General features: G+C 61.2%; 59 protein-coding genes and 1 tRNA gene (2 of these 60 cut by a window edge). 30 read left to right on the plus strand and 30 right to left on the minus strand.

From position 1 onward, the window contains the following. Positions 1-503 carry the 5' end (the start) of a peptide ABC transporter substrate-binding protein gene (locus AC2CHD_RS14635; RefSeq protein ID WP_229449310.1) on the minus strand. Its footprint begins 1,084 nt before the window's first position, so the window shows 503 of its 1,587 coding nt (coding positions 1-503); the start codon lies at positions 501-503; the stop codon falls past the left edge of the window. A 391-nt stretch (positions 504-894) separates the two neighbouring features. On the opposite strand from AC2CHD_RS14635, the gene AC2CHD_RS14640 reads away from it, so the two are divergent. Continuing rightward, positions 895-1,590, plus strand: a complete 696-nt coding sequence (locus tag AC2CHD_RS14640; RefSeq protein WP_484554291.1) for a Crp/Fnr family transcriptional regulator — start codon at positions 895-897, stop codon at positions 1,588-1,590. Here AC2CHD_RS14640 and AC2CHD_RS14645 read toward each other — a convergent pair whose 3' ends face one another. Both AC2CHD_RS14645 and AC2CHD_RS14650 read right to left on the minus strand, forming a co-directional pair. Next, entirely contained in the window at positions 1,591-5,754 is a 4,164-nt protein-coding gene (locus AC2CHD_RS14645; RefSeq protein WP_484554292.1) for a cytochrome P450, read from the minus strand. Between the two features lie 60 nt (positions 5,755-5,814). Further along, the gene (locus AC2CHD_RS14650; RefSeq protein ID WP_484554293.1) at positions 5,815-7,593 is read right to left on the minus strand and encodes an adenylate/guanylate cyclase domain-containing protein; all 1,779 of its coding nucleotides are present in this window, start codon (positions 7,591-7,593) and stop codon (positions 5,815-5,817) included. A gap of 224 nt (positions 7,594-7,817) precedes the next feature. Here AC2CHD_RS14650 and AC2CHD_RS14655 point away from each other — a divergent pair, with 224 nt between their 5' ends. After that, positions 7,818-8,597, plus strand: a complete 780-nt coding sequence (locus AC2CHD_RS14655; RefSeq protein WP_484554294.1) for a LuxR C-terminal-related transcriptional regulator — start codon at positions 7,818-7,820, stop codon at positions 8,595-8,597. 72 nt (positions 8,598-8,669) lie between these two features. Here the strand turns inward: AC2CHD_RS14655 and AC2CHD_RS14660 are convergent, their stop codons facing one another. From AC2CHD_RS14660 to AC2CHD_RS14685, 6 genes are all read right to left on the minus strand, one after another. Beyond that, positions 8,670-9,152, minus strand: a complete 483-nt coding sequence (locus AC2CHD_RS14660) for a DUF411 domain-containing protein (protein ID WP_484554295.1) — start codon at positions 9,150-9,152, stop codon at positions 8,670-8,672. Positions 9,153-9,247: 95 nt separating this feature from the next. Beyond that, positions 9,248-9,565, minus strand: coding sequence for a hypothetical protein (locus AC2CHD_RS14665; protein ID WP_484554296.1), 318 nt, complete (start codon positions 9,563-9,565; stop codon positions 9,248-9,250). Positions 9,566-9,633: 68 nt separating this feature from the next. Beyond that, positions 9,634-10,947 carry a TRAP transporter large permease gene (locus tag AC2CHD_RS14670; RefSeq protein ID WP_484554297.1) on the minus strand — a complete coding sequence of 438 codons (1,314 nt, stop codon included), beginning with the start codon at positions 10,945-10,947 and terminating at the stop codon, positions 9,634-9,636. 1 nt (position 10,948) lies between these two features. Further along, complete coding sequence (locus AC2CHD_RS14675; protein WP_484554298.1) at positions 10,949-11,470, minus strand: TRAP transporter small permease subunit; 522 nt, start codon at positions 11,468-11,470, stop codon at positions 10,949-10,951. A 17-nt stretch (positions 11,471-11,487) separates the two neighbouring features. Then, complete coding sequence (gene dctP / locus AC2CHD_RS14680) at positions 11,488-12,549, minus strand: TRAP transporter substrate-binding protein DctP (protein WP_484554299.1); 1,062 nt, start codon at positions 12,547-12,549, stop codon at positions 11,488-11,490. Positions 12,550-12,773: 224 nt separating this feature from the next. Beyond that, a complete protein-coding gene (locus AC2CHD_RS14685) occupies positions 12,774-14,291 on the minus strand; it encodes an aldehyde dehydrogenase (NADP(+)) (protein ID WP_484554300.1) in 1,518 nt (505 codons plus the stop codon). 146 nt (positions 14,292-14,437) lie between these two features. Between AC2CHD_RS14685 and AC2CHD_RS14690 the strand changes: the two genes are divergently transcribed. Next, on the plus strand, positions 14,438-15,466 hold the full coding sequence (locus AC2CHD_RS14690; protein WP_484554301.1) for an Ldh family oxidoreductase: 1,029 nt from the start codon (positions 14,438-14,440) through the stop codon (positions 15,464-15,466). Between the two features lie 41 nt (positions 15,467-15,507). Here the strand turns inward: AC2CHD_RS14690 and AC2CHD_RS14695 are convergent, their stop codons facing one another. The 5 genes from AC2CHD_RS14695 to AC2CHD_RS14715 all read right to left on the minus strand — a co-directional run bounded on the left by AC2CHD_RS14695 (position 15,508) and on the right by AC2CHD_RS14715 (position 18,944). Then, the gene (locus AC2CHD_RS14695; protein WP_065817070.1) at positions 15,508-16,470 is read right to left on the minus strand and encodes a dihydrodipicolinate synthase family protein; all 963 of its coding nucleotides are present in this window, start codon (positions 16,468-16,470) and stop codon (positions 15,508-15,510) included. A gap of 169 nt (positions 16,471-16,639) precedes the next feature. Continuing rightward, positions 16,640-17,344, minus strand: coding sequence for a GntR family transcriptional regulator (locus AC2CHD_RS14700; RefSeq protein WP_484554302.1), 705 nt, complete (start codon positions 17,342-17,344; stop codon positions 16,640-16,642). A 186-nt stretch (positions 17,345-17,530) separates the two neighbouring features. Then, complete coding sequence (locus tag AC2CHD_RS14705) at positions 17,531-18,154, minus strand: glutathione S-transferase family protein (RefSeq protein WP_484554303.1); 624 nt, start codon at positions 18,152-18,154, stop codon at positions 17,531-17,533. Positions 18,155-18,294: 140 nt separating this feature from the next. Beyond that, positions 18,295-18,370: transfer RNA gene (locus AC2CHD_RS14710), tRNA-Ala, on the minus strand. Positions 18,371-18,545: 175 nt separating this feature from the next. Continuing rightward, the gene (locus tag AC2CHD_RS14715; RefSeq protein WP_229449323.1) at positions 18,546-18,944 is read right to left on the minus strand and encodes a TIGR02300 family protein; all 399 of its coding nucleotides are present in this window, start codon (positions 18,942-18,944) and stop codon (positions 18,546-18,548) included. A 300-nt stretch (positions 18,945-19,244) separates the two neighbouring features. On the opposite strand from AC2CHD_RS14715, the gene aroA reads away from it, so the two are divergent. From aroA to rpsA, 4 genes are all read left to right on the plus strand, one after another. Further along, on the plus strand, positions 19,245-20,582 hold the full coding sequence (gene aroA / locus AC2CHD_RS14720; protein ID WP_484554304.1) for a 3-phosphoshikimate 1-carboxyvinyltransferase: 1,338 nt from the start codon (positions 19,245-19,247) through the stop codon (positions 20,580-20,582). Positions 20,583-20,609: 27 nt separating this feature from the next. Continuing rightward, positions 20,610-21,314 (plus strand): SDR family oxidoreductase, encoded by a 705-nt coding sequence (locus AC2CHD_RS14725; protein WP_484554305.1) that lies wholly within the window; start codon positions 20,610-20,612, stop codon positions 21,312-21,314. 4 nt (positions 21,315-21,318) lie between these two features. Next, positions 21,319-21,969, plus strand: coding sequence for a (d)CMP kinase (gene cmk, locus AC2CHD_RS14730; protein WP_484554306.1), 651 nt, complete (start codon positions 21,319-21,321; stop codon positions 21,967-21,969). Between the two features lie 163 nt (positions 21,970-22,132). Continuing rightward, on the plus strand, positions 22,133-23,839 hold the full coding sequence (gene rpsA, locus AC2CHD_RS14735) for a 30S ribosomal protein S1 (RefSeq protein ID WP_229449327.1): 1,707 nt from the start codon (positions 22,133-22,135) through the stop codon (positions 23,837-23,839). 235 nt (positions 23,840-24,074) lie between these two features. Here rpsA and AC2CHD_RS14740 read toward each other — a convergent pair whose 3' ends face one another. Then, the gene (locus tag AC2CHD_RS14740; RefSeq protein ID WP_370633400.1) at positions 24,075-24,368 is read right to left on the minus strand and encodes a nuclear transport factor 2 family protein; all 294 of its coding nucleotides are present in this window, start codon (positions 24,366-24,368) and stop codon (positions 24,075-24,077) included. A 434-nt stretch (positions 24,369-24,802) separates the two neighbouring features. On the opposite strand from AC2CHD_RS14740, the gene AC2CHD_RS14745 reads away from it, so the two are divergent. Genes AC2CHD_RS14745 through AC2CHD_RS14755 form a run of 3 tightly spaced genes read left to right on the plus strand, consistent with a single transcriptional unit; the run spans position 24,803 to position 26,348 of the window. Next, a complete protein-coding gene (locus AC2CHD_RS14745; RefSeq protein ID WP_229449328.1) occupies positions 24,803-25,366 on the plus strand; it encodes a TetR/AcrR family transcriptional regulator in 564 nt (187 codons plus the stop codon). A 56-nt stretch (positions 25,367-25,422) separates the two neighbouring features. After that, complete coding sequence (locus tag AC2CHD_RS14750) at positions 25,423-25,662, plus strand: hypothetical protein (RefSeq protein ID WP_484554307.1); 240 nt, start codon at positions 25,423-25,425, stop codon at positions 25,660-25,662. Between the two features lie 41 nt (positions 25,663-25,703). Continuing rightward, positions 25,704-26,348 carry an alpha/beta fold hydrolase gene (locus AC2CHD_RS14755; protein ID WP_484554308.1) on the plus strand — a complete coding sequence of 215 codons (645 nt, stop codon included), beginning with the start codon at positions 25,704-25,706 and terminating at the stop codon, positions 26,346-26,348. Between the two features lie 168 nt (positions 26,349-26,516). Here AC2CHD_RS14755 and AC2CHD_RS14760 read toward each other — a convergent pair whose 3' ends face one another. Next, on the minus strand, positions 26,517-26,720 hold the full coding sequence (locus AC2CHD_RS14760) for a SlyX family protein (protein ID WP_025031126.1): 204 nt from the start codon (positions 26,718-26,720) through the stop codon (positions 26,517-26,519). Positions 26,721-26,900: 180 nt separating this feature from the next. On the opposite strand from AC2CHD_RS14760, the gene AC2CHD_RS14765 reads away from it, so the two are divergent. The 6 genes from AC2CHD_RS14765 to deoA are packed head-to-tail and all read left to right on the plus strand — an operon-like array spanning position 26,901 to position 33,067. Continuing rightward, on the plus strand, positions 26,901-28,433 hold the full coding sequence (locus AC2CHD_RS14765) for an ABC transporter ATP-binding protein (protein WP_484554309.1): 1,533 nt from the start codon (positions 26,901-26,903) through the stop codon (positions 28,431-28,433). Continuing rightward, positions 28,430-29,569 (plus strand): ABC transporter permease, encoded by a 1,140-nt coding sequence (locus AC2CHD_RS14770; protein WP_464579002.1) that lies wholly within the window; start codon positions 28,430-28,432, stop codon positions 29,567-29,569. The genes AC2CHD_RS14765 and AC2CHD_RS14770 overlap by 4 nt, the downstream gene beginning before the upstream one ends. A gap of 1 nt (position 29,570) precedes the next feature. Further along, positions 29,571-30,542 (plus strand): ABC transporter permease, encoded by a 972-nt coding sequence (locus AC2CHD_RS14775; protein ID WP_484554310.1) that lies wholly within the window; start codon positions 29,571-29,573, stop codon positions 30,540-30,542. Continuing rightward, complete coding sequence (locus tag AC2CHD_RS14780; RefSeq protein WP_007010600.1) at positions 30,542-30,937, plus strand: cytidine deaminase; 396 nt, start codon at positions 30,542-30,544, stop codon at positions 30,935-30,937. Before AC2CHD_RS14775 ends, AC2CHD_RS14780 begins: the two co-directional genes overlap by 1 nt. After that, positions 30,934-31,740 (plus strand): purine-nucleoside phosphorylase, encoded by an 807-nt coding sequence (locus AC2CHD_RS14785; protein WP_484554311.1) that lies wholly within the window; start codon positions 30,934-30,936, stop codon positions 31,738-31,740. Before AC2CHD_RS14780 ends, AC2CHD_RS14785 begins: the two co-directional genes overlap by 4 nt. A 7-nt stretch (positions 31,741-31,747) precedes the next feature. After that, complete coding sequence (gene deoA, locus AC2CHD_RS14790; RefSeq protein ID WP_484554738.1) at positions 31,748-33,067, plus strand: thymidine phosphorylase; 1,320 nt, start codon at positions 31,748-31,750, stop codon at positions 33,065-33,067. 30 nt (positions 33,068-33,097) lie between these two features. Here deoA and AC2CHD_RS14795 read toward each other — a convergent pair whose 3' ends face one another. The 3 genes from AC2CHD_RS14795 to AC2CHD_RS14805 form a co-directional block, all read right to left on the minus strand. After that, entirely contained in the window at positions 33,098-33,673 is a 576-nt protein-coding gene (locus AC2CHD_RS14795; RefSeq protein WP_229449336.1) for a TIGR02281 family clan AA aspartic protease, read from the minus strand. 96 nt (positions 33,674-33,769) lie between these two features. Then, positions 33,770-34,399, minus strand: coding sequence for a uracil phosphoribosyltransferase (gene upp, locus AC2CHD_RS14800; protein ID WP_484554312.1), 630 nt, complete (start codon positions 34,397-34,399; stop codon positions 33,770-33,772). Positions 34,400-34,573: 174 nt separating this feature from the next. Beyond that, positions 34,574-35,554, minus strand: coding sequence for an adenosine deaminase (locus AC2CHD_RS14805; RefSeq protein ID WP_484554313.1), 981 nt, complete (start codon positions 35,552-35,554; stop codon positions 34,574-34,576). Positions 35,555-35,662: 108 nt separating this feature from the next. Between AC2CHD_RS14805 and ubiE the strand changes: the two genes are divergently transcribed. The 7 genes from ubiE (at position 35,663) to AC2CHD_RS14840 (ending at position 41,790) form a co-directional block, all read left to right on the plus strand. Next, entirely contained in the window at positions 35,663-36,439 is a 777-nt protein-coding gene (ubiE, locus tag AC2CHD_RS14810; RefSeq protein WP_229450065.1) for a bifunctional demethylmenaquinone methyltransferase/2-methoxy-6-polyprenyl-1,4-benzoquinol methylase UbiE, read from the plus strand. A 10-nt stretch (positions 36,440-36,449) separates the two neighbouring features. Then, positions 36,450-38,027, plus strand: coding sequence for a 2-polyprenylphenol 6-hydroxylase (gene ubiB / locus AC2CHD_RS14815; protein WP_484554314.1), 1,578 nt, complete (start codon positions 36,450-36,452; stop codon positions 38,025-38,027). Between the two features lie 269 nt (positions 38,028-38,296). Next, positions 38,297-38,551 (plus strand): FitA-like ribbon-helix-helix domain-containing protein, encoded by a 255-nt coding sequence (locus tag AC2CHD_RS14820; protein WP_484554315.1) that lies wholly within the window; start codon positions 38,297-38,299, stop codon positions 38,549-38,551. Then, on the plus strand, positions 38,535-38,960 hold the full coding sequence (locus AC2CHD_RS14825; protein ID WP_484554316.1) for a type II toxin-antitoxin system VapC family toxin: 426 nt from the start codon (positions 38,535-38,537) through the stop codon (positions 38,958-38,960). Before AC2CHD_RS14820 ends, AC2CHD_RS14825 begins: the two co-directional genes overlap by 17 nt. A gap of 14 nt (positions 38,961-38,974) precedes the next feature. Next, positions 38,975-40,219 (plus strand): bifunctional phosphopantothenoylcysteine decarboxylase/phosphopantothenate--cysteine ligase CoaBC, encoded by a 1,245-nt coding sequence (coaBC, locus tag AC2CHD_RS14830; RefSeq protein WP_484554317.1) that lies wholly within the window; start codon positions 38,975-38,977, stop codon positions 40,217-40,219. Continuing rightward, positions 40,216-40,791 carry a GNAT family N-acetyltransferase gene (locus AC2CHD_RS14835; protein ID WP_484554318.1) on the plus strand — a complete coding sequence of 192 codons (576 nt, stop codon included), beginning with the start codon at positions 40,216-40,218 and terminating at the stop codon, positions 40,789-40,791. The genes coaBC and AC2CHD_RS14835 overlap by 4 nt, the downstream gene beginning before the upstream one ends. 81 nt (positions 40,792-40,872) lie before the next feature. Then, entirely contained in the window at positions 40,873-41,790 is a 918-nt protein-coding gene (locus AC2CHD_RS14840; protein WP_484554319.1) for a pirin family protein, read from the plus strand. A gap of 45 nt (positions 41,791-41,835) precedes the next feature. On the opposite strand, the gene AC2CHD_RS14845 is transcribed toward AC2CHD_RS14840, so the two are convergent. The 7 genes from AC2CHD_RS14845 to AC2CHD_RS14875 form a co-directional block, all read right to left on the minus strand. Next, positions 41,836-42,228, minus strand: a complete 393-nt coding sequence (locus AC2CHD_RS14845; protein WP_484554320.1) for a VOC family protein — start codon at positions 42,226-42,228, stop codon at positions 41,836-41,838. A gap of 9 nt (positions 42,229-42,237) precedes the next feature. Next, positions 42,238-42,648, minus strand: a complete 411-nt coding sequence (locus AC2CHD_RS14850) for a VOC family protein (protein WP_229449346.1) — start codon at positions 42,646-42,648, stop codon at positions 42,238-42,240. Positions 42,649-42,682: 34 nt separating this feature from the next. Continuing rightward, complete coding sequence (locus AC2CHD_RS14855; RefSeq protein WP_484554321.1) at positions 42,683-43,234, minus strand: SRPBCC family protein; 552 nt, start codon at positions 43,232-43,234, stop codon at positions 42,683-42,685. 39 nt (positions 43,235-43,273) lie between these two features. After that, entirely contained in the window at positions 43,274-43,627 is a 354-nt protein-coding gene (locus AC2CHD_RS14860; RefSeq protein ID WP_065816655.1) for a metalloregulator ArsR/SmtB family transcription factor, read from the minus strand. Between the two features lie 66 nt (positions 43,628-43,693). Further along, positions 43,694-44,044: an MliC family protein gene (locus AC2CHD_RS14865; RefSeq protein WP_484554322.1), complete on the minus strand. Its 351-nt coding sequence runs from the start codon at positions 44,042-44,044 to the stop codon at positions 43,694-43,696. 150 nt (positions 44,045-44,194) lie between these two features. Beyond that, entirely contained in the window at positions 44,195-44,854 is a 660-nt protein-coding gene (locus tag AC2CHD_RS14870) for a peroxiredoxin (protein ID WP_229449349.1), read from the minus strand. A 188-nt stretch (positions 44,855-45,042) separates the two neighbouring features. Continuing rightward, positions 45,043-46,632 carry a peptide chain release factor 3 gene (locus AC2CHD_RS14875; RefSeq protein ID WP_484554323.1) on the minus strand — a complete coding sequence of 530 codons (1,590 nt, stop codon included), beginning with the start codon at positions 46,630-46,632 and terminating at the stop codon, positions 45,043-45,045. Positions 46,633-46,832: 200 nt separating this feature from the next. On the opposite strand from AC2CHD_RS14875, the gene dut reads away from it, so the two are divergent. From dut to AC2CHD_RS14895, 4 genes are all read left to right on the plus strand, one after another. Then, entirely contained in the window at positions 46,833-47,318 is a 486-nt protein-coding gene (dut, locus tag AC2CHD_RS14880) for a dUTP diphosphatase (protein WP_484554324.1), read from the plus strand. A 237-nt stretch (positions 47,319-47,555) separates the two neighbouring features. After that, complete coding sequence (locus AC2CHD_RS14885) at positions 47,556-48,512, plus strand: TAXI family TRAP transporter solute-binding subunit (RefSeq protein ID WP_229449352.1); 957 nt, start codon at positions 47,556-47,558, stop codon at positions 48,510-48,512. Between the two features lie 161 nt (positions 48,513-48,673). Continuing rightward, on the plus strand, positions 48,674-50,791 hold the full coding sequence (locus AC2CHD_RS14890) for a TRAP transporter permease (RefSeq protein ID WP_484554325.1): 2,118 nt from the start codon (positions 48,674-48,676) through the stop codon (positions 50,789-50,791). Then, positions 50,788-51,147, plus strand: a complete 360-nt coding sequence (locus tag AC2CHD_RS14895; protein ID WP_484554326.1) for a DUF1850 domain-containing protein — start codon at positions 50,788-50,790, stop codon at positions 51,145-51,147. The genes AC2CHD_RS14890 and AC2CHD_RS14895 overlap by 4 nt, the downstream gene beginning before the upstream one ends. Positions 51,148-51,156: 9 nt before the next feature. Here the strand turns inward: AC2CHD_RS14895 and AC2CHD_RS14900 are convergent, their stop codons facing one another. From AC2CHD_RS14900 to AC2CHD_RS14910, 3 genes are all read right to left on the minus strand, one after another. Continuing rightward, positions 51,157-51,291: a hypothetical protein gene (locus tag AC2CHD_RS14900; protein WP_484554327.1), complete on the minus strand. Its 135-nt coding sequence runs from the start codon at positions 51,289-51,291 to the stop codon at positions 51,157-51,159. 211 nt (positions 51,292-51,502) lie between these two features. After that, positions 51,503-52,549 carry a M42 family metallopeptidase gene (locus tag AC2CHD_RS14905; RefSeq protein ID WP_484554739.1) on the minus strand — a complete coding sequence of 349 codons (1,047 nt, stop codon included), beginning with the start codon at positions 52,547-52,549 and terminating at the stop codon, positions 51,503-51,505. 99 nt (positions 52,550-52,648) lie between these two features. Then, positions 52,649-53,350 (minus strand): ArsR/SmtB family transcription factor, encoded by a 702-nt coding sequence (locus tag AC2CHD_RS14910; protein ID WP_484554328.1) that lies wholly within the window; start codon positions 53,348-53,350, stop codon positions 52,649-52,651. A gap of 71 nt (positions 53,351-53,421) precedes the next feature. On the opposite strand from AC2CHD_RS14910, the gene AC2CHD_RS14915 reads away from it, so the two are divergent. The 3 genes from AC2CHD_RS14915 to AC2CHD_RS14925 are packed head-to-tail and all read left to right on the plus strand — an operon-like array spanning position 53,422 to position 54,377. Continuing rightward, complete coding sequence (locus tag AC2CHD_RS14915; protein ID WP_484554329.1) at positions 53,422-53,637, plus strand: DUF1127 domain-containing protein; 216 nt, start codon at positions 53,422-53,424, stop codon at positions 53,635-53,637. Between the two features lie 24 nt (positions 53,638-53,661). Continuing rightward, positions 53,662-54,033, plus strand: coding sequence for an NIPSNAP family protein (locus AC2CHD_RS14920; RefSeq protein ID WP_484554330.1), 372 nt, complete (start codon positions 53,662-53,664; stop codon positions 54,031-54,033). After that, complete coding sequence (locus tag AC2CHD_RS14925) at positions 54,030-54,377, plus strand: antibiotic biosynthesis monooxygenase family protein (RefSeq protein WP_484554331.1); 348 nt, start codon at positions 54,030-54,032, stop codon at positions 54,375-54,377. Before AC2CHD_RS14920 ends, AC2CHD_RS14925 begins: the two co-directional genes overlap by 4 nt. A 6-nt stretch (positions 54,378-54,383) precedes the next feature. On the opposite strand, the gene mbfA is transcribed toward AC2CHD_RS14925, so the two are convergent. After that, on the minus strand, positions 54,384-54,436 hold the 3' portion of the coding sequence (mbfA, locus tag AC2CHD_RS14930) for an iron exporter MbfA (RefSeq protein WP_484554332.1). The gene runs 931 nt beyond the window's last position; 53 of the gene's 984 nt are visible here — the last part of the coding sequence; its start codon lies off the right edge, out of view — the gene reads right to left on this strand; the stop codon is at positions 54,384-54,386.

The following is a 54,436-nucleotide window of genomic DNA, read 5'->3' on the forward strand; positions in this document are numbered from 1 at the left end:
TCGAGGAAATAGGGAGTTGGCTGCTCCAGCGTGATCTCGAGCGTCCGCTCGTCCACTGCCTTGACGCCCAACTGATCGGGCTCCATCTCGCCCTTGTTGATCGCCTCTGCATTCTTGATCGGGTAGAGAATGTTGGCATATTTCGCGCCGGTGTCCGGCATCATGATGCGGCGGAGCGAGAAGACGAAATCCCCGGCCACGACCGGGTCACCATTTGACCATTTGGCATCGTCGCGCAGCTTGAATGTGTAGACACTGCCGTCATCCGAAACCGTCCATTCCTCGGCCACCCCGGGAATGATCTTGGCGCTTGCGTCATAAACGACGAGCCCTTCATAGAGGTCACGCAGAAGATGTGCCTCGACAACCGTCGACGTTTTGTGCTGATCCAGCGTTTCCGGATCGCCGTCATTGCCGCGCACATAAGTGACGGCGGATGCCGCCATTGCAGAAGAAAGCAGAATCGTACCCGCGAGCAGCGGTCGCATCAGGGATTTCAACATTTTCCCGCACTCCCATTTTCTTGCTTGCTTGTCATCCAACCAAAGGATGAAAGAGGCGGCATTTGGCAACGAAATTCCGTATACGTCAAACGCTTTTGGGCACCTTTCCCTCAGGTTGCAAGAAATGCGCAAGAATCCCCGCGAGGATGCACTGTCCATAGAAACAAAATTACCTAAACTCCAATGCAAACGACACCGAATACCCCCGGATTCCCTTGCTCGAAATGGTCTCGGTGTCTCTGCATAAATGCGCCCCTTACTTTTTCTGCCGTTGGGTCTCACCCATGCGAAGGAATGCAGATCGCCTGCCGGTTTCCTCCCTGTTCCGTTGACGGAAATGGCAGCGCAAATCATTATCAAGACCAACATTGGCCAGCCTGCGTGAAATCTCTTGGACAGCACGGACACGCCGCAGAATGCAGAAGCGCGCCCCTCGACGAGGGAGACGGTCAGCCTGTGCCCTGCTCATTTCGATGCCCTGTTCAGCCAGTGCCGGCCCGAACGCTACAAGGCGGGCGACTATCTCTTCATGCATGAGGATCCGGCCGATCGGATCTACGGCGTTCTTTCGGGCACGGTGGAGATCTCCAGCTATTCCATCAGCGGTCGGAAACTGGTTGCCAATATTGAGCTTTCACGCAGTCTCATCGGCGAAATCGGGGCCCTTGACGGAGGTGTCAGAACCGCAAGCGCCATCTGCCTGACCGACTGCGCGCTGGTGTCGCTGAGCCGCGCGCAACTGATGCGGAAGCTGGCGGAAGATGCCTCCTTGTCGCTGGCGATGATCGAGCTCCTGTGCGCGCGATTGCGATGGATCAGCAATGAGCGCAATGACCAGGCGCTGCTGAAGGTGGAGGCGCGGCTTGCCAAGCGCCTCCTGCTTCTCGATGACAGGATTGCCGGAGTTGGCGGCTGGATCGGGATTTCCCAATCCGAGCTTGCCGCCTTCCTCGGCGCAACCCGCGAATCTGTCAACAAGATGCTCAACACATGGCGCAGCGAGAACCTGATCGCGATCAGGCGTGGTGCCATAAGACTGATCTCCAGGACGGGTCTGCAGGAAATCGTCCACCTGGAGGACGACTGATCACAAGCGAGACAGAAGGTAGCGCAGGCTCGAGCGGCTGGGCATGAAGAAATAGCCGCCGCCGCGCGTTGTCACGAAGCTTGGCAAATCACGCAGAATCAGCCGCCCTTCATCTGTCGGGATGGAGAAACTGCCCTTCCCCTCATTGGCGCCGATGGTCGGATCCTTCTCGTCCGTCAGCCCCTGAAAGAAGGATGACGACACCCAGCTTTGCTGCATGAATTCGTATTGCCGCTCGATATCGGCATTGAGGCACATGAAAAGCAGGCCCGCTTCCTGACCGTCTTTATAGGTTCGGCCGCAACGCAGGATGCGATGTCGGTTGTTGATCCTGAGCTGGGTTTCGGGATCGTCACCCAGCGAGTCTCTCGGGTTCGAACGGCGCACATGAGAGCCCAGCGGACAATAGAGCCCCTGCGGGTCCTCTGCGGCGAAGGTGAAATCATTGTCCGGCTCGCGATCCGAGCGGCCATTTGGATTGCGCACCAGCGAGGTTCCATCCTGCCAGCGCCCGACCATCTTGGCTGCAATCCATTTCGATTCGATCGTGGCATTGCCTGTCTCGGTGCGCACCATCTCGGCAGCATGCCGGCAATAGGTGTTGAAGGTCGAGACATGCTGCTCGAGCTGACGGATCACCATGAAACTGCCATTGCGCCCGAAGTCACGCAGGGTTGCCTTCTTGCCAAAGAGTGGCGCTTCTGCTCCCGTTTCCAGCACCGGAAGTATGCCTTTGCTGTCTTCGGCCTCGGTTATGGTTGGGGAGGACGGATAGAAATTGTTTTCATCCGGATAGCCAAGCACGAATTCGCCGGGGGCGATGAGGTGCATGGATGAGGTGTTCCCATTTGCACGCGGCGTGCCCCGCACAATGGGCTGGGATATGCCGTCGGCGAAACCGAAGTGCTCGACGGCATGCCTGCCCTCTCTCCTGATTTCGAGGGGGAGCTGGGCGACGCGCCTTACAGCCGCCTTGTCTGCTGCGTGCATCAGTGACTGGATGTCCGCGTCCAGTGTTTCATAGCTGCGCGCATAGCAGATGACAGCCACATCGACCGGCTTCTCCTGCGAGCCCCAGGCCCAGCGCTCCGGCGCGCTCTTGCCGATATCGTCGAGAACGCGGCTGCGCGCCTCAGTCGCCATGCCTTGCCGAAAGGCCGCCGGAAATCCGTCCAGACGATCATCGCCCAGACGCTCCCCCAGGCCCAGCCGTCTCAGCCCATCCGGCCCAAGAAGGGTGATCATGGCCCGCTCGGGCGGAAGCTGATTGCCGAAACTGGTGCGTTCCAGCAAAAACGCCAACCACTCCCGCCGCGCAGCGCGCGACAGGTCCGCCGGGATATGGAAAGCGATCATTTCCGCCTTTGCGAGCGGGCCAAGGGGGCCGAAGAAGATCGACTGGATCTCCTCCGTTTCAAGCATATCGCGCGGGCGCGGCTGCGAGCCGAAGAGACGGAGCCAGTCGCGCGCTTCACTTTCGGTTTCCGCTTTCGCTATCCCACTGCGGATCAGCGAATTGATGCGGATACGGCTGGTGGTGAGGCCGGGATAGGCCGCATACCAAAAGAGCGTCGGCACCTGCTGTGCCCGTGCCCAGCGCTTGAACCGGTCGCCATCGGTCGCCCCGTCACGGAAAAGCATGCGTGTTTTTGGAAAGCCTGCCGTGTTGCTCCAGACCCCGGTCAGGCCGGCATGGGCCTTGGTGATGAAATCCTCCAGATAGCTTTCCCAGCTGCCGCCATAATTGCTCAGGAAGACAAGCTGTTTCGTCCCGGGCAGGAGCACCCAGCGGGCGAAGTGGATCGTGTTGATGTCGGCGAGGTATCCGGGCCGAAACACCTGCCGCGCCATGATCGAGATCAGGTAGAAGGAGAGCCGGAGCGAAAGACGCCTCAGCCAGCCTCCCTTCAGCGTCGACACGGCCGTCAGGTGATTTTGCGCCAGGTGGTTCTCGCGCTTTGCGATCTCTTCCAGTAGCGCCAGGTCCGCGTTCCTGTCGCTCGGAACATCACGTTTTTCAAGGTGCCGCAGATAGAGGGTCAGAAGCCCGCCGATGAAAGCAAGCAGCATTGTGACACCGATCAGGGTGAGCACGATGGAGGTGCCGACGATCAGCAGATTGCGAAAGAAGCCGGGTGCGTATCCGAACACCAGAGAATAGGTGATTGCGAGACAGATGAGGAGCGTGACGGTGACCGTCACCAGAACCTTCGGCGCGCGCAATGTGCGCTTTGCCGCGCTGGCAACACTGCCTGCCGGCTTTTCCAGAAGCGTTTCGGCGGGCTCGAAAGCCCAGTCGAAGCGCCCTTCGCTCGTGAGCTTCTGCCTTACCCGATCAAGAATTGCACCGGCCTCAGCCCCCTTGGGGGCCGCTGCGATTTCCGCACGCGCGGCCTCTTCAAGTTCCGCTTCCGCCCGAATGCGACGGACAGAGTGGCCGGGGGTGCCCGAGAATACGAGGCCGGCATCGCTGCCGAAAGTCGGAGAGATATCCAGTGCGCTCTCACGGATCAGCGCGCCGGCAGGCCGGTGCCCGGTCGTTCCGCATGCCATGGCAAGGAGATCGCGCAACACGGGTTCGGTGGCGCTCACAAAGGCATCCACGACATCGCCTTTCGTGCCGTCGCCCGACAGTTCAATCACCAGATGGCCGGCGCTGCTCGCCGCCTCATCGCCCTGCCCGTCGATAACGGCGATGCTGGCGAAGTGAATTACGCCGCTTTCGTCCAGCGCGCGCTTCATCGCCTCTCCCGCCGGATTGCCGAGCGCGTCGACCTTCGCGCGCAAGGCATCCATCGGGGTATCCCTGGCGCAGGGGATCACCGCCGTTACCATGGCGTGTTCGACCGTCCTTGAAAGCGGGGCGGGATCAAAGCAGACCGTCAGACTTTCCGGATAGGCGCCGAGGCGTCTCAAGCGCCCATCTTTGCCGTCGGCGCGATGCAATCCGGGCTTTGAGAACAATGCACGAAAGCACTCGGCAATCTGAATCCGGGCTATCGCCGCACCGATGCATTGGTGAATTCCGTGACCGAAGACCATATAGTCCCGCGCGGGCCGCTCCATGTCGAAGCGCTCCGGTTCACGCACCACCGCAGGATCGAACATGGCCGAGAGTGTCGCCGGCATCACGGTTGTGCCCGCCTTTATTTTCCGTTCCCGCCGTGTCCCTTTGGCGATCACCGCATCGCGCGCCGTGTAGCGGAACGGGCCGACCCAGATAGGCTTGAAGCGCATCGCCTCGAGGAGGGCGCGTTCGAGACGCGCATTGTCGCCGGCTGCAATTGCCTCTTCCACTGCCCGGCGCGCCTCGGGCTTGGAAAGCACGACATCCAGGCAATTGCCACTCGCCAGGAGATTGGTGGGCGTAAAGCCGGCAATCATGCCCAGCATGATCGCGTGGACCTCGCCGAGGCTGATTTGCGGGTCTTCAGCATCGAGCATCGCCACCAACCGCCCAAGCGGTGTGGCGCCTGCCACGGCGCCCTCACGCACCGCCATGATCGACAGATCGATGGCCTGTCGTACGCGGTCAGCGGCCACAACGGCCAGTTCCCTTGTCACCGGATCAGCGCCGGGATCGGCGAAAAACAATCCGCTCAAAGCGTTGGCCCAATTGGAAAAGGCCTCTTCATCGTCAACGAGAATGCCAAAATAATCGCGGCAGATGCGGACGGGAACCACACGCAGCAGCCCGGCGACCGCATCAAAACGCGGGGCTGCGCGTTGCATGAGGGCCGAAGCGTGCCGTGCCGCCATAGGGCGTACGACCTCTTCGACCTCGCCCACCGGAAAGGCCGACAGCACGGCCGATTTCATGCGCCGGTATTCCGGACCGTCCTGCATGCCGAGAATGAAGTTGGTTCCCCCCGCGATTTCCGCCATTTCGAGACCATAGGGAGTCTGGAACACGTCCTGACGCTCGAGAATTTCGCGCACATCCTCGCTGCGCGTAACGAGAACGAGACTCCCAAACTTCAGAATCGGATGAAGCCGTCGTAACAGACCGAGCGCCCAGCGGGGGTTCTCAAGAAGGCGGCTGGTGAGCCTGGCGCGCCAACCCTTCGCACGGATCCGCTCGATGTCGAATGGCGGCATGTCGGCTACAGGCCCCTGAGCGCGTTGCGCCTCGCGCACACCATCGAAATACTTAGTCGTCGCCATTGCGCTCCCCTCGGACAGCAAAAGCCTACGCGTGAAAGGGTGGGCCGTGTGTGAAGCAGTTCACGCAGGGCCAGCTTCGATCGCGCCTCCGTTCTGATCCGCCATACTGAAGTTGCTGATGAGAAAAGCGGTCGCAGATTTTTCCGCGAAGGGGATCCATGCGACGCGATCAAGTGAGAAATCGGGATGATAGGCGTGGAAGAGCGCTTTCTCGCGTCGCGCCTCTTCCACCCGATTGCTGCGCATCAGCGCCCCTATCTTCAGAAACCGCGCGTAAAAATAGCGCGGCGAGAGACCAAGTGAGGCCTCGGCCGCCGCAATGGCGTCATCCCATTGCTCCTCAAAACAACAGGCGGCGGCGAGTTCTCCGAGATTATGGAAACCGTAAATGTCGAACGGACTGAGCTGTCGTGCCGTTTTGAAGAGGGGGATAGCCTTACGTGCCTCCCCCAAAAGCAGATAGGCGCTGCCCATCGCCGAATGCGCAAAGGCGAAACTGGGGTTGATCTGCAGTGCTTCATGCAGGTGCTCGATTGCCGCTTTCGGCTGTCCACGCATGATCGCGACCGCGCCAAGATGCGCGTGAGGGCGTGCGTCCTGGCTGTCCATCAAGAGCGATCTGCGGGAGAAATCCGTCACCTTATCGAGATCATCGCCGGCTCCAGAGCGTAACCAGCCCCGCCAGAAATACCACCATGCCAGTTCGTTGAGTACGGCGCTGGAGTTGGGAGCCTTTCGACTCGCTTCGCCAAGACAGTCAAGGGCCCGCGCTGTGTCTTCGCGTGTGCGACGCTGCATGTGCCAGCGCGCGCGCCGCACAAGCTGCCAAGTTTCGAGGCTTTCCCAAGGAACCTGAAAGGTGCGCGCCTGCTCCACCCTCTCAACCTCCTTTTCCAACATCGAAACGATTTGGCCGCCGATCTCATCGTTGATCAGTGAAACCTCGTCGAGCGGTCGGCGGAAGCCGCGCGACCAGACCAGTCTTTCGTTCGCTGCGTCGGTTAACGTTATGACGAGATCGAAATAGCCGCTCGCGCGTGCGAGCCTGCCATCGACAAGATAGCGCGCGCCAAGCGCACTTCCGGTCTTGCGCGCACCCAGTGTCTTGTCTCTGAATTGAAAGCTCGACTCCCGCGCGATCACCGGCAGCCAGCGTGTGCTGCACAGACCTTGAATGATGTCTTCTGCGACACCATCGGCTACATAGTCGAACTCCCGCGCACCGGCTTCGTTCTGAAATGGCAAGACTGCAATTGCGGGTGGAGCGGCCGGATCAACCGCACGACGAGCCGCAATTTCTGTCTCTTCCCCTTCCCGCCGGCTCGCAACGAAGATCCGTACCGGAAGGGCGATATTCTTCAGTCGTTGCTCCCCGAGATCGGTGAAGCTGGCGGCCACCTTTTCCCGCACATGATTCCAGGTGGTTTCCGAAATCGCCAGCCCATCTGTCGGCGCCAGTTCCTGGATACGCGCGGCAATGTTGACGTCATCGCCATAAAGGCTCGGACCGCGAACGATCACGTTGCCCGTGTTGATACCGACCCGGAACGGCATGCGGCGGTCGCCAGGCACACGATCATTGAGCTCGACAATCCGTTGCTGAAAATCGAAAGCTGCACGCAGCGCATCAATAGGCGTTCCGAACTCCGCCATTATGCTGTCGCCGGCGGCGCCAAACGTTCGCCCACCCGCAGCATCACAACTGTCGGCGATGATCGACCGCCGCTCCTCGAATGCAGCCACAGCGAATTCGTCATCGATCCCCATCAGGCGCGAAAACCCAACCGCATCAATGGACGCGATCGTCGTGACCTGTCGGGTGTATTGCCCCTCGGACATTGTTTTCAGTTGGTGCCCCTCAAGAATATGCAGCGTAGCCCTGCACAGAGGTTCGGGCAACCATGAAGAGCATCTGTCTATTTGCCGGCACAGCTTCAGTTGTTGCCGGCTGAGAAAACTCTCCGACAGAAAGTGTAGCCAATTTCACAGAAGCCACATGATGAGATGCGTAATCTGGCGTCCGTTAGCAGAGCAATCTCGACGAGAAACGGCGGGTTTTCGACATGACGGCCTTTTCAGCTTGTACCGCATCCTCCCACGGACCGGGTGTGCCGGCAGAACGAGCTCGCCGCGACACGATCAGGACAACTTCCAGCCGCGCGCTCACTCAAAAGGGGTCGGTCGTTCTCATAGACGAGCGCATTCTGGCGCGTGAATGCCTTCGCAGCAGCTTGGCGGCCCATCCGGCTCCCTGGGATGTGGTCGCCTGCAGCACGATGGAAGAATGGCAGAATGAAGCGGACCGGCATCCTCCACTGGCCGCTGTGCTCCTCCATGTGGGATCCGCCAACATCACGGAATCCCACATGGAGGAGCTGATCAGACAAACCATCAAACTGTCCGGATCGGCCCCGCTGATCATCCTCGCCGACCGAGATGATGTGGTGCAGATCGTCAATGCTCTCGATTATGGCGTGCGGGGCTATATACCTTCGTCGGTGAGTGTCGAGGTTTGTGTCGAAGCCATAAACCTCGCGCTTGCCGGCGGGGTATTCGTTCCCGCCAGCACGGTCTTCGCGATGCGTGAGGTTATCAATGGCGACGCCGCGCATGACCAGCGCCTGACCGAGATGTTTACGCCACGCCAGATCCAGGTGGCAGAAGCGATCTGGCAGGGCAAACCCAACAAGATCATCGCCTACGAGCTCAACATGTGCGAGAGCACCGTGAAGGTTCACATTCGGAACATCATGCAGAAATTGAAGGCGACCAATCGGACCGAAGCCGCTTACAAGGTGTCCAATCTGTTCTCCAGCAACGGCGGCGATCTGTTGCAACGGTGACAAGCCTTGGCCAACCGCCGCTACAGGTTGGGCGGCCATAAAGCCGCCCATGTGAAAAGAGTGTGAAATTCGCTATTTCACACCCGTTTCAAGAAACACGTCCGGCGTTCGGTCCGCACTGCCATCGAAGGAATAGGCCGTATAACGCGCGTTCGGATCGTATCCCATGCCCAGTGAGCCGGAAGGCATGCCCGGCACAGCGATGCCCTTGACATCCGGCCTCTCCGACAGGAGCTTTTCCACGGCTTCGGTGGGTACATGCCCTTCCAGAACGTATTTGCGTTCCCCGTCTATAACAGCCGTATGACAGGCTTCGAGATCAGCAGGCACACCGGCCTGTTTCTTGACACCGTCAAGATCTTCCAGGTCAGTCGTCTTCATCTCGTAGCCAGCCTTCTGCAAAGCCTCAACCCAGACCTCGCAACAGCCACACCAGGGCGTCTTGAAAACCGTGATGGTTTTGCCATTGCTGATGGATGTGGCGTGAGCAACACCCGTTGCGATCAAAATCGCCAGGGCAGCGCCGGCGGCCACAGTGGATGGTCGTTTGTTCATCGTCTTTCACTTTCGATTGTTCGCCCCACGGCTCGGTGTCCCGAGGACAGCAAAGCGCGTGAAACCGCTTCGTTCGGAATGAATCGGAGTATCGATCAGGAAACGATGGGTGGTCGAAAAAATCCCGCAATCACGGGTTGATGGGGCGAGCAGGCTGAAGACTGTGCGAACGGTGGCACGGAGGAATGAAGACGCAGAGGATGATCCGATGCCAGATAGTGGCAATCGGTGATGCAGCTTGAGACCCTGTCGAAATTGCTTTCATCGGACTGCGCGCAACATTTCATGAACCCTGCGCTTTCGGCCTGCGCCATCGACATGGGCACAGTTTCGGATGCAGCCGCATTGCCCCCGGGGATGAATCCCGCGAGGCTGATGGCAAGCAGCAGCAACAGGGTCAGAACCATACGCATGACACAGGTCATAGCCGCAAGTGCGGATAAAATCCACCGAGAGGGCGACCGAAGACCGGCCGCCGCCCTCAAAAACCAACGATCCTGTCAGGCAGCCAGGTTGCCAGCGCCGGAAAAGCCACAACGAGCAGGAGTGTAAGGACCTGTAGCAGGATGAACGGCAAAACGCCGCGGCACATCTGGCCATAGGTCATGTTCGGCGGGGCGATCGATTTCAGATAGAAAATCGACGAGGCCATGGGCGGCGTCAGATAGCCTGTCTGGATGACAATGAGCACCAGTGTTGCAAACCACACCGGATCAATGCCGACAGCGCGGATGAACGGTGTGAACAGCGGCACGCAGATGAGCACATTGGCCGTCCAGTCGAGCACGAAGCCGAGGATGAAGACCACCGCCAGGAAGAACACGATCATGCCCGTGGGGCCGAGCCCGGCACCGTCGATCACCTCGCGGATCAGCCGCGCCCCGCCATTGGCGGCGAAGGCGCCCATGAACATGGTGCCGGCGGCGACGATCAAGAGGATCATCGCGGAAATCCGCACGGTAATCGCCAGCGATTCCCGCAGCATTGCTATTGAAAAGCGCTGGTTGACGATGCAGAGGGCGAGCGCACCGGCGGCACCCACGGCGGCTGCTTCCGTCGGCGAGGCGATGCCGGCCAGGATCGAGCCGAGGACAGCGACGATCAGTAGCACCACCGGCAGAAGGACCGTGGCCGTCAGCCGCAGTTTTTCGGCAAGTTCCACGGGCTCCTCGACCGGATCGTCCTCATCGGGTTTTGCCGGGTAGAGCAGACCGTGGATGAAGATATAGGCGAGAAAAAGCACAACCATCAGCAGGCCGGGCAGCATCATGCCTGCGAGCAGCTCGCCCACCGACATCTGCGCAAGCGAGGCATACATGACGGCAATGACGGAGGGCGGGATCATTGTGCCCAGCGACCCGCCGGCGCAGATCGTGCCGGCAATCAGCGTGTTGCCATAGCGCGCCTTCTGCATCGCCGGGATGGCCATCATGCCGATCATCACCTCGACGGCGCCGACCACACCGGCGGCGGCGGCGAAGATCGCGCCCATGGCGATGGTGGCCAGCGCAAGCCCGCCGGGCAGGCGCGAGAGCCAGAGATTCATCACCCGGAACAGACGCTCGGCAATGCCGGAACGTTCGAGCAGCGCCCCCATCAGGATGAACATCGGGATTGCCGAGAGAATGAAATTCGTCGAGGCCGAGTAGAACGAGCCATAGAGCTGGTTGAACGCGACGGAGCCGAAGGCCGCCAGCCCTGCGCCAACCGCTACGATGGTGAGCGAAAACGCGATCGGCAATCCCAGAAGGATCAGCGCGAACAGCGCCGGAAACATCAATCCTGCAATGAGCATGTCAGGTCTCGATCTTGAAGCTGTCGTCGTCGCGCGGGTCGGTGAGAGACCGCAGCCCTTCGGCGAAGAGCTGGAGCGCCAGCGCACAAAGCCCGATTGCCAGCGCACTGTAGAAGGGCCACATCAAGGGCGCCCAAGGGCTGACATGCTCCACCTCGCCGGTCATCCAGGCGCGCCAGGCGCGCTGGCCGGCGATGGATGCAAGCCACACAAAGACCGGAAAAAGAACGACGAGAAAGGCCAGGCCATCGATCGCGCCACGCACCCGTTTGGGCATCCGCGACGAAAGGAAGTCGATCCGCACATGAGCGTCTTCGCGCAGGGCCTGCGCCGCGCCCAGAACGAAGAGCACACCGGTGCTCATATAGGCGATGTCGAAGGCCCAGAGTGTGGGCGCGCCGAAGACATAGCGCGCCACCACTTCGTAGAGCATGGAGGCGATCAGGATCAGCACCATCGCCTGCGCGACGATGTTCAGACTTGCCGAAATTCGATCCGCGACCGCGAGGACAGCACGTTTCAAGATCGCCTCCCGCCGGCTTACTTTTCGTTGCGGATCAGATAGCCGCTCTGTTCGGCCCAGCGATCCTCATAGGCGAAGTAGCCTTCAAGGATTTCGGCCATGCGAGGCTTGCCCTCGGCCTTCTGGGCCTCAGCCGTTTTCTTGATCCAGTCGCGGCCCGCATCGGACAGCTCTTTCTGGAAGGCCGCATCGAGCTCGATCACCTCGGCCTTGCTGGCGCGAAGCGTCTCCATCGCCTTCATGTCCTGATCGTAGAAGTGGACCAGAGACTGAAGCGTGGTCAGCTCGGCGGCTGCTTCGATCTTCGCCCTGAGCGCCTCGTCAAGCGCATCCCAGGTTTCCTGCTTGACCACAACTTCCCAGAGGAAGGTGGGCTGATGGACGCCCGGCACGACGATATAGGGGGCAGCCTCGTGGAAGCCCTCCGGCAGATTGCCCGATGGCGGGCCCCATTCGATGGCATCGACGCCCTTGCGCTCCAACAGGGTGTAGATTTCACCCGGGGGCACAACGGTCGGCACCGCGTCGAAATAGTCGCGCATCACCTCGGCCCAGGGGCCGGACGTGCGGTACTTCAGGCCCTTGAGATCGGCCGCGCTTTTGATCGGCTTGTTGGCATGCGCCATGATCTCGGAGGAGCCGATGCCCACGACGAGCGACTTCAGGCCTTCTTCCGCACGGATTTCGGCGAGCTTTTCCTTGCCGCCTTCTTCAAAGATCCACGTCGAATAGGCTTCGGGACCCATGCCGCCGGGGAAACCGGCAAAAATCGCGTTCACCGGATCCTGATTGACCAGATAGCTCGGAGTCGAGTGACCGGCTTCGACAATCCCATCCTTGACGCCGTCATAGACCTGCAGCGCCGGCACCAGAATGCCTGCCCCAAAGGGCTGGATCTCGACAGCACCGTCGGTCAGGAGTTCCACATTGTCGGCAAAACGCTCGAGAAAATTCACGTAGAAAGGCGACCCCTCGGGGACCGACGTCGGTACGCGCCAGGTCACTTCCTGCGCCTGCGCACCAAACGTCGCAAACGCCATGGCCCCGGCCAGGGCCAATCGCTTAAGGCTGAGAAACATCTCAACTCCTCCATTGTTATTTTTTAAGACCCGGTGAACCCGTCCGGATGCACTCAAAATTTATACATCTCCAATTCTCTATGTCGACAAAAAAAATAATTAAATTTTTTAAGCGGCTTTGCGCCGTTCCCACCGGTCGGGCCGCCCTGCCAGAAACAAGAGAGGCGCGGCACACATCGCCGTGTGACGCGCCTCGCCATCATTGCAACGGCAGGTCCTCAGGGTCAGGCCAGCGCATCCTCCGGCAAAAGAGCCGCTGGCATGTTCTGGTAGCAGACCGGGCGCAGGAAGCGCCTGATGGACAGCGTCCCGACGCTGGTGGCGCCGAAATTGGTGCTGGCCGGATAGGGGCCGCCATGAACCATGGAGTCCACCACCTCGACCCCGGTCGGGAACCCGTTGACGAGCAGCCGTCCCGCCTTGCGCTCAAGAACGGGGCGAAGCGCCTGGGCCGCAACGACGTCGCCTTCGTCGAGGTGCAGCGTCACGGTCAGCTGCCCTTCCAGAGCGCGGGCGATAGCCTCCACCTCTTCGGCAGTGCCAGCGCGCACCACCAGTCCGAGCGGGCCAAAGACCTCGTGATGAAGCTGCGGGTTTGCAAGGAACTCCGCTGCCGTGGTCTCAAAGAGCGCCGGCGAAGCCTTGCGCCCCTCCGCTTCGGCCACCATCACCGGGCGCGCCGCACCGCTTTGCGCAACCTGATCACGTCCCGCATTGAACGCCTTCGCGATGCCGTCGGTCAGCATCACCTGTGCATCCACCTGCTTCAGCCCGTCCGCCGCAGCGTCCGCGAAACGGTCGGCTGCCTTGCCGTCCATCACAATCGCAATGCCGGGGTTGGTGCAGAACTGTCCCGCGCCCATTGTCAGGGAAGCAGCCCAGCCACGCCCGATCTCCTCGCTCCGCGCTTCGAGAGCGTGCGGAAGAACGAACATCGGATTGATCGATCCCAGCTCTCCGAAAAAGGGGATGGGCTCCGGTCGTGCCGCACAAAGGTCGAACAGCGCCCGGCCGCCCGCCAGGCTGCCCGTGAAGCCAACGGCCTTGATCAGCGGGTGCTGCACCAGCGCCTGGCCGACGCTGCGGTCGCCACCCTGGATGAGCGAGAACACGCCGGCCGGCATGTCGCATTTCTCGACAGCCGCCCTGATCGCTTCGGCGACGATCTCACCGGTTCCCGGATGCGCCTCATGCCCTTTCACCACGACCGGGCAGCCAGCCGCCAGAGCGGCGGCCGTATCGCCGCCCGCCGTCGAAAATGCGAGCGGGAAATTGGATGCGCCGAAGACGGCAACCGGACCGATGGGACGCTGTACCATCACCAGTTCGGGCCTCGGCGCGGGCTGGCGATCCGGCAGAGCCTCGTCGTGGCGGCGGTCGAGATAATCCCCCTTGCGGATGTGGGCTGCGAAGAGGCGAAGCTGGCCGGAGGTGCGGCCACGCTCTCCTTCGAGACGCGCGGCGGGGAGCCCGGTTTCCTGTGTGCCGATCTCGGTAATGTCGGCGCCTCGGGCTTCAATCTCATCGGCAATGGCTTCAAGAAACGCAGCCCGTTCCTGACGCGTGCAACGCGAATAGGCCTCGAAAGCAGCTTCCGCCGCCTGAACCGCACGATCCACGAGGTCAGGGGTGCCAATCGCAAAGCGATGCGCCGGACCATGCGCCGGGGACGATGCGAATGTGTCGCCGCCAGCGGTCCATTCGCCGGCTATCAGGTGCTTTCCGTGTGGGGTGAAGGGCATCGGTCCCCTCCTTCAATTTTGAGTTTCGGATCATCTGGCGCAGGCAGGAAGCGCTGGGTTATGACTTGTGCATCTTGCATAGGCTGTTATCTGCATACAAAATGTATGCAAGATTGCAACCCGGCAACCGGAGGAAAGGATATTTTATGACCGAGACCACGCTGGCCATCGGCGACCTCGAGCACATTGTCGAGGCGATCATGCGCAAGGGAGGCTTGTCGCCGCTCCATGCGGGCGCGCTCACACGGGCAATCGTGGCGGGAGAGCGCGACGCCTGCAAATCCCACGGCGTCTACCGTGTCGAGGGCTGCCTGCGCACCATCAAGGCCGGCAAGGTCGTGCCGGATGCCGAGCCTGAACTGACCAGCGATGACAGCGCCATCGTACGCGTTGCGGCAAAGGGCGGCTTCGCCAATGCCGCTTTCGAGCTCGGCGCCCCGGTGCTGGCCGAAAAGGCCCGGCAGTTCGGGCTCGCGGCCCTGGTGATCAACGACTGCACGCATTTTTCGGCTCTCTGGCCCGAGATCGAGGCGCTGACCGCGCATGGGCTTGCCGCCATGGCCATGTGCCCGAGCTATGCCAGCGTCGCCCCTTCCGGCGGCAGCGGCCCGCTTCTGGGCACCAACCCGTTCGCCTTTGGGTGGCCACGGCCCGGGAGGACCCCCTATGTGTTCGACTTCGCCACCAGCGTTGCGGCACGCGGCGAGATCGAGCTTTATCGCCGTGCCGGCAAGCCCCTGCCGGAAGGCTGGGCGATCGACACGGATGGAAAACCCACGACGGACCCGGAAGCCGCGCTCAATGGTGCGATGCTGCCCTTTGGCGGGCACAAAGGATCGGCCATCTCGACCATGATCGAGCTGCTGGCCGGGGTGATGATCGGCGATCTGACGAGCCCGGAAGCGCTGGAAGCGCTTGGCACCACCGCTCTGGCGCCGGCCCATGGCGAGTTGATCCTGGCCTTCGACCCGGCCCGTTTCGCACAGGGACGGGCGGGCGACCCGATGGCGCGCGCCGAGACCCTGTTTGAAGCGATGGTCGGCCAGGGAGCACGGCTCCCCTCGCAGCGCCGGTTTGCCGCACGGGAGAAGGCGCTTGCCGAAGGCATCCGCCTCACTGCCGAAGAAATGGCGCTGCTCGAGCATCTGCGCAAGAAGGGCCTCGACGCCGTTTAAACACAGGAGCCCTCCCGATCCGGGAGGGCTCTTCAATAAGATCAGGCTGCGTATTTTGCCACAGCGCCCGGCAGCTTGCTCCAATTCGCGTACCAGTCGCGGAACAATTTGTACTGCGCCTCGGCATAGCCACGCTGGCTCTCCGAGAGTTCATCCGTCTCATTGAAGTGCAGGCGGTATTCCTCGTCTCCGTTCAGCACCATCAGGTATTTGTAGTAGAGAACGAGATCCGCACCCTCATCGAAGGAGGAGAGCACTGCAAGCGCTGCATCGAGCTCGGAAGCCCGCTGCCGCGCATCCGCATCGCCGGCCGCAGCAGCCTGGCTCAGCGCGACGAGATGCAGGACTTCGCGGGGAAGCACATTGCCGATGCCGGTGATGGCACCATCGGCGCCGCAGTTGACAAAGCCGTGATAGACCGTGGTGTCGACACCGATCATCAGCTTGATGTCAGGGTCGCCGCTGGTGATGTTCTCCGCCGCATAGCGCAGATCGGCTGCGCCGCCGAATTCCTTGAAGCCGACCAGGTTGGGATGCTCGGCACGCAGGGCGAAGAAGAGGTCCGCCCGGGTGGCAAACCCGTAATAGGGGCTGTTGTAGATCACCGCCGGCAGATCGGGCGCAGCCGAAAGAATGGCCTTGAAGTGGTTCCTCTGCGCGGCCGGCGAGCTGCCGCGCGACAGGACACGCGGGATGACCATGAGACCCTCGGCACCAACCTCGGCCGCATGCGCCGCATGGGCCACGGCGCTTGCCGTGTTCACCGCTCCCGTGCCGACGATGACCGGCACGCCAGCCTCAACCAGCCGGGCAACGCCTTCCATGCGCTGCGCGTCGGTCAACAGCGGCCAGTCGCCCATGGATCCGCAATAGACCACGGCGCGCATGCCGGTATCGATCAATTCCTTGCCCTTGCGCACCAGCGCGTCGAAGTCGGGGCTGCGATCCGCCTTGCAGGGGGTCATCAGAGCGGGAATGCATCCCGAGAAAATATGGTTGGTCATGCCGATCTCCTTCAAATGCCTGATCTCATGCGCCGCAATGCATCCGCAGCCGGCCGCTCACAGTTTGGATCGCCTGCAAAATATCACTTGTATTTTTTTTGTCGACACAAATTTTCGCGAAGTGGCACTGCTGCATTTCAGGGGCGGAGCGCTTTCCTGGGTGCTGCCCCTAAAGCGCGATCTTCTGGCGGTGGTCGCGGGCGATCATGTTGCGAATCTGCTCAACGATCTGGTCGGCGTGCTCATTGGCCAGCGCATCGGCCTTTTCCACATCGCGCACTTCGATGGCCGCGATCATGTCCTCGTGCTCGACGACATAGCGTTTTGGCAATTGATCGTTGAACGAGGAATAATAAAGCCGAAGGAGCCGGCGCCCCTCATCGAGGAGGCGCAAAAACAGGCTTTCATAATAGGGGTTGCGGGCCGCTGCGGCGATGGCCGCATGGAATTCGCGATTGGTGGCGATCATCGCCAGCGCGTCCTGTTCCTCGACGGCTTTGGCAAATTCGGCCTGGCGTGCGCGGATCGTGACGAGATCGTCCGCCTGATGATTGAGCGCGGCGAGCCGCGTCGTCACGCGATACATCAAGGTCAGCGCATCGAAGAAGGTGTGCAGGTTCAGGAAGTCGATATTGGCGACCACGGTGGAGCGGTTGGGCAGGGTCGTGACCAGCCCCTCGCCAGCCAGACGCACCAACGCTTCCCGAATGGGCGTGCGCGACATGGAAAGACGTTGTGCAAGCTGGATTTCGTCAATCGGCGTGCCAGGCGCCAGGGCGAGGTCCAGTATTTCGTCACGCAGCACGTTATAAACGAACTGAACGCCGGAACCGCGCTTGCGTTCGGCGGGTTTGCGCGTGGCGGCTTCGGACATGTCTGATCCTCATGTGTACAAGAAAAATACTGTTAGGAATGAAAGGGTGTCATCGTCAAGGGTACAGCGAGACCTGTTTGCCGGACTTGAGCACCTCAAAGCGGAGTGGCTGTGGAGTTGTTCGTCAACAGAGGGAATACGCATCCCCCACGGCCCGCCGGCAGGTCGCATGGATCAGTCTCCTGCTCAATCGGCTTTTGCGAAATGAGCAATCTGGTCCGCCTGGGCCTTCTTGAACGCGGGGCGCTCAACGATCCGTTTGACATAGGCGTCGCTCGCCGGCCGCTCCCCGAAAGACCGGATTTTTGGCACTCGCAGAGCATCAGCCATGAGCAGATCTGCTACGGTGAAACGATCAGCCGCAAGCCATTCCCGTTCAGCCAATACGTTTTCCAGATGGCTAAGCCGGCTTTCCAGCCAGCCGGTCAATTGGTTTTTCTCTGCGCCCCTCACTTCCAGAAACCACCAGGGGACGGAAACCATTTCGACCGAATTGAGCGCGGCAACCAGCCATTGCAGGGTCTGCGCTTCCCCGGCGGGGTCTCGCGGCATCAGCTTTTCGCTTTTCCGGGCCAGATGCAGCAGGCATGCGCCGCTCTCGAACAGTTCGAGATCACCGTCGCTCAGAAACGGAATCTGGCCGAAGGGCTGGTGCGCAAAATGTTCGGGTCCGCGGTCTTTGAAGGGAACCGTGCAAACGGTGTAGGCAAGCCCGGCCTCCTCGCATGCCCATCTCAGCCTTAAATCGCGCACAAAACCGCGGGGACCTTCCGGAACCCAGTCATATGTCCAGACAATCAGATCACTCATGACATCCAATCCAGCTCAACCGGCGCTCCCCAAGCGACATGATGCCGCCGGCACGATTGCCTGACTTTCCCTGCGGATCAAGGTGCGTGGAGCAGCGCCCCCGAAGGAGCGGTCGATCTGTCGGAATTTCAGAGGAAAACTGGTGGAGCCAAGGGGAGTCGAACCCCTGACCTCTTGAATGCCATTCAAGCGCTCTCCCAACTGAGCTATGGCCCCACACTCCGGCGATATGGCCGGTCGCCGTCTCCGGCGAAGAGGTCCGGATGGCCCGCCGGGCCAACCGTGTGGGCGGCTTCTAAACCCGCCCGGCGGGAAGATCAAGCCCCGATTTGCACCCCCGCGTCACTTTTGGTGCGAGGGTGGAGCCGTTCTTCCCGGGTAAGCTGAAAAATCAGCTTTCGTCGTCGTCGTCGCCGACGCCGATGAAGTCCTTTACGTCGTCATCATCGTCGTCTTCGTCGTCATCAAGGAAGGTATCGTCGTCGTCGTCGCCGAGGTCGACATCATCGTCATCGTCGTCGAGATCCGGGATTTCAGTTTTATCGCTGGAAGATGCTTCATCGTCCGCATCCTCGAGAGAAACCACCTCCGGCGCATCTTCCTCGCCGTCCAGCTCCTTTTCCTCCACTTCGTCTTCTTCATCCATGGAGGTGTCGCCGCCAGCCTCGAAGAAACTGCGCGGGTAGGTCTGGCCCGTGTAGGGAGAGACGATCGGGTCCTTGTTCAGGTCGTAGAATTTGCGCCCCGTTTCCGGGCAGACGCGTTTTGTTCCAAGTTCCGGTTTAGCCACCTTGCTGCCTCATCGTCTTGCGGTCGGCCCAGCCTGCGACGGCTCCATCGCGGCCGGCACCGGAAGCGCTTCCTGCCTTACTGAAAATTTCGGTCCCCATAACGGCAAGTCGCGCACCTGTCAAAGCCTAATACGCACCCCGGAAAGGGCTCTCCTCCCAAGGCTCACTCTCTTTACAACCCCGTCAGGGGCCATCCGTCAACCGGGGGATGACCGACTATCCTCATCATGCTAGAGCGAACGGATAAAATCCTCGAATAATCTGCCATTGGCAGAATGCCTACCATCAGGGACCACAGAATGCATACGACCGAGCCGCGCCCCATGAGCGCCAGAAAATCAGACGCCCTTTCGGGCCGGGCCCGCGTGCCCGGTGACAAGTCGATTTCGCACCGGGCGCTGATGTTTGGCGGGCTGGCCGCTGGCGAGACCCGCATTACCGGCCTCCTGGAAGGCGAAGACGTGCTGCGCACCGGCGAAGCCATGAAGGCCATGGGTGCGACCATCGAAAAGCGCGGCGATGAATGGATCGCGCACGGGACCGGCAATGGCGCCCTGCTGGAACCCGAGGCACCGCTCGATTTCGGCAATGCCGGCACCGGCGTACGGCTGACCATGGGTCTTGTGGGCTCCTATGACATGACGACACGCTTCATCGGCGACGCGTCCCTTTCCAAACGGCCCATGGGCCGGGTGCTGGATCCCTTGAAGGAAATGGGGCTGCAGGTGCTTTCCGCCGAGCCGGAGGACCGTCTGCCGATCACGCTGCGCGGACCGAAACACGCAACCCCCATCTCCTACCGCGTGCCGATGCCGTCTGCGCAGGTGAAGTCGGCAGTGCTGCTCGCCGCGCTCAACACGGCCGGTGTGACCACAGTGATCGAGCCCGTGGCCACCCGCGACCATACGGAGAAAATGCTGGCAGGCTTCGGTGCCTCGCTTGAGGTGGAAACCGATGCCGACGGTGTGCGTCACATCCGCATCGAGGGTCAGCCGAAACTCATCGGCCAGACCATTGCCGTTCCCGCCGACCCGTCTTCGGCCGCCTTCCCGCTGGTGGCCGCGCTGATCGTGCCGGGCTCGGATGTGGTGATCGAGAGCATGCTCATGAACCCGACCCGCACCGGGCTCGTCACCACACTCATGGAGATGGGCGCGGACATCGAAATCCTGGAGCGCCGCAACGAGGGCGGCGAGGACGTGGCGGATCTGCGTGTGCGCGGTTCCGAACTCAAGGGCGTGACCGTGCCGGAAGGCCGCGCACCCTCCATGATCGACGAATATCCCGTGCTTGCCGTGGCGGCCTCCTTTGCCGAGGGAGACACGGTGATGCAGGGGCTGGAAGAGCTGCGCGTGAAGGAATCCGACCGGCTTTCCGCCGTGGCCGACGGGCTCAAGGCCAATGGCGTCGAGTGCGAAGAAGGCGAGGCCTCGCTCAGGGTCACGGGCCGCCCTGGCGGCAAGGGGCTTGGCGGCGGCACGGTCAAGACGCATCTCGACCATCGCATCGCCATGAGCTTCCTCGTCATGGGGCTGGCGACCGAAAAGCCGGTCACCATTGACGACCAGACGATGATCGCCACCAGTTTTCCCGATTTTACCGCGCTCATGACGCGGCTCGGCGCAACGCTGGACTGACACCCGGATCGGAATGGGAGAGAGCAAATGACCGGACTGAAGGTAGCCATGATCATTGGCGGCGGTAGCGGCATGGGCGCCGCGGCGGTCCGCAAGCTGGCAAAAAGCGGTTTTGAAGTCGCTGTCATGTCATCGTCCGGAAAGGGCGAGGCGCTCGGGAGGGAGCTCGGCGGGCTGGGTTTCACCGGCTCCAACCTTTCCCCGGACGATCTCAAGCGCTTCACCAACGCGACGATGGAGCGTTTCGGCCGCATCGACGCGCTGGTGAACGGTGCCGGCCACGGGCCGAAGGGCGATGTGCTCGATATCTCCGACGAAGACTGGCATCAGGGCATGGAGGTCTACCTGCTTAACGTGGTGCGCGCCACACGGCTCGTCACGCCCATCATGCAGGCGCAGAAATCGGGCGCCATCGTCAACATCTCCACCTATGCCACCTTCGAGCCGGAAGCGGCCTTTCCGACCTCCGGCGTGTTCCGCGCGGGGCTTGCCGCCTTCACCAAGCTCTTCTGCGACAAATATGCGGCCGAGGGCCTGCGCATGAACAATGTGCTGCCGGGCTTCATCGATTCCCTGCCGGAAAAGGAAGACCGCCGCGCGCGCATTCCCATGGGCCGCTATGGCACGGTGGAAGAGGTGGCCGAGCTCATCGCCTTTCTTGCCGACGAGAAATCCAGCTACATCACCGGCCAGAACATCCGCATCGATGGTGGCATCACGCGCTCGGTCTGACGACATGGACGGAAGATTGACCATCGCCATCGACGGGCCGGCCGCCTCCGGCAAGGGCACGCTCGCGCGCCGGCTGGCGGCGCATTACGGCCTGCGCCATCTCGACACCGGGCTCACCTATCGCGGTGTTGCAAAGGCGCTGATCGAGGCCGGCCAGCCGCTCGACGACGAGGCGATTGCCGAAAGGGCCGCGCGCGCGCTCGATCTCGGCGCGCTCGACCGTACCGTGCTTTCCCAACACGGCATCGGCGAGGCCGCCTCGAAAGTGGCGGTCATGCCCGAAGTGCGCAGGGCACTGGTGGACAAGCAGCGTGCCTTTGCGAGCGCCCCGCCGGGCGCCGTGCTGGACGGGCGCGACATCGGCACGGTGGTGTGCCCCGATGCCGATGTGAAGCTCTATGTGATCGCAAGCGCCGAGGTGCGCGCCACGCGCCGATGGCGCGAGATCGAGGCCGGTGGCGGCAGCGCCGACTATGCGCAGATCCTCGCCGATATCGAGCGGCGCGACGCCCGCGACATGGGCCGAAAGGACAGTCCGTTAAGGCCGGCAGACGATGCGCACTTGCTCGATACGAGCGAAATGGATATAGAGACGGCGTTCCAGGCGGCCTGCAAACTGGTGGATGCCAGACTGGCAGCCCGGAACGAGAACTGAAAGTCTGAACTGAAAGAACCGTCTGCCACGCATTCTTTGCGCCGGATCTGCCGCTTCACGCGGCCTTGAGAGCGATCCGCTCGGATGCATGAACGGACAAACGCAACACGAACCACCGGCGCTTTTGCCCCGCTTCAATGACAGGGGCTTTTCAGGAGCATCAATGTCAGAACTCAATCCGTCTCGCGATGATTTCGCGAGCCTTCTCGCAGAATCCTTCACCGAACGCGACGCCGCCGAAGGCTCCGTCGTAAAGGGCCTCGTCACCGCCATCGAAAAAGACATGGCGATCGTTGATGTCGGCCTCAAGGTCGAGGGCCGCGTGCCGCTCAAGGAATTCGGCGCGAAGGGCAAGGAAACCGATCTCAAGGTCGGCGACGAAGTCGAAGTCTATGTCGAGCGCATCGAAAACGCGCTTGGCGAAGCCATGCTGAGCCGCGAGAAGGCACGCCGCGAGGAAAGCTGGGTCAAGCTGGAAGCGAAGTTCAACGCCGGCGAGCGCGTCGAGGGCTTTATCTTCAACCAGGTCAAGGGCGGCTTCACCGTCGATCTGGACGGCGCCGTGGCCTTCCTGCCGCGTTCGCAGGTGGACATCCGTCCGATCCGCGACGTCACCCCGCTCATGCACACCCCGCAGCCCTTTGAAATCCTCAAGATGGACAAGCGCCGCGGCAACATCGTCGTGTCCCGCCGCACGGTTCTCGAAGAGAGCCGCGCCGAGCAGCGCTCCGAGATCGTCCAGAACCTCGAAGAGGGTCAGGTGGTCGAAGGCGTGGTCAAGAACATCACCGATTACGGTGCGTTCGTGGATCTGGGCGGCATCGACGGCCTGCTGCACGTCACCGACATGGCATGGCGCCGTGTCAACCATCCGACCGAGATCCTCAACATCGGTCAGACGGTCAAGGTGCAGATCATCCGCATCAACCAGGAAACCCACCGCATCTCGCTGGGCATGAAGCAGCTCGAGGCCGATCCGTGGGACGGCATCGGCGGCAAGTACCCGCTTGGCAAGAAGGTCATGGGCCGCGTCACCAACATCACCGACTACGGGGCGTTTGTGGAGCTGGAGCCGGGCATCGAAGGCCTGATCCACGTTTCGGAAATGTCCTGGACGAAGAAGAACGTTCATCCGGGCAAGATCCTCTCCACCACGCAGGAAGTCGAAGTGGTGGTGCTGGAAGTGGATCCGGTCAAGCGCCGCATCTCGCTCGGTCTCAAGCAGACGCTCGAGAACCCGTGGGAGGCATTCGCCCGCAACCACACCGTCGGCTCCGTTGTCGAGGGCGAGGTCAAGAACAAGACCGAGTTCGGCCTGTTCATCGGTCTCGATGGCGATGTGGACGGCATGGTTCACCTCTCCGATCTCGACTGGAACCGTCCGGGCGAGCAGGTGATCGAGGAGTACAACCGTGGCGACATGGTGAAGGCGCAGGTTCTCGACGTGGACGTCGAGAAAGAGCGCATCTCCCTCGGCATCAAGCAGCTTGGCCATGACGCCATTGGCGAGGCCGCCGCTTCCGGCGAGCTGCGCAAGGGTGCCGTGGTGACCTGTGAAGTGACCGACGTGAAAGACGGCGGCCTTGAGGTTCGCCTGGTCGATCACGATGTCGAAAGCTTCATCAAGCGCTCCGACCTGTCGCGTGACCGCGCCGAGCAGCGCCCCGAGCGCTTCTCCGTCGGCCAGAAGGTGGACGCCCGCGTCACCGTCTTCGACAAGAAGACCCGCCGCATCAGCGTCTCGATCAAGGCTCTGGAGATTGCGGAAGAGAAGGAAGCCGTGGCACAGTTCGGTTCCACCGACTCCGGCGCCTCCCTCGGCGACATCCTCGGCGCAGCCCTGAAGAACAAGGGCGGCGACGACGAATAAGCCTTACGGCTTTATCGGATGAGAAATGAAAACCCCGCCGGAGCGATCCGGTGGGGTTTTTTGATTGGGGGGAGGGTTGTGCGCGGCCTTAGATCAGGAGGCGTATTCAGCTTTGACGATTCTAGCGGCTACCGTTTGCTGTGTCAGACAATATGTCTGATTAGGGATGAAAACCGGTCAACCGGATGATAGAAAATATCTGGCAGCTATGCGGACAGAGCGGACACTGGCGCGTTCAGCTGTAGCTTCTGACGACGGCGACGCAGTTGGCCTTGGCACTTGTGAAGTCGAACACATGGCAGAAGCGTCGAGTCTGCCCGTTCGCGAATATCACCTCTCCGCTCGCAGCACCGACCTTGCCATGCGAAATCGCGTGCTGGACAGTGACAGAGCTTGGTCTCGGCCGATTTCCAAGATGCTTAAGAACCGCACTCTTTCCCGAGATTGGCTCGGTTGAGGGATTCTCCCAGATCACGTCTTCGCTGAACGCGCTCGGCTCAGCGTCACCGCATTCCATAGCGACCGCCATATCCTGAGCGAACTTGTTCTTCGGTGAATTGCCACAGTCCTTGCTGCCTTGCACTTGGATCAACGTCGCCTCCCTGCTTGGTTCATTCTCAACATACGACCGATTTTCTGAGGGTCAAAGCGGGCTCTAAGTGGCCATCCCACCTTACCAACAAGCCACAGTAACTCGCTTTCAGGAAAAGGCTTCTATCGGCGCGCGCGGTCAGGTTTGTCTAAAGCTTGAGGGGGACGATCAAGCAGCAACAGCGGAAGGCGGCACCGCGAACGTTGCCTCCTGCAACCGCGAGCCGCCAATCTCTGTTTTGGCCTGACTCGCACAAAGGAAGGCTTCCGTAGAATGTGGTATCTCACGCAAAACTCAGATAGTTTCCTTGTGCTATTCAGAGCCAAATTTGCCCGCCAACATCAACGAGAAGCAGGACGTCCGGAGAAAACATGCCCCGCCCCAAGACCGTATCTGATGAGGAAGTTCTCGGGGCCGCTCTGGATGTCTTGGTAAGCCGCGGCATGGTCTTCACCTTGTCGGACATAGCACGGCATGTGGGCCTCTCCCGTGCGACTTTAATCCAGAGATTCGGTGATCGAGATTCGATCCTGCGAAAAATTGCCGAGCAAGAGCTCGAGGCGACCCGTTCATGGCTCGACGGACTTTCGGTAGTCGAAGGCCCTGACGCACTTTGGCAATTTCTCGAAACGATCGTCTGCAGCATGGGAAAAGGAGATGGTTTTTTTGCCCGTGTCCAAATCGCAGCTTTCGAGTCGCGTGACCCCAGCTTGCGATCGCTGGCTCACCAAAGATATGCCCTTGTCCAGGAGGCCATTGCTGCCCGGCTTCCAAACAGTGCGGAACCGCTCGAAATAGCAAAGCACCTTCATGCCATCATTGCAGGAGCCACAATGCAATGGGTTGTCACTGACGGAGCCCAAGGTTTGTCCGAATTCGTCCTTCGCAGGCTTTGGTGGGCGGTCGACAACCTCAGGCAACAAGACTTGACATAGCCTTGGTCACACCAATATATAACCGACATGTAGGTTATATATATCGGAACCCCGACATGCATCGCCGAGAGTTTCTTGGTGGGCTAGCTGCTTTGGTGGCAGTGCCGCAGGCCACCTTCGCCAAAATGAATGGGCAGCAAAATATGAAGATGATCGAGACACAGGGCATCCGAATTGCCACACAAGCCTTCGGCTCACCTGACGACCCTGCTCTGATTATGGTGATGGGCGCGACGGCTTCCATGCTGGGGTGGCCGGATGAACTTTGCGATGCCCTTGCGAACCGCGGGTTTTAGTCATCCGGTTTGATCATCGCGATACCGGACAATCGACAACCGTGCAGCCCGGCGAGGCGCGCTATGCGGTGGAAGACATGGCAGCGGATGTAGTCGGGGTTATGGACAGCTACGGTCTGGACAGCGCCCACCTCTTGGGAATGTCCTTGGGCGGCTACATCTCGCAGATCGTTGCCCTGACAGTTCCTGATCGCGTCCGCTCGTTGACGCTTCTTGCTTCGGAGCCACTTGGCTGGGACGGACCCGCCTTGCCTGGCATATCCCAGGAATTTCTCGATCATTTTGGCAAATTGGCTTCCTTGAACTGGGCGAACACGGCTGAGACGACGGAGTTCTTGCTAGGCAGCGAACGGCTAAGCGCCGGTTCGGGTCAGAATTTTAACGAACCCTATATGCGCCGTCGCATCGCACAGATACTTGCGCGCACTTCCAGCCCTGCCAGTATGTTCAATCATGCCACGCTCACCACGCGGCATGACTGGACTGGCCGTTTTCGTGACATCAGCGTTCCGGTTCTGATCATTCACGGTGCGGAGGATCCTATCCTGCCCGTTGAAAATGGTGAAGCGCTCGCTGCGGGTATCGCAGGATCCAAGCTGATCGTCATGGATGGCGTCGCGCATGAACTGCCTCTGTGCAGGGTTGAGGCCATTGCTGAGCAGATTGCGGGCAGCCTCAAGCACTAAGATCGCCTTTGACGTTCATCAGGGGGCTGGCAAGCAGCCATTAGCTGCATATCCAAACATGATCATTTCGGGCTCAGAGCAGACGTTCACTGCTATAAGGTTTGAGTGGGCGCTATAAGCTCGAAAGCGGGCACGCTGGCACGCGACGCACCTTACCTTCACCCCCTCTCACCAATGCGGCGGCTTGGTCACGGGCACATCGCCTGCTGTCTGCTCTTCCAGCTCCATGAAACGCTCCGAAAGCCGTTCGAGCTTTTTCTTCAGCGCTTCCGTCTCGCGCCACTGGCGCGTCAACTCGGCGGAAAGCTCTTCGATGGTCTTTTCCTGCTCGGCGGCCAGGATTTCCAGCTTCGTGATGCGGTCTTCGCTCATGGCGCGCTTCTTTCTGCGGTTTCGGTGCATTCTCGCCCGCGGAAATTGACAAGCAAGGCCTGATTTGTCGAGAGTGAATGACGGTTCCTTTCGCCGTGCCCTTCCCGCGTCGGTTGGCAGGTGGCGGGCCCGCGTGATAGGAATTTGACCAAACGATAAAAACGGGGAAGCGGGCCGCCGATGGCTGAAACGGCAATCGAGCTCAAGGGCATCAGCAAGAGCTTTGGCGCGGTTCATGCAAACCGCAACATCGATCTCAAAATCGAAGCCGGGACGATCCACGGGATTATCGGCGAGAACGGGGCCGGAAAATCGACCCTGATGTCGATCCTCTATGGCTTTTACCAGGCCGATCGCGGGCGGATCGACGTGGGCGGCAAGAAGGCCGCGATCAACACGCCGAGCGACGCCATCGCGCTGGGCATCGGCATGGTGCATCAGCACTTCATGCTGGTGCAGAATTTTTCCGTGCTGGAAAACGTGATCCTGGGGGCCGAAGGCGAGGCGCTGCTCAACACCTCGATCGCCAAGGCGCGCTCGGAGCTGGAGCGGCTGGAGCGCGACTACGGGCTGGAGGTGAACCCCGACGCCATCATCGAGGATCTGCCGGTGGGCCTGCAGCAGCGGGTGGAAATCCTCAAGGCGCTCTATCGCGGCGCGGATATCCTCATCCTCGACGAGCCGACCGGCGTCTTGACGCCGGCGGAGGCGGACCATTTGTTCCGCATTCTCGAACAGCTCAAGGAAGAGGGAAAAACCATCATCCTCATCACCCACAAGCTGCGCGAGATCATGGCGATCACCGACAATGTCTCGGTCATGCGGCAGGGCACGATGGTGGCAACCCGCAAGACCGCCGAGACAAGCGTGGAGGAGCTGGCCGAGCTGATGGTGGGCAGGCGCGTTCTGCTTCAGGTGGAAAAGGGCGAGGCAAGCCCCGGCGAGGTGCTGCTTTCGGTGCGCAATCTGACCGTGAAGGATTCGCGCGGCGTCACCATGGTCGACAATGTGTCGCTCGATGTGCGCGCGGGCGAGATCGTCGGCATTGCCGGCGTGGCGGGCAATGGCCAGTCGCAGCTTCTCGATGCCATCACCGGTGTGCGCAAGGCCGTCTCCGGCACAGTGACGCTGGATGGCGAGCCGGTGGACCTGACAGGCGCGGCCGATCCCGCCGACCTGCGCGCGCGCGGCATGGCCCATGTGCCCGAAGACCGGCATCATGTGGGGCTTGTCCTGCCTTTCGAGGAAAACGAAAACGCCATGCTCGGCTATCACCGGCAGGCAAAATATCTCCATGGCCCGTTCCTCAACATCGAGGCGATCCGCGCCGATGCGCGCGAGAAGATCGAGAAATACGACATCCGCCCGCCCGACTGCCGACTGAAGACGGCGAACTTCTCCGGCGGCAATCAGCAGAAGATCGTGCTGGCGCGCGAGATGGAGCAGGACCCGAAGGTGCTGATCGTCGGCCAGCCGACGCGCGGCGTGGATGTGGGCGCCATCGAGTTCATTCACAAGCGGTTGATCGACATGCGCGATCAGGGCAAGGCGGTGCTTCTGGTGTCGGTCGAGCTCGATGAAATCCGCTCGCTCTCCGACCGCATCCTGGTCATGTTCGCCGGCCGCGTGGTGGGCGAACGCGGGCCCGAAGCCAGCGAAGGCGAACTCGGCCTGCTCATGGCCGGCGTCGAGGAAAAGGAGGCGGCGGAATGAGCGCGCCTTATGCGAAACTGCCCGCTTGGGCCGATTACGGGCTGATCCCGCTCATCAATCTCGCCGTCGCTTTTCTGGTGGCCGGGCTGGTGGTGATGCTTGTGGGGGAAAACCCCTTTCGCGCTGCCGCCATTCTGGTGGAAGGGGCGCTGGGCCGCGGGCAGAACATCGCCTACACGCTCTATTACGCGACGAGCTTCATCTTCACAGGGCTCGCCGTGGCCGTCGCCTTCCATTGCAGCCTGTTCAACATTGGCGGCGAGGGGCAGGCCTATGTGGGCGGGCTGGGCGTGGCGGTGGTGTGCCTCGCCTTCGACAGCATTCTGCCCTGGTGGGTGGTGTTTCCGCTGGCCATTCTGGGCGCGGCTCTGTTTGGCGCGGCATGGGCCTTCATCCCGGCCTATTTCCAGGCAAAGCGCGGCTCGCATATCGTCATCACGACGATCATGTTCAATTTCATCGCCGCAAGCCTGATGGTCTATCTGCTGGTGAATGTGCTGAAGCCCGCGGGCGCGCAGGCACCCCAGACGCGCAATTTCCTTGAAGGCGGACAACTGCCCAAGCTCAACTGGGTGCTGGAGGCGATGGGCTTTTCCATCCGCTCCGCACCGTTCAACCTCTCCTTCCTGCTGGCGCTTCTGGCGGCGTTTCTCGTCTGGGTGCTGATCTGGCGCACGCGGCTCGGCTATGAGATCCGTATGCGCGGTTTCAGCCCCAAGGCCGCGCGCTATGCCGGCGTCAGCGAAACGAAGATCATCATCATCACCATGCTCATCTCCGGCGCGCTTGCCGGCATGATGGCGCTCAACCCGGTGATGGGCGACCAGAACCGTTTGCAGATTGATTTCGTCACCGGGGCCGGCTTCGTCGGCATCGCCGTGGCGCTGATGGGGCGCTCCCATCCGGCGGGCATCGTGCCGGCGGCGATCCTCTTCGGCATGCTCTATCAGGGCGGTGCCGAGCTCGCCTTCGAGATGCCCAACATCTCGCGCGACATGATCGTCATCATTCAGGGTCTCGTCATCCTGTTCGCCGGCGCACTGGAGCACATGTTCCGGCCTTCGATACAGGCGCTTTTCGCCAGCCTAAGCCCGCGCTCGGCAGGCATAGAAGCGCAGCAGGGAGAGGGTGGCTGAGATGGATTTCTTTCATTCCCTGATCCTCGTTCTGGATTCGACGGTACGGTTATCCATACCGCTGCTTCTGGCGGCACTCGCCGGGCTCTATTCGGAGCGGTCGGGCGTGTTCGACATCGGCCTCGAAGGCAAGATGCTGGCCGGCGCATTTGCTGCCGGCGCGGCGGCGGCCGTAACCGGCTCCGCCTGGGCCGGCCTTGGCGCGGCGATGCTGATCTCGGTCTTCCTGGCGCTTGTGCATGGCTTTGCCTCCATCACCCATCGCGGCAACCAGATCGTCTCGGGCGTCGCGATCAATTTCATTGCCGCAGGCTCCACGATCATTCTCGGGCAGGCATGGTTCCGGCAGGGCGGACGCACCCCCTCGCTGCCGGGCGATGCCCGGTTTGGCGCCATCGAGCTGCCCTTTGCCGAGACGGTGCGCGATGTGCCCATCCTGGGCGAGATCTATTCCGAGCTCATCTCCGGCCATTCGCTGCTCACTTACGCGGCCTTCCTGCTCGTGCCCTTCACGTGGTGGGTGCTCTTCCGCACGCGTTTCGGCCTCAGGCTGCGGGCGGTGGGTGAAAACCCGGCAGCGGTCGACACGGCGGGCATCTCCGTCTCATGGCTGCGCTATCGCGCAGTCATCTGCACCGGCATCCTCACCGGCATGGCCGGCACCTACCTGTCGCTGGCGCAGAATGCCGGCTTCGTGAAGGACATGACGGCAGGCCGGGGCTTCATCGCGCTGGCAGCCCTCATCTTTGCCAAATGGAAGCCCGTGCCGGTGATGTTTGCCTGCCTTCTGTTCGGCTTTCTCGATGCGTTCGCAATCCGCATTCAGGGCACGCCCCTGCCGCTTGTCGGCCAGGTGCCGGTGCAATTCATGCAGGCCCTGCCCTATATCCTCACCGTGGTGCTTCTGGCCGGCTTTATCGGCAAGGCGGTGCCGCCGCGCGCCGGTGGCGTGCCCTATGTGAAGGAGCGGTGATGAGCGCCAGAGACCTCTTTTCCGCCGCCAGTGCGGCCATGAAAAACGCCTATGCCCCCTATTCGCGCTTTCCCGTGGGGGCCGCGGTCAGGACCGAGGCGGGCACCATCCATGCCGGCTGCAACATCGAGAACGCCTCCTATCCCGAAGGCTGGTGTGCGGAGACCACCGCGCTCGGCCATCTCGTCATGGCGGGCGGCGGCCGCGTGACGGAGATCGCCGTGGTGGCGGAGAAGATGCCGAAGATCATGCCTTGCGGCGGCTGCCGGCAGCGGCTGGCGGAATTTGCCACGGAAGATGCGGTGCTGCATCTGTGCGACACCAACGGCGTTCTGGAAACGGTGCCGTTTTCTGCGGTCTTTCCGCGCGGATTCAGTTTTGAGGATGGCAAATGAAACAGGCGGTCGATCGTCTGACGGAGCGGCTCAACGGGCTTGCCCCGCAGCTTGCGCTGGTGCTGGGCTCGGGGCTTGGCGGGCTCGTCAACGATGTCGAGGATACCGTGCGTATCCCCTATTCCGAATTACCGGGCTTTCCGCAAAGCGGCGTCACCGGCCATGCGGGCGAGATTGTTGCGGGGCGGCTTGCCGGCACGCCGGTCCTGATGCTCGCAGGCCGCGCGCACTACTATGAGCACGGCGATCCCGCCGCCATGCGCCCGGCGCTTGAGACCTTATGGGGCATAGGCATCACGCAGCTCATCCTCACCAATGCCGCCGGCTCCCTGCGCGAGGACATGCCGCCCGGCTCTGTCATGCTGATCGAGGATCACATCAATTTCTCGGGCGCCAACCCGCTGATCGGCGAAGGCAGCGACCGTCGTTTTGTCGGCATGAGCGAGGCCTATGATGCGGGCCTGCGCAAGAGCCTTGAGCAGGCGGCCCAGGAAACAGGCACACAATTGCACAAGGGCGTCTATATGTGGTTCTCCGGGCCCACCTTCGAAACCCCGGCGGAAATCCGCATGGCGCGCACGCTGGGTGCCGATGCGGTCGGCATGTCGACCGTGCCCGAAGTCATTCTCGCGCGCTATTTCGGGCTTCGTGTCGCCGCCTGCTCTGTCATCACCAATCTCGGTGCCGGCATGAGTGCGGGCGAACTCTCTCATCAGGAGACCAAGGACATGGCGCCCATCGGCGGGCAGCGCCTCGCCACCATTCTCGGCCAGCTATGCGCCGATGGCCTGCCGGCCGGTTGAGCGCGCGATGCTGCCGCAGGAGATCATCCGCAGGAAACGTGATGGCAAGGCGCTGACGGACGAGGAGATCGCCGCGTTCGCCACCGGGCTTGCAGATGACGCATGGAGCGAGGGGCAGATTGCCGCCCTTGCCATGGCCATTTTCCTTAACGGCATGGATCCGGCCGAGGGCGCAGCCCTCACGCTCGCCATGCGCGATTCAGGCACCGTGCTCGACTGGTCGGATCTGCCCGGCCCCGTGACGGACAAGCACTCCACCGGCGGTGTTGGCGACAATGTCTCCCTCATGCTCGCCCCCATCGTGGCAGCCTGCGGGGCGTTTGTTCCTATGATCTCCGGGCGGGGCCTTGGCCACACTGGCGGCACGCTCGACAAGATGGATTCCATTCCCGGCTACACGAGCCAGCCAGACCAGAAACGCTTTGCCGAAACGGTGCGCAAGGTGGGCTGTGCGATCATCAGTCAGACAGGCGATCTCGCACCCGCCGACAAGCGTTTTTATGCCGTGCGCGATGTCACCGGGACAGTGGAATCCATCCCGCTCATCACCGCCTCCATCCTGTCGAAAAAACTGGCCGCCGGCCTCTCGTCGCTTGTGCTCGATGTGAAATCCGGCAATGGCGCCTTCATGGGCGATGCCCGTGCGGCCCGGAAACTTGCCGAAAATCTGGTTCGTGTTGCGGGCGAAGCCGGGCTTTCAGCCTCCGCACTCATGACCGACATGAGCCAACCACTCGCCTCCGCCGCGGGCAATGCGGTCGAAGTTGTGAATGCGGTCGATTTCCTCACGGGCAAAAAACGCGACCGGCGGCTTCTGGATGTGACGCTGGCGCTGGCCGGCGAAATGCTCCTCTCCTCCGGCATCGCGGCAACCACGCGCGAAGCCTATGACCGCGCCCATGATGCCCTCGAGAGTGGGAACGCTGCAGAGCGGTTTGGCCAGATGGTCTCCGCCCTTGGCGGCCCGGCCAATTTCGTCGAAAATCCCGCGCGACATCTGCCTCGTGCGTCTTTCACCCTTCCCGTTCCTTGCGAGCAGGATGGATTCGTCAGCGCGATTGACACGCGCGCTGTTGGCATTGGTGTGATCGAGCTCGGAGGCGGCAGACGCTCTTCCGAAGACGTGATCGATCACTCGGTGGGATTCACCGATCTCCTGCCGCTCGGCGCATCAACACAGCGCGGACAGCCAATCTGCATGGTGCATGCATCGTCGGAAGACAGCGCTCGGCGCGCAGCGCGCCTTGTCTGCAGCGCCTATAGCATCACCGACGCGAAACCGAGGCCCCGCAAAACAATCCTGCGGCGTGTCACCGCAGAAATTTGAGAACATTTCGGGCTGCTCTCGAAAATCCCTTTATTGCTCAAGGATCAGAGCCCGATTCTCTACCTGAAAACGTGATAGACGATCCAGAAAGCTCATGCCGATCAGGATCTTGTTCAACGCGCGATCGTCGAGAACAACAGCATCGACGTTTTCCACATAGATGCGGCCGATCTCAAGACTGTCGATTGTGGCCGCTGCAGCACGCACCTTGCCGTTGGCCGTATTCACTTCATACTTGAAGTCAGACGGGCTCAAAGAAACCCCGATCCGGCGCGCGGTGTCGCGGTTGATCGCCACATAGGTCGCGCCGGTATCAATCATCGCCCCGAGCTCACGGCCGTTCAACTTGAACCGCCCCACATAGTGACCTGTCTCATCCGCGGTGATGCTGACTTTCCTGCCCAGAAGAACCGACGTTTCGCTGCTCACTGATGACGTCGTTTTCGCAGGACCTGCAACTGCGACCTGGTGCGGAGCCTCATCGGCACCCAAAGTCAGTGCCGCGTGCAGCAGCTCCCGATAGAATTCGGGGTTGCTTTGATAGAGGGCCGGAACGCCCCCTGCAGCGCCCGCCACGACCCCCAGCATGATCATCTTGCGAAACATCTGTTCCTTCCAGTTTGCAGCTGGAAGAACCATAGGAGCTGCCGACAATCATTCGCTTAACAAGGGCGACAACCATTCCGATTGGTTAAGTGCAGGTTACTTGGTGCCATACATGCGATCGCCGGCATCACCCAAGCCAGGGACAATATAGCCCTTTTCGTTCAGCCGCTCGTCAATCGACGCTGTGAAAATCGGTACATCCGGATGGGATTTTCGGAAATTCTCGACACCTTCCGGCGCTGCCAGGAGGCACAGGAAGCGCAGATTGGTGGCGCCACGCTCCTTGAGCTTGTCAACCGCGGCGATTGCAGAATTGGCTGTCGCCAGCATTGGATCCACAACGATCACCAACCGGTCGCCCAGGTCGCTCGGCGCCTTGAAGAAATACTCGATCGCTTCCAGCGTTTCATGATCGCGATACATGCCCACATGCGCGACACGCGCAGCCGGAACAAGATCAAGCATGCCGTCGAGGAGCCCGTTTCCGGCTCGCAGAACCGAGGCAAAAACGAGCTTCTTTCCTTCCAGCGTTGGTGAGTCGATAGGCTGAAGAGGCGTCTCTATTCGCTTCGTTGTGAGCTCCAGATCGCGCGTGACCTCGTAGCAGAGCAAGAGAGAGATCTCGCGCAGGAGGCGGCGAAAACCGGCTGTCGATGTTTCCTTGTCACGCATGATTGTGAGCTTGTGCTGGACAAGCGGGTGGTCAACGACAGTCACGCCCTGCATGTGATGTTCCCCGGATGCTGGTTTCTTGTTGGCGATACTAGAGCATCGAACTGAAAAGTGGAATCCGGATTTCGGCTATTCCGATGCTCCATCAATAGTTTAGATCGTCCATTGTGCGCCCGCATGGACGCACGGCGATCCAACCGCCTCACACGTTTCTGCATACCGCGAGCCTCATTGAGCCACAGTTTTAGCGTCGAGAGTGTCACGCAGGCGTCTGCGGGTGGTGTCATCGACAAAAGCCGCCTCGATGGCTGTTCGCGTCAGGCTATGCAGGATCGCATCATCGAGGCCGAAATGCGCTCGTGCCACGTGATACTCGTGACCGAGAGACGTGTGGAAATGCGGCGGATCATCCGAGTTGAGCGTCACACGGCATCCCGCCTGAAGCAAATCTGGGAGCGGATGGCTGGCATAATCCGGATAGACGTTCAACACGATGTTTGAGACCGGGCACACTTCCAGCACCACATTTTCCTCTACGAGCCGGCGTACCAGATCGGGATTTTCGATCGCGCGAACACCATGGCCGATGCGCGTGGGACGTATGTGGTTCAACGCTGCTTCCACGCTCTCCCAGACTCCGAATTCCCCGGCATGGACGGTCAGCCCGAGCCCCGCCTCGCGGGCGATCTCGAAGGCCTTTTCGTAGTCACGCACATTGCCGAAGCGCTCATCACCGGCCATCCCGAAGCCGGTCACCAGCGGATGTCCGCAAGCGGCAGCAAACCTGGCCGCATCCTCGACCGCACTCGCTCCGAAATGGCGCACGCCCGTTACGATAATCCGGCCTTCGATACCGGTTTTCGTCCGCGCCCGCTCAATCCCCTCGCCGAGGGCATTTGTATAAGCCATGCGGGACAAGCCTGCGCGTTCGGCGTGATCGGGCGAAGTGAATATCTCCGAGTAAATCGCCTCCTCGCCTGCCAGGCCTGTCAGATAATCCTCAGCCAGAAGCGCATAATCCTCCTCACTGCGGAACAGGCTCGCCGCGGCATCGTAGGCTGACAAAAAGCTTGTAAAATCGTGCCAGTGATAAGCCCCATCTCGAAGAAAATCGGATGTATCGACGCCATATTTGCGGGCCTGGGAAAGAACGAGTTCAGGCGAGGCAGCGCCCTCGATATGACAGTGAAGCTCGGCTTTGAGGACCATATGCGCTCCGTGTTAACCAGGCCGCGGGCGCGGCTGTTCATCGCGCTTTTGACAATAGCGCCAGAAGCGGCAATGAGCTATGGTCCCGGCGATTTCGAAAGGGTGATGATGTCAGATCAACGTACCACCGCCCAGGGCGGCATGGAGACGGCCTACGGTTTTCGTCAGGTGGACGAGAACGAGAAGCAGGGTCTGGTCAACACGGTGTTCCACCGCGTTGCAAAACGCTACGACGTGATGAACGACCTGATGTCCGCCGGGCTGCATCGCGCCTGGAAGGACGCCATGATTTCGTGGCTCGCACCTTCGAAAAAGCCGGGCTATCGCGCGCTGGATGTGGCGGGTGGTACAGGAGACATTGCCTTCCGCATCGTTGAGGCGTCCCGCCGCAACGCTGACGTGACAGTGCTCGACATCAATGGCTCCATGCTGGAAGTCGGACGTGAACGCGCCGAAAAGAGAGGCATTGCCGAAAACCTGACTTTCGTCGAGGCCAACGCGGAAGACCTGCCTTTCGAGAACAGCAGCTTTGATGCCTATACGATTGCGTTTGGCATTCGCAATGTCCCGCATATCGACCGGGCACTGGACGAAGCCTTTCGCGTCCTGAAACCCGGCGGGCGCTTTCTGTGCCTTGAGTTTTCGGAAGTCGAAATGCCGTTGCTCGACAAGATCTACGAAAACTGGTCCTTCCATGCCATTCCGCGCATCGGGCAAGCGGTGACGGGCGATGGTGAGCCGTATCGGTATCTGATTGAATCCATACGCAAATTCCCCAATCAGCAGAATTTTGCCGCCATGATCACCAATGCAGGATTCTCGCGCGTGACATGGCGCAATTATACTGGCGGGATCGCCGCCCTGCACTCCGGCTGGAAGATTTGACGGCGTATATATGAGCACGGTCGGCGCATATCTGAGGCTTGCACGTGCGGGCTGGATTCTCGTTCGCGAAGGCGTGGTCGCAGCCATGCCGGGCGACCAGCTCGAAGGCATGCCTCGTTTTGGCTGGCGTGTCGCAAAGGTGATGTCGCGGCGCCGTTCAGCACGACGCGACCGTCCCGAACGGCTGGCGCAAGCCGTCAACCGGCTTGGCCCTTCCTATGTGAAGCTTGGCCAGTTCCTGGCAACGCGCCCGGATGTTGTCGGCCATGACATGGCGCGGGACCTCTCCAGCCTTCAAGACCGGATGGACACGTTTCCCGAGGCCCAGGCTCGCGCCAGCATAGAAAATTCCCTTGGCCTGCCCGTCGATGAGCTCTTTGTGCAGTTCGATGGTCCGGTCGCCGCAGCGTCCATTGCTCAGGTGCACGAGGCGTTTGTGGATACCGGTGGGGCAGAACCACGAAAGGTGGCCGTGAAGGTCATTCGACCCGGGGTAAGGCGCCGGTTTCAGAACGATCTCGAAAGCTACTTTCTGGCCGCGCATCTGCAAGAGCGGTTCATGCCGTCCACCCGGCGTCTCAAGCCGGTAAAGGTGGCGGAGACACTGGCACAGGTGACGAAAATCGAGATGGATCTGCGACTGGAAGCTGCAGCCATTTCAGAGATACAGGAAAACACGAAGGACGATCCGGGCTTCCGCGTGCCTGCTGTCGACTGGCAGCGCACCGGCCGCGACGTGATGACCCTCGAATGGGTCAACGGCACGAAGATGTCGAACATCGATGCCCTGCGTGAGGCCGGCCACGACCTCGAAGCCCTCGCCAGGACGCTGATCCAGTCCTTCCTGCGCCATACATTGCGCGACGGCTTCTTTCACGCCGACATGCATCCCGGCAACCTGTTTGTCGAGGATGACGGCACCATCGTTGCCGTCGATTTCGGCATCACCGGGCGGATCGGGCGCAAGGAGCGGCATTTTCTTGCCGAAATCCTCTACGGTTTCATTACACGCGATTTTCGCCGGGTCGCTGAAGTGCATTTCGAGGCAGGTTATGTGCCCGCGCACCACGATGTCGCCGCCTTTGCGCAGGCGCTGCGGGCCATCGGTGAGCCGATCCATGGCCAGTCGGCCGAGACCATTTCCATGGCGCGGCTCCTGACACTGCTCTTCGAAGTCACCGAGCTTTTCGACATGCAGACCCGGCCCGAGCTTCTGCTGCTGCAAAAGACCATGGTCGTGGTCGAGGGCGTGGCCCGCACGCTCGATCCGCATTTCAATATGTGGAAGACGGCCGAGCCTGTCGTGTCCGACTGGATTGCTGCAAATCTCGGGCCACGCGGTATCATAAGAGATGCAGGCGAAGGCGTGGGGGCGCTTGCCTCTCTCATCCGCCAGGCGCCTGAACTGGCCGCACGCACGGAGCGTCTTTCCCGCGAGATCGACGCCATGGCCCAGAAGGGATTGCGTTTCGATCCCGAAACCGCCGAAGCAATCGGCGAGGCTGAAGCGCGCCATTCGCGCGGCGGACGCCTGGCGCTATGGGTGATCGCCATCGCCCTTGCCGCGATCGCCTGGCAGATGTCCTGATCCAAATCTCCTTGTGTTCACTCTGTGATGCACCGCCCCTTGTCCGGGTATAGCCGCGATGAATGCGATGCAAGCAGTGCTAGCAAACCATACCTAAGATACGGATTCACCTCGCTTATTCTGAGCACAAGAAGTGTGCATAAGGCAACGCCAGCACTGACAGTCATGCTGTCAGTGCGTTATGTCCAGACGTGAACGCGGCTGGCTGGGTAGCGTGCAGCGCTCCCGTCGCAACGTTAAGGTCAGAGTCTTTTTGTAATGGAGTAACGATGGCCACACTGACCATCCGAAATGTGGATGAAAAGGTCCGGCGCGCTTTGAAAAAACGCGCGGCTGAAAACGACGTCTCGATGGAAGAAGAGGTGCGCCGCATACTCGCAAAAAGTGTTCAGCCTCAAAAGAATACACGCAAAGACAAAATCCATCATCGCATTGAGCTGATCGAATCAGTCTCGATGAGACCCATTGGCCCGTTTGACCTGAAGGCCATCACTGACGAGATCTGGAATGGCCGTACACTTTGAAGCGAAATTCGTCATCGACACGTCGGCTTTGATTGCCATCCTGAACGGCGAAGAAGATGCGTCCCTCTTTCAGAACGCCCTCCTTCAGGCTGAACGGGTCCTCATCAGCACCACAACGACGTTTGAGGCTCACTGTGTTGCACGACACATTGCGCTGATCGATGGAACCGCGCGGCTAAACACTCTCCTCAAGGCAGTGGAGCCGGAAACTGTCGACTTCGACGACTGGCAATTGAGCATTGCCCGCAGGGCCTATGCAATCTACGGGATGGGGACCGGTCATAAAGCCGCGCTCAACATCGGAGACTGCTTCGCTTACGCGCTCGCCCGCAGCACTAACCTGCCACTTCTTTTCAAGGGCAACGATTTCGTTCATACCGATATCGAGCCAGCCTTGAAGCCGTCTTAAGAGAGCTTGCAACCATGACAGCCCCGCAGCAGACCCTTCGCAAATCGCGCATCCTGCTTTTGATCGGGGGTGGTATCGCAGCCTATAAATGCCTCGACCTGATCCGCCGCCTGCGCGAGCGTGGGGCAAGCGTGCGCTGTGTGATGACAAAGGCCGCACAGGAGTTCATCACACCGCTTTTCGTGGGCGCACTCTCGGCGGACCATGTCTTCACCGATCTGTTCGACCGCCAGGACGAACACGATGTCGGCCATATCCGTCTTTCGCGAGAGGCCGATCTTCTCGTCGTCGCGCCCGCGACAGCCGACCTGATGGCAAAGCTCGCCACCGGCCAGGCCAACGACCTCGCATCGACGGTGCTGCTGGCCACCGACAAGCCCGTTCTCATGGCGCCTGCCATGAACCCCCATATGTGGGAGCACCCGGCCACACAGCGCAATGCCAGAACGCTCCGGGAAGACGGGGTGCATTTCGTCGGTCCCAACCGGGGGGAGATGGCCGAAAGCGGCGAAGCAGGCGAAGGCCGCATGGCCGAACCGCTGGAGATCGTCGCAGCCATAGAGGCCCTGCTCGACACCGGCGAAAAGCCGCTTGCGGGGCGCAAGGTGATCGTTACCTCGGGACCGACCCATGAGGTGATCGACCCGGTTCGCTACATTGCCAACCGGTCTTCGGGCAAACAGGGTCACGCCATCGCTGCGGCACTTGCCCGCCTCGGGGCATCAGTTCACCTCGTTTCGGGCCCCGTCTCCATTCCGGACCCGCAGGGTGTCACGACCACCCATGTGGAGACGGCACGCCAGATGCGCGAAGCGGTGGAAGCCGCACTTCCTGCAGATGCCGGTGTCTTCGTCGCTGCTGTCGCCGACTGGCGTCCGGCTGTCGAGACTGCCGAAAAGATAAAGAAGAAGCAGGGCGAAGGTGCGCCCACGCTCGAACTCACCGAGAACCCGGACATTCTTGCCGGTGTCGGCCATCATGAGAAGCGCCCTGCGCTCGTCATCGGCTTCGCTGCCGAAACGCAGGACCTGTTCAAGAATGCGCGCGCAAAGCTGAACAAGAAAGGTGCCGACATCATCGTCGCCAACGACGTCTCGCATGACAGCGGCGTCGGCCCCGGTGGCGTGATGGGTGGCGACCGCAACAGCGTGGTGATCGTCAGCCGGGACGGACACGACGAATGGCCGGAGATGGGCAAGGACGATGTTGCAGAACGTCTGGCACAACTGATCGCGGATCGGCTCGGACCAAAAGAATGACCCTGCAAACCCCGGTTCTCGAAACAGAGCGCCTCGTGCTGCGTGCGCACTCCATCGCCGATTTCGAGGCCTTCGCCCGACTCTGGTCGCTGCCTGAAGCCACGCGCTTTACCTCGGGCAAACCGCTCATCGGCGAAGATGCCTGGCGCCGTCTCGCCATGCATCGCGGCATGTGGGACCTGATGGGATTCGGCTATTTTGCTGTGACGGACAAGGCGACGGGTTCTTTTCTGGGCGATGCCGGCGTTCAGGAAGCGCGGCGCACTATTGCCCCTTCTGTTGAAGGCACGCTGGAGGCGGGGTGGGTTTTTCTGCCGGAAGCCCATGGCAGGGGCTATGCCAAGGAAGCCATGGACGCGGTGTTCTTCTGGTGCTCGCAGGCGCATGATGGCAAAGCGATCACCTGCATCATTGATGAGGAAAATGCCCCCTCTCTTAAACTTGCGGGGCGCCTCGGCTTTGTTGAAAAAGCGCGCACCAAGTACAAGGACCGCCCGACAATCGTGTTCTGGCGTGACGAGAGCATTGGATCACCCGCAGCGTCAACGCCGCCGATTGTCTCCAATATGTAAACAGCGCGTCTTCGCTGTTGCGGATGTCATAACCGCAGGCACGGACTATCTTTGCTCCAAGCAACAGATGGAGAGACGATCATGTCCATTCGTCCCGTAAAGCAGATTTCGCAGGCCCAGCCCACGATGGAAGGCGCAGGTGTTCGACTTGACCGAGCGTTCGGCTTTGGCGATCCGAAGCTGGCCGATCCGTTCCTGCTACTCGATGATTTCCGCAATGATCGGCCGGAAGACTATCAGGCCGGCTTCCCCTGGCATCCGCATCGCGGCATCGAAACGATCACCTATGTTCTGGCAGGCAGCGTCGACCATGCCGACAGTCTCGGCAATACGGGCTCGCTGGGCGCGGGCGACGTTCAGTGGATGACGGCTGGAAGCGGCATCCTCCATCAGGAGATGCCGCAAGGCGACAAGCTTGGCCGCATGCACGGCTTTCAGCTCTGGGCCAACCTGCCCTCCAGCGAGAAGATGACGACGCCGCGCTACCAGGATGTGAAGGCCGGCGAGATTCCCGAGGTGATCGACGATGACGGAACGCGCGTGCGTGTCGTGGTCGGCGAGTTCTGGGGCAAGCGCGGTCCCGTCGACGGCATTGCCGCCGATCCGCAATATCTCGATGTCTGGGTGCCGCCCGGCAAGCGCAAGGTGCTTCCGGTCGATACCTATCGCAGCGCTTTCGCCTATATTTTCGAAGGTTCCGGCACGTTCCGCGATGCCTCGCGACCGTTTGGCGTGCTGGTCGAGAAAGAGGTGGCAGGCGAGGAACTGCATCTGCGTGACATGAGCGGCGACCGCACGCTTGTCGTTTTCGACACGGGCGACGAGGTGGTGGTGCAGGCCGGCGAGCGGGGCATCCGCTTTCTGCTCGTTTCGGGCAAGCCGATCCAGGAGCCTGTCGCCTGGCACGGCCCCATCGTGATGAACACGCGGCAGGAACTGATGCAGGCGTTCAACGAACTGAATGCCGGCACCTTCATCCGCGAAAGCGCGAAGTTCTGACGTCAGACTGCATGGAAGGCGGGCGCCCCGTGCCCGCCCTTCGCGCTACGGTGACTCGAACATCTGAACGAGGTTGCCGCACGTATCCTCAAACACGGCGATGGTCGGCATCCCTTCCATCCGGGTCGGCTCTGCGCGAAACACCACGCCGCGCGCTCTCAGCCGATCATACTCTGCCTGCACGTCCTCGCTGGCAAACGTCGTGCAGGGAATCCCGGCATCATAGAGCGCCTTCTGGTAGGTGCGCGCGAAGTCGTATCCCATGGGTTCCAGCAGCAGCTCGGTGCCGTTCTCGGCTCCCGGTGTCACGACCGTCAGCCAGCGGGCACCGCCGGCCGGAAAGTCCTGCTTCTTCCGAAAGCCGAGCACATCCGTGTAAAATGCCTCAGCCTTGTCCTGATCATCCACAAGGATGCTCGTCAGTGCGATCCTGAGCATGTTTCCTCCTCACCAGGCGCCGGATTTATGGTCGACAAGATGGATGATCTGCGCGGGGCTCGATATCCAGAACCCGTCGAAACTCTCGCCCAGCGGTTCGATCTCGTCGCAGCGCACGATGCCCGCCGCTTCGAGCCGCGCGGCGGCAGCCTTCGTGTCATCGGTCACGATTTCGAGCCAGAGTTCCGACTGGCTCATGCCCGGCGTCTTGTCGATCCAGAGCTGGTTGGCTCCGAAGCGGAAGCCGACAGCGGGCAGAAGCTCCTCGATCTGCTCCATGCCGAGTACGTCCCGGTAGAAGCGTACCGTCTCGTCATACTGATGCGGCGGCACCTTCATCGCGATGTTGCGCCCACCTGCGAGTTTCGGTGCGGTATCGGGCTGGGCGCCAGCCTTGGGCGGCGTAGCGGAAACGTTCATGTCATGCTCCTTGGTGCCAATAGCGAAAGGGGTCTCACCGTTCGTTGAAGCGTGCGGTGTAAGCGGCTTCCAGCGCCGTGATCTGCGACCAGAATGGCGGCGTCTTCTCGCCCGAAAGCACCGCTTCCAGAACTGCGAGATGCGCGTGCCAGCCACCGGAGACATTGATCATCTCGTCCCGGTCGGCGAGGCGTTTGTGGGTCACGACAAGGAGAACCCTGTCGCCCTCGGGAAAGAGCTCGAACTCCACCTGGCTATCGGCACCGTCTCCCGGCCAGGTCATGGCCAGATGTCGCGGTGGATCCCAGGCAATGATCCGCCCCTCGGAGAGAAATCCCTTCTCGTTCATTTCCCTGTAGACCTCAGGTGGGTCCTCGTCGGTGAATTCGGAATGGCGGAACAGGAGTTTTGCAGAACCGCCTGCACGCGGCTCCATCTCTCCGCCCGCCAGCCATTGCCGGCGCTTGTCCGCCTCGGTCAGATAGGCCCAAACGCGTTCGACAGGGCCCGGGAGAGATCTCTCGAAGCGAACCTCATTGGGTGCCGTAGCGACGCCATAATCACTTTCCTCGATCTGTCTCATCATCTTCCTCTCAAAGGTTGAGGTGGCTGAGGGGGCGGGACGTCAGTCTCTTCCGGCGGAACTCTCCCGATCCTCCGCTTCCAGGATCGCCTGCAGCGTGTCGAGCCGGTTGGACCAGAAGCGTTCGTAGTAGCGGAACCACGCCTGTGCTTCGGCAAGCCGCGCTGCCTCCAGCCGGCAATAATGGGTGCGGCCGTCCACGCGCCGGCTGACGAGGCCCGCCCCTTCAAGAACCTTCACATGTTTGGAGGCGCCGGCCAGCGACATGTCGAAGGGCTGTGCCAGTTGCGAGACACTTTGCTCACCGCCGGAAAGACGGTGCAGCATGGCCCGTCTGGTCGGGTCCGACAGGGCGTGGAAAACGGCATCGAGATGGGGTGACTGATATTCAACCATTTGGTTTACCTATCAGCGGCAAAGCAGATAGTCAACCTAATGGTTTACTTTTTAACGCCGGTCAGGTCAGTTCTTTGCGGTGCAGGACACCGGCTCCGCGTCCTCACCCTTCATCAGATCGTAGAGATCGGCATCGTCACCCTTGGTCCACCAGACATAGGGGCCACCGGCATATTTGACACCCGAGGCGGCAAGAACGCTGGTCATCACCACGGGGCTGCCGTCGATCGTGACCACCGCAAGCGAATTGTCTTCAGCATTATAATAAGTCGCGTCGATATCGCCGTCCGGGCACGCATAGGTTACCGTGACGGTCTCCACGCTTTCCGCATCGGGCAGATCGATCTCAAGCGTTGCCGCATGGCTCGGGGAACCGATTGCGAGGAGGGCGATCAGTGACAGAGCGGGGTGGCGCATAGCGGACTCCTGAAACGGTTTCATACAGAATCATGAGACCGTGACAGCGTGTCGATTTGAAGACAAGGCCGGGCCTAGCCCGCACATGAAGAGCCCCGGAAGCAGCGAGCTTCCGGGGCCGATATTCCTGATACCTGTCCTGCGAATGGATCAGCCCGCAGGCTGTTTGGTCTTGCGCAGATAGGGCAGGATCGTCTCGAACGACCCGAAGCGCTTGACCGCATCCTCATTGGAAACGGCGGGTGTGATGATCACATCCTCGCCCTGCTGCCAATTGGCAGGCGTCGCCACCTGATGCTTGGCTGTGAGCTGAATGGAATCAATTGCGCGGAGGATTTCCGCAAAATTCCGGCCCGTCGTCATGGGGTAGGTCAGCACAAGCTTAATCTTCTTGTCCGGACCCACGACATAAACCGAGCGCACCGTGGCGTTGTCGGCTGCGGTACGACCATCGGAGCTTTCGCCTGCATCAGACGGCAGCATGTCGTAAAGCTTGGCGACTTTCAGATCCTTGTCGCCGATCATCGGATAATCTACGGCATGACCCGTGGCCTTCTTGATGTCGTCCTTCCAGCGGACGTGGTCCTCGACGGGATCCACCGAAATGCCGATAATCTTCGTGTTGCGCTTCTTGAACTCGTCCTCGAGCCCAGCCATCGTTCCGAGCTCGGTCGTGCAGACCGGCGTGAAATCCTTCGGATGACTGAAGAGCACGGCCCATCCGTCGCCAATCCAGTCGTGAAAATTGATGGTCCCGTGAGTTGTCTCGGCGCTGAAATCCGGCGCAGTGTCGTTGATGCGAAGGCTCATCGTTCTCTCCTCCTGGGTGAGATGAAACGCGATTGGTGTTCCTGACGCTGCAGGATAGCAACCCGCGCACGCCTAGATGAACCTCATCTAGGCGCTATTTGAACCATTCGCTTGGAATTAAATTCCGTAAAGCCTACGCATGGAGAAAAATCCATCCCAGTCGGCAAGTGATCGGCGAATCCGTTCGCTCAGGCAGCCTTGCGCGTCTGGTAATCCTTCACCGTGGCGAAACGCACGGCCTTCCAACGGTCGGCCTCGTAGTTCAGACCGAACTCATGCGGTGCCAGGAAAACCGGATCATCGTCGAGATCGCGGGCGATGTCGCCGCGGTGGCTGGTGATGAAGCGGTCCACTTCACCAGGTTCGTCGGACGAAATCCAGCGGCACACACTGAAACGCGCCATCTCGAAATCCACCGGAAGCGAATATTCAACCTTCAGCCGCTCCTTGAGCACATCAAGCTGCAGTGCTCCGACCACTCCGACAATGGCGGGCGAGCCGTCTTCCGGCGTGAAGAGCTGAACCACGCCTTCCTCGGCCATTTGCTGCAAGGCTTCCTTCAGCTTCTTGGCCTTCATGGCATCGCCCAGACGCACGCGGCGCAGGATTTCAGGCGCAAAATTGGGCACGCCCCGGAACAGCAGTTCCTCGCCCTCGGTCAGCGTGTCGCCGATGCGCAGTGTGCCGTGGTTCGGAATGCCCACCACATCGCCGGCAAAGGCCTCGTCGGCGGTAATGCGGCTCTTGGCGAAGAAGAACTGCGGCGCGGAAAGGCTGATCGGCTTTCCGGTGCGCACCAGCTTGGCCTTCATGCCGCGCTGGAGCTTGCCGGAGCACACGCGCACGAAAGCAATGCGGTCGCGGTGATTGGGGTCCATATTGGCCTGGATCTTGAAAACGAAGGAGGTCATCTTCTCCTCCGTCGCTTCCACCCTGCGCGAATCCGCATCCTGAGCGCGCGGCGCTGGACCGAAAGTGCCCAGCGCTTCGATCAGGTCGCGCACGCCGAAATTGCGCAGCGCCGAGCCGAAATAGACCGGCGTCAGATGCCCCTCGCGGAATGCCTGAATGTCGAACGGGCGACAGGCCTCCTTGCCGAGCAGCATTTCCTCGACCAGCATCTCGCGCTCGTGCTCGGGCAAGAGCCCGGCAACCGCATCGGATTCCGGCCCGTTGACGGCGATGGGCTCCACGTCGTCATCCGAGCGGCGCATCGTGTTGTTGGCGAGATTGTAGGTACCGACGAAGCTCTTGCCCCGGCCGATGGGCCAGGTGATGGGTGCGGTGTCCAGCGCCAGCTTCTGCTCGATCTCGTCCAGGATCTCGAACGGGTCACGGCTTTCCCTGTCGAGCTTGTTGACGAAGGTGACGATCGGGATGTCGCGCAGGCGGCACACCTCGAACAGCTTCAGCGTGCGCGGCTCGATGCCCTTAGCCGCGTCGATCACCATGATCGCGCTGTCGACCGCTGTCAGCGTGCGATAGGTGTCGTCGGCGAAGTCTTCGTGGCCCGGCGTGTCGAGCAGGTTGAAAACGTGGTCGCCATATTCGAACGTCATCACCGATGTGACGACGGAGATGCCGCGCTCGCGCTCGATGTTCATCCAGTCCGAACGCGTCTGGACGCGGTTCTTCTTCGCCTTGACCTCACCGGCAAGCTGAATGGCGCCACCGAAAAGAAGCAGTTTCTCGGTCAGCGTGGTCTTACCCGCATCCGGGTGCGAAATGATTGCAAAGGTGCGGCGGCGGGCCACCGCATCGGCGATTTTGTCGGTCATCTTGATATGGTTTTCCTGAGGCCGGGCGCTTGTAACAAGCGGCAGGGCGCGTGTCGAACAGAAAGTGGCCGCTTCCTTGCTCACATAATGGTGCAGAGACCCGTCTGGCCGTCACGCCACGGTTGAATTCATCGGCAAAACGCGCCAGACGGAAAAGGTCGTGATCATCGCCCCCGGATTGCAGCGCACAGGATCAAGCCATGTCGAACACCTTTTCCTCCATGCCCGTCATCGGCCCCAATGTCGGCATTGTCCGTTTGCCCCATGGCGAGGGATTGCCGCTGCCCGCCTATGAGAGTGCCGCCGCTGCCGGTATGGACCTGCGCGCGGCCGTGTCGGAAGACCGCCGTATCGTGCTTCTGCCGGGCAAGCGGGTGCTGGTTCCGTCCGGCTTCATCCTCGAGCTGCCCGAAGGGTTTGAAGGGCAGGTTCGTCCGCGATCCGGCCTTGCGCTCAAGCATGGCATCACCTGCCTCAACGCACCCGGCACGATCGACGCCGACTATCGCGGCGAGGTTCAGGTTCTGCTCATCAACCATGGCGAAGACGACTTCGCCATCACGCGCGGCCTCAGGATCGCACAGCTTGTCATTGCTCCGGTGGTTCAGGTCCGGCTGGAAGAGCGAAGCCATGCCGGCGAGACGCTGCGCGGCACCGGCGGGTTTGGTTCGACCGGGATTGCCTGAAATTCGGTTCCTCTCCACGCGTAACCACAACGCGCCCTATACTTTGGTCTAAGGGACGCCGGTTGATTGCCGGCATCCAGGGGGTTGCACGCAAAATCCTGTCCGATTATCGGCTTTGCGAGGTCAATCATCCCCTTGCCTGTCGCTTTCCGGTTGGCAAAAGGGCGCGGTTGTCTACAGTCAGAGTCAGCGCAGGCGGTGTTGCCTGCGGAGCAGCTATATTGCGGAGGAGACGTAATGTTACATGCAAGCAAGAAGTATCTCGCAGCCGGTGTCGTGGCGTTGTCGCTCGGCCTCGCGCCTGCCAGCGCCATGGCGCAGGACTTCATCAACGTGCTGACCGGCGGCACTTCGGGCGTCTATTACCCGCTCGGCTCACAGCTTTCCAAGATCTATGGCGAAAACATCGACGGTGTGCGCACGCAGGTGCAGTCGACCAAGGCATCGGTCGAGAACCTCAACCTGCTGCAACAGGGCCGTGGCGAGATCGCATTTGCACTTGGTGATTCCGTCAAGTCGGCCTGGGAAGGTGATGCCGAAGCCGGCTTCGACCAGAAGCTCGACAAGCTACGCGCCATTGCCGCGATCTATCCCAACTACATCCAGATCGTCGCTTCGCAGGAATCCGGCATCAAGGAATTTGCCGACCTGAAGGGCAAGGGTCTTTCCGTCGGCGCGCCGAAATCCGGCACCGAGCTCAACGCCCAGCGCATCTTCGGCGCCATGGACATGAGCTATGACGATCTCGGCAAGACCGAGTATCTGCCATTCGGCGAATCCGTCGAGCTGATCAAGAACCGCCAGCTCGATGCGACCCTCCAGTCGGCCGGTCTTGGCGTTGCCTCCATCAAGGACCTCGCGCTTTCGCTTCCGGTGACCATCGTGTCGGTGCCCAACAGCGTGGCGGAAACGCTCGGTGCGCCGTTCATCGCCGCCACCATCCCCGCCGGAACCTATGAGGGGCAGAGCGAGGATGTGCCGACGCTGGCCATCACCAACATTCTCGTCACCCATTCGGATGTCTCCGACGAGGTTGCCTACGAGATGACCAAGCAGCTCTTCGAGAACCTCGACGACATGGTGGCCGCACACGCTGCTGCCAAGGCCATTTCTGCAGAGAATGGCCCCAAGGGCCTGCCGCTGCCGCTGCACCCCGGCGCCGAGCGCTATTACAAAGAAAAAGGCCTGCTCTAATCCAATACGCTGAGGCCCCGTCCATCGACGGGGCCTTCCTGTCACTCTCCTTTGTGGGGGCGTGACAGGAAGGCCCGAGATGTCGAGCCCTCTCGCCTGCAATGCGCGGGAGCGGACAATCGGCAAGGCCCCGACGCGTAGCATGGGAAGCGGAGCGCCCGATGAGCAATACCCAATCCGGTCAGCCGGCGATTCCGGCTGAGGCTGAGATGCACGACCATACACACGGAGAGTTCGGAACCGACGGCATCGGCCGGCTATTGTTCTGGATCGCGGTCATTTTCTCGCTCTACCAGATCGCCACCGCCGCGCATGTGATAAGCCTGCCGAGCCAGGTGGTCCGTGCTTTCCATGTGGGCTTTCTGACCCTGCTCGTCTTTCCGCTGGTGGCCCAGGCGCGCGACAGCGCTCCGGCCATCAAGGCGCTGGCCTGGGCGCTCGCGCTCGCCGGCGTTGCCGTCGCGCTCTATCAATACATCGAGTACAAGCCGTTGCTTCTGCGCGCCGGCGACCCATTGCCGCTCGATATCGTGTTCGGCGTGATCGCGCTCGTCACCGTCTTTGCTGCCGCTTATGTGCTCATGGGACCGGCACTGCCGATCATCTCGGGCGCGTTCCTCGCCTATTGCCTGTTCGGCCAGTATCTGCCCGCGCCTCTCAACCATCGCGGCTATGATTTCAGCCAGGTCATCGACCACATGGCCTATGGCACGGAAGGCATCTACGGCATTCCGATCTACGTTTCGGCCACCTACATCTTCCTGTTCATCCTGTTCGGCTCGTTCCTCGAACGCGCCGGCATGATCAAGCTCTTCACCGACGTGTCGCTCGGCCTTGTCGGCCATGCGCGCGGCGGTGCGGCCAAGGTGTCGGTCATCTCCTCCGGCCTGATGGGTACGATCTCCGGTTCGGGCGTCGCCAATGTGGTGACCACCGGACAGTTCACCATCCCGCTAATGAAGCGCTTCGGCTATCGCGCAGCCTTTGCAGGCGGTGTGGAATCGACTGCTTCCATGGGCGGGCAGATCATGCCGCCCGTGATGGGCGCGGTGGCCTTCATCATGGCCGAGACGCTGGGCATCGAATATTACGAGGTGGTCAAGGCGGCGATCATTCCCGCCGTGCTCTACTTCGCCTCCGCCTTCTGGATGGTGCATCTGGAAGCCGGCAAATACGGTCTGCACGGCCTGCCGCGCTCCGAGCTCCCTTCCGCACGCAATGCGCTGCGCAAGGGCTGGTATCTCATCCTGCCGCTGGCCGTGCTCGTCTATCTCCTCTTCTCCGGCTACACGCCGCTCTTCGCCGGCACGATCGGCCTGTCGCTGACGGTGCTGCTGATCCTTGGCGGCTCGGTCGCGCTGGGCCTTCCCGGGCAGGTGCTGAGGGTGATCTTCTGGGTCGGCCTCGGCCTCGTTGCGGCAAGCTTCTTCAGCTACGGCATCACGGCAATCCTGATCGCCGCGCTGGTGCTGATCGTCGCCAACCTCTTCGTCGATGGCGGCCGCAGGACGCTGGTGGTCTGCAGGGATTCGCTCGCCGAGGGAGCCAAGACCGCGCTCCCCGTGGGCGTGGCCTGCGCCGTGGTCGGCATCATTATCGGTACCATGACCCTGACCGGCGTTGCCAACACGTTTGGTCAGTTCATCGTGTCTGTCGGCGAGACGAGCCTATTCCTTTCGCTCGTGCTGACCATGATCACCTGCATCGTACTCGGCATGGGCATCCCAACCATTCCGAACTACATCATCACATCCTCGATTGCCGGACCGGCGCTCCTGGCGCTTGGTGTGCCGCTGATCGTCAGCCACATGTTCGTGTTCTATTTCGGCATTCTGGCGGACCTGACGCCGCCCGTTGCGCTTGCATGCTTCGCAGCCGGTCCCATCGCCAAGGAGAACGGCCTCAAGATTTCCATGGAAGCGATCAAGGTGGCTGCCGCCGGCTTCGTGATCCCCTTCATGGCGGTCTACACGCCGGCGCTGATGCTGCAGGATGGCGGGCCGCTGGCGGAGGCCTGGGGCTATTATCCGGCGGTCGTCTATATCGTCTTCAAGGCGCTACTCGCCATTGCGCTCTGGGGCGCGGCGGTGATCGGCTTCCTGCGCTCAAAGCTTGCCGTCTGGGAGCGCATTCTTGCAGCCGCAGCGGCCTTTACGCTGATTGCCGCGCTTCCCATTACCGATGAACTCGGCTTCGCGCTTGCCGCCCTGTTCCTCGGCCAGCACTGGTATCGCACGCGCACGGCGCACGCCTCGGAAGAAACGAAGGCCGACGCATGAGCATATGCGTTCTGGCGGGCGGAAAAGCGCTGACCCTCGGGGCAGCGCTTTTCACCCTGTCATGGACGCACTCGGTGGAGAAAATCCGCTGGGAGGAAGACTGGCGGGCAACACCTGCCGGGCTGGAGATTGTCGAGGCGCGCGTTCAGGGGTCAGGAGCGGGCATGGAGCCGCCGCCTGACGCGCACTTTGAAGATGGCTGGTGGCGCTATCGCCCTTCCCTGCCAGCGCAGGCCGAGCTCGCACTGGCGGCATCTGGCGCAACGGGCTCCGGCTGGAAATTGTGCGCATCAGAAAAATGCCACGAGCTGGGCGCGTCAGCCGGAAAGCCGGTGATCGTCAGATATTGTGAGTGAGCGTTGCCGTCAGGCAGCCGTGGGAGTGCCGGCACCACGCTTCTGGCAGGCAGGGCCGGGGCCACGCATGTAATGACGCTCGGGGTGATAGCGCGGGGCGAAGAAATCGCGAAGAACGGCGAAGAGGCGAATGATAAGAGCCATAGGTCATGTCCAACCGGTGGCGGCTCCTCCAAAACCGCCTGTGTGAAGTATCGGGCCAAAAGTACACACACGAAGTGAACGCTCCGTGAATGCCGGTCGGATTTCGCCGGAATTTGCGCCGCTTTGATGGCGCAAATCGGGTCTTGTTGCGGAAGAGCGCGCAGTGTGGCCGCCGCGCCACAGCTCAGCTGGGCGCGGCAAGGCCGGGAGCTCAGTTTTCGCTTAGGTAGGCGACGATGATGTCAAGCGCGGCCTGAAGGTCGTTGCGGTCGATCATTTCGGTCACGGTGTGGATGTAGCGGGTGCCCACCACGATGCCCACAGCGCGCGCGCCGGCGGCCGCCTGCTGGGCTGCCGCGCCATCCTGCCCGCCACGCGCCAGGATGGTGCGCTGATAGGGAATCGCCTTTTTCTTCGCCAGTTGCTCGACTTCGCGCACCAGCGCCTGATCGGCGATGAAGGAAGAGTCCTTCACATGGAGACCGAAGCCTTCTCCCTGCTTCGTCACCGCCTCGTGCTCGCCGATGCCCGGCGTGTCGCAGGAGAGCGTGGTGTCGATGCCAAGACCGATGTCGGGCTTGACCGCATAAGCTGCCGTGCGCGCGCCGCGCAGCCCCACCTCTTCCTGCGCCGTGAACGCAACATGGATCTCGCACGCATGCTTTTCGCCCGCTTCTTCCAGCGCGCGGATCGCCTCGATGCCGAGCCAGCAGGCGACGCGATTGTCGAGCGCCTTGGAGACGAATTTCTCTCCCATTTCCAGGAACGGTTCGTCCATGACCACGAAGTCGCCCACCTGCACCAGATCGCGCGCTTTCTCTCCAAGCCCCATATCGACGATGAATTCCCCGGGCTCGGGCACTTTCTTGCGCTCTTCCGCGCTTTGAATGTGAATGGGCTTGCCGGCGGGGTTCATCACGCCCTTGTAGTCGCCGCTCTCGGTGCAGACGAGCACGCGCCGGGAGAACAGGTTGCGCGGGTCGAAGCCGCCCACCGGGTCGAGATGGAGGAAACCCTTCTCCGTCACATGGGTGACGAGAAAGGCAATCTCATCCATGTGGCACAGAAGCATGATTTTGAGCGGGTCACCCTTCACCTTCTTGCGTGGCCTGCGCACGCACAGGAGCGAGCCCATCGGATCGGTCCGCACCTCATCGAAAAGACCCTCGATCTCCTTTTCGATCAGTGCGCGGACGCGCGTTTCGTGGCCCGGCGCACCCGGCGTCTCGCAGAGCCTGCGCAACAGTTCGGTGTTCATCATTGTCCCCGGCAGAGCTTAGTTGGAATCATTCGTGAAGCGCGACCATGGCGCAAAGCAGCGCGGAAAGAAATGGCCACGCCGCCGCTTCAGACTGGCTCACGCTCCAACCGGGCCTTCATCGGCCCGCAGCATCTTCTCGAAGGCGGCGCGCCCGGGCGGCGTAAAGCGGATGACGCGGCTGTTCTTTTCCCGCCGTGCCCATTTCAGCGCGATGAATCGGTCGAGCACGCCAGCGCCCAGACTGCCCGCCAGATGCGAGCGCCGCACGCTCCAGTCAAGGCAGGAGCGGCATACCGGGCGGCGCTTCCCGCGCATCGCCTCAATGTCGAGACCGAAATCGCTGAAGAATCCGGCACCTTTGTCCGTGAGGTTTACGTCGTCTCCATCGATGGCGATGAAACCGCGTTCGGCAAAGGCGTCGAACATGGCGACACCTGCCTCGCCCGCCAGATGGTCGTAGCAGATTCTGGCTTCGCGCATGGCCGTATCGCGCGGGCCGGGCAACACCTTTCGCGGCCCCAGCGCCGCCGCCACGCCCATGATGGATTCAAGCATGGCGGCCACCTGATGATCCGCCAGTGCGTAATAGCGGTGGCGGCCCTGCCGCGTCATGCGCAGCAACCCGCCATCTGACAGCCTGGCAAGATGCGCACTGGCTGTGGGCAAAGTGACACCGGCCTCCATCGCCAGTTCACTGGCCGTGAGCGCCGTGCCTCCCATCAAGGCCGCCAGCATATTGGCGCGCGCCGGGTCGCCGACGAGGCTTGCGATCTGGGCGAGGTCCGTTCCTGCTTTCATAGTTCGATGCTAGCCAAAGTATGCATGTTCGACAAGCGCTATTCTCGGACCATCGAACAGGGAGAGAAGCGATGCGGGCATATGAGAGATCGATCATTCCCCCCGTGGAACAGGCCAGAAACCGCCGAACGTGGATCCTGTCGTGGTTCTACCGGCTCGCGCTTGCTTCGGAGCGATACCGCCAGCGGCGCGACCTCGCCGATCTCACCGACGAGCAACTCCGCGATGTCGGCCTCACCCGCCGTGACGTGGAACGCGAATGCGCAAAGCCCTTCTGGGACGTCTGACACAGAAAACAGGAAAACGCTTCCATGCTCATCGAAGCATGCCAGCAGAAAGGGATCATACCCGTGACCATCACATGCTTCATCCGCTACGAGATCGACCCGTTCAAACGGGATGCCTTTGAAGAGTATTCCCGCAACTGGGGGCAGGCGATCCCACGCGCCGGTGTCGATCTCATCGGCTATTTCGCGCCACATGAGGGGTCGGCGACGACCGCCTATGGCGTCTATGATGTCGACAGTCTCGCAGCCTATGAGGCTTATCGGACACGGCTTGCGGCGAGCCCCGAGGGTCGCGCAAATTACGCGTTTGCAAAGCGTGAGCGCTTTATTCTCAAGGAGGATCGCATGTTCCTGAAACGCGCTTCTGCGCCCCATGCCGAACGGGTGCGGCCATGATCGCTGTCATTTTTGAAGTTCAGCCTGCACAGGGCAGGCGTGATGCCTATCTTGGCATCGCCACCGACCTGCGCCCGCTGCTCGACGGGATCGACGGATTCATTTCCATCGAGCGCTTCCAGAGCCTCAACGATGAAAGCCGGATTCTCTCACTGTCGTTCTGGCGCGACGAGCAAGCGGTCAGAGCCTGGCGCAACACGGAGGAACACAGGCAGGCCCAGCGCGCGGGTCGCGGCGGGATATTTGCCTTCTATCGTCTGCGCATCGCCCATGTCCTGCGCGATTATGGCATGACCGAGCGCGCGGAAGCCCCGGAAGACAGCCGCGCGCTGCACGACGCATGAGCGGCGTCAGGCATTGCCGATGAGCATGCCCGTGGCAAACACAAGAGCGCCGCCAAGCA

The organism is Nitratireductor sp. ATLC21, assembly GCF_057196525.1.

Bases quoted from the DNA above. Each gene is read 5' to 3' on its own strand.
- AC2CHD_RS14725 (WP_484554305.1), top strand. From the start codon at position 20,610: ATGACCGGACTGAAGGTAGCCATGATCATTGGCGGCGGTAGCGGCATG.
- AC2CHD_RS14875 (WP_484554323.1), bottom strand. From the start codon at position 46,632: ATGACCGACAAAATCGCCGATGCGGTGGCCCGCCGCCGCACCTTTGCA.
- AC2CHD_RS14765 (WP_484554309.1), top strand. From the start codon at position 26,901: ATGGCTGAAACGGCAATCGAGCTCAAGGGCATCAGCAAGAGCTTTGGC.
- AC2CHD_RS14665 (WP_484554296.1), bottom strand. From the start codon at position 9,565: ATGCGTATGGTTCTGACCCTGTTGCTGCTGCTTGCCATCAGCCTCGCG.
- AC2CHD_RS14645 (WP_484554292.1), bottom strand. From the start codon at position 5,754: ATGGCGACGACTAAGTATTTCGATGGTGTGCGCGAGGCGCAACGCGCT.
- AC2CHD_RS14835 (WP_484554318.1), top strand. From the start codon at position 40,216: ATGACCCTGCAAACCCCGGTTCTCGAAACAGAGCGCCTCGTGCTGCGT.
- AC2CHD_RS14825 (WP_484554316.1), top strand. From the start codon at position 38,535: ATGGCCGTACACTTTGAAGCGAAATTCGTCATCGACACGTCGGCTTTG.
- ubiE (WP_229450065.1), top strand. From the start codon at position 35,663: ATGTCAGATCAACGTACCACCGCCCAGGGCGGCATGGAGACGGCCTAC.
- AC2CHD_RS14850 (WP_229449346.1), bottom strand. From the start codon at position 42,648: ATGAACGTTTCCGCTACGCCGCCCAAGGCTGGCGCCCAGCCCGATACC.
- upp (WP_484554312.1), bottom strand. From the start codon at position 34,399: ATGCAGGGCGTGACTGTCGTTGACCACCCGCTTGTCCAGCACAAGCTC.
- AC2CHD_RS14845 (WP_484554320.1), bottom strand. From the start codon at position 42,228: ATGCTCAGGATCGCACTGACGAGCATCCTTGTGGATGATCAGGACAAG.
- AC2CHD_RS14670 (WP_484554297.1), bottom strand. From the start codon at position 10,947: ATGCTCATTGCAGGATTGATGTTTCCGGCGCTGTTCGCGCTGATCCTT.
- AC2CHD_RS14705 (WP_484554303.1), bottom strand. From the start codon at position 18,154: ATGAGTGATCTGATTGTCTGGACATATGACTGGGTTCCGGAAGGTCCC.
- coaBC (WP_484554317.1), top strand. From the start codon at position 38,975: ATGACAGCCCCGCAGCAGACCCTTCGCAAATCGCGCATCCTGCTTTTG.
- ubiB (WP_484554314.1), top strand. From the start codon at position 36,450: ATGAGCACGGTCGGCGCATATCTGAGGCTTGCACGTGCGGGCTGGATT.
- AC2CHD_RS14885 (WP_229449352.1), top strand. From the start codon at position 47,556: ATGTTACATGCAAGCAAGAAGTATCTCGCAGCCGGTGTCGTGGCGTTG.
- AC2CHD_RS14785 (WP_484554311.1), top strand. From the start codon at position 30,934: ATGAAACAGGCGGTCGATCGTCTGACGGAGCGGCTCAACGGGCTTGCC.
- cmk (WP_484554306.1), top strand. From the start codon at position 21,319: ATGGACGGAAGATTGACCATCGCCATCGACGGGCCGGCCGCCTCCGGC.
- AC2CHD_RS14870 (WP_229449349.1), bottom strand. From the start codon at position 44,854: ATGAGCCTTCGCATCAACGACACTGCGCCGGATTTCAGCGCCGAGACA.
- AC2CHD_RS14920 (WP_484554330.1), top strand. From the start codon at position 53,662: ATGCTCATCGAAGCATGCCAGCAGAAAGGGATCATACCCGTGACCATC.
- AC2CHD_RS14780 (WP_007010600.1), top strand. From the start codon at position 30,542: ATGAGCGCCAGAGACCTCTTTTCCGCCGCCAGTGCGGCCATGAAAAAC.
- AC2CHD_RS14740 (WP_370633400.1), bottom strand. From the start codon at position 24,368: ATGGCGGTCGCTATGGAATGCGGTGACGCTGAGCCGAGCGCGTTCAGC.
- AC2CHD_RS14915 (WP_484554329.1), top strand. From the start codon at position 53,422: ATGCGGGCATATGAGAGATCGATCATTCCCCCCGTGGAACAGGCCAGA.
- AC2CHD_RS14745 (WP_229449328.1), top strand. From the start codon at position 24,803: ATGCCCCGCCCCAAGACCGTATCTGATGAGGAAGTTCTCGGGGCCGCT.
- AC2CHD_RS14690 (WP_484554301.1), top strand. From the start codon at position 14,438: ATGACCGAGACCACGCTGGCCATCGGCGACCTCGAGCACATTGTCGAG.
- AC2CHD_RS14860 (WP_065816655.1), bottom strand. From the start codon at position 43,627: ATGGTTGAATATCAGTCACCCCATCTCGATGCCGTTTTCCACGCCCTG.
- AC2CHD_RS14700 (WP_484554302.1), bottom strand. From the start codon at position 17,344: ATGTCCGAAGCCGCCACGCGCAAACCCGCCGAACGCAAGCGCGGTTCC.
- AC2CHD_RS14865 (WP_484554322.1), bottom strand. From the start codon at position 44,044: ATGCGCCACCCCGCTCTGTCACTGATCGCCCTCCTCGCAATCGGTTCC.
- AC2CHD_RS14895 (WP_484554326.1), top strand. From the start codon at position 50,788: ATGAGCATATGCGTTCTGGCGGGCGGAAAAGCGCTGACCCTCGGGGCA.
- deoA (WP_484554738.1), top strand. From the start codon at position 31,748: ATGCTGCCGCAGGAGATCATCCGCAGGAAACGTGATGGCAAGGCGCTG.
- AC2CHD_RS14655 (WP_484554294.1), top strand. From the start codon at position 7,818: ATGACGGCCTTTTCAGCTTGTACCGCATCCTCCCACGGACCGGGTGTG.
- AC2CHD_RS14905 (WP_484554739.1), bottom strand. From the start codon at position 52,549: ATGAACACCGAACTGTTGCGCAGGCTCTGCGAGACGCCGGGTGCGCCG.
- rpsA (WP_229449327.1), top strand. From the start codon at position 22,133: ATGTCAGAACTCAATCCGTCTCGCGATGATTTCGCGAGCCTTCTCGCA.
- dctP (WP_484554299.1), bottom strand. From the start codon at position 12,549: ATGTTTCTCAGCCTTAAGCGATTGGCCCTGGCCGGGGCCATGGCGTTT.
- AC2CHD_RS14770 (WP_464579002.1), top strand. From the start codon at position 28,430: ATGAGCGCGCCTTATGCGAAACTGCCCGCTTGGGCCGATTACGGGCTG.
- AC2CHD_RS14760 (WP_025031126.1), bottom strand. From the start codon at position 26,720: ATGAGCGAAGACCGCATCACGAAGCTGGAAATCCTGGCCGCCGAGCAG.
- AC2CHD_RS14695 (WP_065817070.1), bottom strand. From the start codon at position 16,470: ATGACCAACCATATTTTCTCGGGATGCATTCCCGCTCTGATGACCCCC.
- AC2CHD_RS14925 (WP_484554331.1), top strand. From the start codon at position 54,030: ATGATCGCTGTCATTTTTGAAGTTCAGCCTGCACAGGGCAGGCGTGAT.
- AC2CHD_RS14775 (WP_484554310.1), top strand. From the start codon at position 29,571: ATGGATTTCTTTCATTCCCTGATCCTCGTTCTGGATTCGACGGTACGG.
- aroA (WP_484554304.1), top strand. From the start codon at position 19,245: ATGCATACGACCGAGCCGCGCCCCATGAGCGCCAGAAAATCAGACGCC.
- AC2CHD_RS14900 (WP_484554327.1), bottom strand. From the start codon at position 51,291: ATGGCTCTTATCATTCGCCTCTTCGCCGTTCTTCGCGATTTCTTCGCC.
- AC2CHD_RS14795 (WP_229449336.1), bottom strand. From the start codon at position 33,673: ATGTTTCGCAAGATGATCATGCTGGGGGTCGTGGCGGGCGCTGCAGGG.
- AC2CHD_RS14910 (WP_484554328.1), bottom strand. From the start codon at position 53,350: ATGAAAGCAGGAACGGACCTCGCCCAGATCGCAAGCCTCGTCGGCGAC.
- AC2CHD_RS14750 (WP_484554307.1), top strand. From the start codon at position 25,423: ATGCATCGCCGAGAGTTTCTTGGTGGGCTAGCTGCTTTGGTGGCAGTG.
- AC2CHD_RS14660 (WP_484554295.1), bottom strand. From the start codon at position 9,152: ATGAACAAACGACCATCCACTGTGGCCGCCGGCGCTGCCCTGGCGATT.
- AC2CHD_RS14890 (WP_484554325.1), top strand. From the start codon at position 48,674: ATGAGCAATACCCAATCCGGTCAGCCGGCGATTCCGGCTGAGGCTGAG.
- AC2CHD_RS14820 (WP_484554315.1), top strand. From the start codon at position 38,297: ATGGCCACACTGACCATCCGAAATGTGGATGAAAAGGTCCGGCGCGCT.
- AC2CHD_RS14855 (WP_484554321.1), bottom strand. From the start codon at position 43,234: ATGATGAGACAGATCGAGGAAAGTGATTATGGCGTCGCTACGGCACCC.
- AC2CHD_RS14685 (WP_484554300.1), bottom strand. From the start codon at position 14,291: ATGCCCTTCACCCCACACGGAAAGCACCTGATAGCCGGCGAATGGACC.
- dut (WP_484554324.1), top strand. From the start codon at position 46,833: ATGTCGAACACCTTTTCCTCCATGCCCGTCATCGGCCCCAATGTCGGC.
- AC2CHD_RS14650 (WP_484554293.1), bottom strand. From the start codon at position 7,593: ATGTCCGAGGGGCAATACACCCGACAGGTCACGACGATCGCGTCCATT.
- AC2CHD_RS14805 (WP_484554313.1), bottom strand. From the start codon at position 35,554: ATGGTCCTCAAAGCCGAGCTTCACTGTCATATCGAGGGCGCTGCCTCG.
- AC2CHD_RS14840 (WP_484554319.1), top strand. From the start codon at position 40,873: ATGTCCATTCGTCCCGTAAAGCAGATTTCGCAGGCCCAGCCCACGATG.